48 protein-coding genes, 3 tRNA genes and 2 pseudogenes (2 of these 53 running past the window's edge) are annotated in these 56,326 nt (G+C 72.3%); 22 read left to right on the plus strand and 31 right to left on the minus strand.

All coding sequences use genetic code 11. The annotated features are described in order from the left end of the window. Nucleotides 1–1,776: the 3' portion of a S8 family serine peptidase gene (locus tag AB0G10_RS13460; RefSeq protein WP_360919660.1), read on the plus strand. 426 nt of this gene lie to the left of the window's left edge; only the last 1,776 of its 2,202 coding nucleotides appear in the window; the start codon falls outside the window, past its left edge; it ends in the stop codon at nt 1,774–1,776. A gap of 5 nt (nt 1,777–1,781) precedes the next feature. On the opposite strand, the gene AB0G10_RS13465 is transcribed toward AB0G10_RS13460, so the two are convergent. The 3 genes from AB0G10_RS13465 to AB0G10_RS13475 are packed head-to-tail and all read right to left on the minus strand — an operon-like array spanning nt 1,782 to nt 4,878. After that, nucleotides 1,782–2,429 (minus strand): response regulator transcription factor, encoded by a 648-nt coding sequence (locus AB0G10_RS13465; RefSeq protein ID WP_360919663.1) that lies wholly within the window; start codon nt 2,427–2,429, stop codon nt 1,782–1,784. After that, nucleotides 2,426–4,396 (minus strand): histidine kinase, encoded by a 1,971-nt coding sequence (locus AB0G10_RS13470; protein ID WP_360919666.1) that lies wholly within the window; start codon nt 4,394–4,396, stop codon nt 2,426–2,428. Before AB0G10_RS13470 ends, AB0G10_RS13465 begins: the two co-directional genes overlap by 4 nt. Before the next feature lie 17 nt (nt 4,397–4,413). Further along, nucleotides 4,414–4,878, minus strand: a complete 465-nt coding sequence (locus AB0G10_RS13475) for a hypothetical protein (RefSeq protein WP_360919669.1) — start codon at nt 4,876–4,878, stop codon at nt 4,414–4,416. Between the two features lie 266 nt (nt 4,879–5,144). Here AB0G10_RS13475 and AB0G10_RS13480 point away from each other — a divergent pair, with 266 nt between their 5' ends. The 8 genes from AB0G10_RS13480 to AB0G10_RS13515 all read left to right on the plus strand — a co-directional run bounded on the left by AB0G10_RS13480 (nt 5,145) and on the right by AB0G10_RS13515 (nt 13,525). Then, complete coding sequence (locus tag AB0G10_RS13480) at nt 5,145–5,429, plus strand: hypothetical protein (protein WP_360919671.1); 285 nt, start codon at nt 5,145–5,147, stop codon at nt 5,427–5,429. Next, complete coding sequence (locus tag AB0G10_RS13485; protein WP_360919673.1) at nt 5,426–6,691, plus strand: hypothetical protein; 1,266 nt, start codon at nt 5,426–5,428, stop codon at nt 6,689–6,691. The genes AB0G10_RS13480 and AB0G10_RS13485 overlap by 4 nt, the downstream gene beginning before the upstream one ends. 87 nt (nt 6,692–6,778) lie before the next feature. Next, entirely contained in the window at nt 6,779–7,348 is a 570-nt protein-coding gene (locus AB0G10_RS13490; protein ID WP_360919676.1) for a DoxX family membrane protein, read from the plus strand. Next, nucleotides 7,341–7,742: a cupin domain-containing protein gene (locus AB0G10_RS13495; RefSeq protein ID WP_360919678.1), complete on the plus strand. Its 402-nt coding sequence runs from the start codon at nt 7,341–7,343 to the stop codon at nt 7,740–7,742. The genes AB0G10_RS13490 and AB0G10_RS13495 overlap by 8 nt, the downstream gene beginning before the upstream one ends. After that, entirely contained in the window at nt 7,739–8,167 is a 429-nt protein-coding gene (locus AB0G10_RS13500; protein WP_360919681.1) for a cobalamin-dependent protein, read from the plus strand. Before AB0G10_RS13495 ends, AB0G10_RS13500 begins: the two co-directional genes overlap by 4 nt. Continuing rightward, nucleotides 8,164–11,310 carry an FAD/NAD(P)-binding protein gene (locus AB0G10_RS13505; RefSeq protein ID WP_360919684.1) on the plus strand — a complete coding sequence of 1,049 codons (3,147 nt, stop codon included), beginning with the start codon at nt 8,164–8,166 and terminating at the stop codon, nt 11,308–11,310. Before AB0G10_RS13500 ends, AB0G10_RS13505 begins: the two co-directional genes overlap by 4 nt. After that, nucleotides 11,307–12,917 carry an AMP-binding protein gene (locus AB0G10_RS13510; RefSeq protein ID WP_360919687.1) on the plus strand — a complete coding sequence of 537 codons (1,611 nt, stop codon included), beginning with the start codon at nt 11,307–11,309 and terminating at the stop codon, nt 12,915–12,917. Before AB0G10_RS13505 ends, AB0G10_RS13510 begins: the two co-directional genes overlap by 4 nt. Beyond that, nucleotides 12,914–13,525, plus strand: coding sequence for a spondin domain-containing protein (locus tag AB0G10_RS13515; RefSeq protein ID WP_360919690.1), 612 nt, complete (start codon nt 12,914–12,916; stop codon nt 13,523–13,525). Before AB0G10_RS13510 ends, AB0G10_RS13515 begins: the two co-directional genes overlap by 4 nt. Before the next feature lie 149 nt (nt 13,526–13,674). Here AB0G10_RS13515 and AB0G10_RS13520 read toward each other — a convergent pair whose 3' ends face one another. Beyond that, on the minus strand, nt 13,675–14,142 hold the full coding sequence (locus tag AB0G10_RS13520) for a hypothetical protein (protein WP_360919693.1): 468 nt from the start codon (nt 14,140–14,142) through the stop codon (nt 13,675–13,677). Nucleotides 14,143–14,439: 297 nt separating this feature from the next. On the opposite strand from AB0G10_RS13520, the gene AB0G10_RS13525 reads away from it, so the two are divergent. Further along, a complete protein-coding gene (locus AB0G10_RS13525; RefSeq protein ID WP_360919695.1) occupies nt 14,440–15,126 on the plus strand; it encodes a sulfite exporter TauE/SafE family protein in 687 nt (228 codons plus the stop codon). A gap of 19 nt (nt 15,127–15,145) precedes the next feature. On the opposite strand, the gene AB0G10_RS13530 is transcribed toward AB0G10_RS13525, so the two are convergent. The 6 genes from AB0G10_RS13530 to AB0G10_RS13555 all read right to left on the minus strand — a co-directional run bounded on the left by AB0G10_RS13530 (nt 15,146) and on the right by AB0G10_RS13555 (nt 19,531). Then, nucleotides 15,146–15,646, minus strand: coding sequence for a hypothetical protein (locus tag AB0G10_RS13530; RefSeq protein ID WP_360919697.1), 501 nt, complete (start codon nt 15,644–15,646; stop codon nt 15,146–15,148). A 138-nt stretch (nt 15,647–15,784) separates the two neighbouring features. Beyond that, nucleotides 15,785–16,579 carry a phosphotransferase gene (locus AB0G10_RS13535; protein ID WP_360919700.1) on the minus strand — a complete coding sequence of 265 codons (795 nt, stop codon included), beginning with the start codon at nt 16,577–16,579 and terminating at the stop codon, nt 15,785–15,787. A 162-nt stretch (nt 16,580–16,741) separates the two neighbouring features. Further along, nucleotides 16,742–17,986 (minus strand): MFS transporter, encoded by a 1,245-nt coding sequence (locus tag AB0G10_RS13540; RefSeq protein ID WP_360919703.1) that lies wholly within the window; start codon nt 17,984–17,986, stop codon nt 16,742–16,744. Nucleotides 17,987–18,021: 35 nt separating this feature from the next. Further along, nucleotides 18,022–18,750, minus strand: a complete 729-nt coding sequence (locus AB0G10_RS13545) for an alpha/beta hydrolase (RefSeq protein WP_360919706.1) — start codon at nt 18,748–18,750, stop codon at nt 18,022–18,024. 44 nt (nt 18,751–18,794) lie between these two features. Then, nucleotides 18,795–19,148 (minus strand): hypothetical protein, encoded by a 354-nt coding sequence (locus AB0G10_RS13550; RefSeq protein WP_360919709.1) that lies wholly within the window; start codon nt 19,146–19,148, stop codon nt 18,795–18,797. A 14-nt stretch (nt 19,149–19,162) separates the two neighbouring features. Continuing rightward, nucleotides 19,163–19,531 carry a hypothetical protein gene (locus AB0G10_RS13555; protein WP_360919712.1) on the minus strand — a complete coding sequence of 123 codons (369 nt, stop codon included), beginning with the start codon at nt 19,529–19,531 and terminating at the stop codon, nt 19,163–19,165. Between the two features lie 194 nt (nt 19,532–19,725). Here AB0G10_RS13555 and AB0G10_RS13560 point away from each other — a divergent pair. After that, nucleotides 19,726–20,058: pseudogene (locus tag AB0G10_RS13560) on the plus strand (S8 family serine peptidase); the annotation flags it as partial. Between the two features lie 28 nt (nt 20,059–20,086). Here the strand turns inward: AB0G10_RS13560 and AB0G10_RS13565 are convergent. Beyond that, nucleotides 20,087–21,061, minus strand: a complete 975-nt coding sequence (locus AB0G10_RS13565; protein WP_360919715.1) for a helix-turn-helix domain-containing protein — start codon at nt 21,059–21,061, stop codon at nt 20,087–20,089. 123 nt (nt 21,062–21,184) lie between these two features. On the opposite strand from AB0G10_RS13565, the gene AB0G10_RS13570 reads away from it, so the two are divergent. Then, complete coding sequence (locus AB0G10_RS13570; protein ID WP_360919718.1) at nt 21,185–22,135, plus strand: proline dehydrogenase family protein; 951 nt, start codon at nt 21,185–21,187, stop codon at nt 22,133–22,135. 62 nt (nt 22,136–22,197) lie between these two features. Here the strand turns inward: AB0G10_RS13570 and AB0G10_RS13575 are convergent. From AB0G10_RS13575 to AB0G10_RS13590, 4 genes are all read right to left on the minus strand, one after another. Next, nucleotides 22,198–22,273 (minus strand) — tRNA-Met (locus AB0G10_RS13575). A 1-nt stretch (nt 22,274) separates the two neighbouring features. Beyond that, nucleotides 22,275–22,347 (minus strand) — tRNA-Leu (locus tag AB0G10_RS13580). A 64-nt stretch (nt 22,348–22,411) separates the two neighbouring features. After that, nucleotides 22,412–22,485 (minus strand) — tRNA-Trp (locus AB0G10_RS13585). Between the two features lie 249 nt (nt 22,486–22,734). Beyond that, nucleotides 22,735–23,046, minus strand: coding sequence for a (2Fe-2S) ferredoxin domain-containing protein (locus AB0G10_RS13590; RefSeq protein WP_360919721.1), 312 nt, complete (start codon nt 23,044–23,046; stop codon nt 22,735–22,737). Nucleotides 23,047–23,111: 65 nt separating this feature from the next. Between AB0G10_RS13590 and rpmF the strand changes: the two genes are divergently transcribed. The 3 genes from rpmF to AB0G10_RS13605 are packed head-to-tail and all read left to right on the plus strand — an operon-like array spanning nt 23,112 to nt 25,478. Next, nucleotides 23,112–23,291 (plus strand): 50S ribosomal protein L32, encoded by a 180-nt coding sequence (gene rpmF / locus AB0G10_RS13595; RefSeq protein ID WP_360919724.1) that lies wholly within the window; start codon nt 23,112–23,114, stop codon nt 23,289–23,291. Beyond that, a complete protein-coding gene (locus tag AB0G10_RS13600) occupies nt 23,288–24,523 on the plus strand; it encodes a GTP-binding protein (RefSeq protein WP_360919727.1) in 1,236 nt (411 codons plus the stop codon). The genes rpmF and AB0G10_RS13600 overlap by 4 nt, the downstream gene beginning before the upstream one ends. After that, nucleotides 24,507–25,478, plus strand: coding sequence for a GTP-binding protein (locus tag AB0G10_RS13605; RefSeq protein ID WP_360919730.1), 972 nt, complete (start codon nt 24,507–24,509; stop codon nt 25,476–25,478). The genes AB0G10_RS13600 and AB0G10_RS13605 overlap by 17 nt, the downstream gene beginning before the upstream one ends. A gap of 3 nt (nt 25,479–25,481) precedes the next feature. Here the strand turns inward: AB0G10_RS13605 and AB0G10_RS13610 are convergent, their stop codons facing one another. Further along, a complete protein-coding gene (locus AB0G10_RS13610) occupies nt 25,482–28,976 on the minus strand; it encodes an ATP-binding protein (protein ID WP_360919733.1) in 3,495 nt (1,164 codons plus the stop codon). 169 nt (nt 28,977–29,145) lie between these two features. Here AB0G10_RS13610 and AB0G10_RS13615 point away from each other — a divergent pair, with 169 nt between their 5' ends. Next, complete coding sequence (locus AB0G10_RS13615; RefSeq protein WP_360919736.1) at nt 29,146–30,402, plus strand: PP2C family protein-serine/threonine phosphatase; 1,257 nt, start codon at nt 29,146–29,148, stop codon at nt 30,400–30,402. 4 nt (nt 30,403–30,406) lie between these two features. On the opposite strand, the gene AB0G10_RS13620 is transcribed toward AB0G10_RS13615, so the two are convergent. From AB0G10_RS13620 to AB0G10_RS13660, 9 genes are all read right to left on the minus strand, one after another. Further along, nucleotides 30,407–30,748: an STAS domain-containing protein gene (locus AB0G10_RS13620; protein WP_360919739.1), complete on the minus strand. Its 342-nt coding sequence runs from the start codon at nt 30,746–30,748 to the stop codon at nt 30,407–30,409. Between the two features lie 54 nt (nt 30,749–30,802). Continuing rightward, on the minus strand, nt 30,803–31,123 hold the full coding sequence (locus AB0G10_RS13625) for a MerR family transcriptional regulator (RefSeq protein WP_360919742.1): 321 nt from the start codon (nt 31,121–31,123) through the stop codon (nt 30,803–30,805). 447 nt (nt 31,124–31,570) lie between these two features. After that, complete coding sequence (locus tag AB0G10_RS13630; RefSeq protein ID WP_360919745.1) at nt 31,571–33,160, minus strand: hypothetical protein; 1,590 nt, start codon at nt 33,158–33,160, stop codon at nt 31,571–31,573. Beyond that, nucleotides 33,157–34,056, minus strand: coding sequence for an ABC transporter ATP-binding protein (locus AB0G10_RS13635; protein ID WP_360919748.1), 900 nt, complete (start codon nt 34,054–34,056; stop codon nt 33,157–33,159). Before AB0G10_RS13635 ends, AB0G10_RS13630 begins: the two co-directional genes overlap by 4 nt. A 105-nt stretch (nt 34,057–34,161) precedes the next feature. Beyond that, on the minus strand, nt 34,162–35,472 hold the full coding sequence (gene nhaA, locus AB0G10_RS13640) for a Na+/H+ antiporter NhaA (RefSeq protein WP_360919751.1): 1,311 nt from the start codon (nt 35,470–35,472) through the stop codon (nt 34,162–34,164). 132 nt (nt 35,473–35,604) lie between these two features. Further along, on the minus strand, nt 35,605–38,679 hold the full coding sequence (locus AB0G10_RS13645) for a family 78 glycoside hydrolase catalytic domain (RefSeq protein ID WP_360919754.1): 3,075 nt from the start codon (nt 38,677–38,679) through the stop codon (nt 35,605–35,607). After that, on the minus strand, nt 38,679–39,929 hold the full coding sequence (locus AB0G10_RS13650; RefSeq protein WP_360919757.1) for an extracellular solute-binding protein: 1,251 nt from the start codon (nt 39,927–39,929) through the stop codon (nt 38,679–38,681). The genes AB0G10_RS13645 and AB0G10_RS13650 overlap by 1 nt, the downstream gene beginning before the upstream one ends. A 26-nt stretch (nt 39,930–39,955) precedes the next feature. After that, complete coding sequence (locus AB0G10_RS13655; protein ID WP_360919760.1) at nt 39,956–40,777, minus strand: carbohydrate ABC transporter permease; 822 nt, start codon at nt 40,775–40,777, stop codon at nt 39,956–39,958. After that, on the minus strand, nt 40,774–41,703 hold the full coding sequence (locus tag AB0G10_RS13660; RefSeq protein ID WP_360919762.1) for a sugar ABC transporter permease: 930 nt from the start codon (nt 41,701–41,703) through the stop codon (nt 40,774–40,776). The genes AB0G10_RS13655 and AB0G10_RS13660 overlap by 4 nt, the downstream gene beginning before the upstream one ends. Nucleotides 41,704–41,923: 220 nt before the next feature. Here AB0G10_RS13660 and AB0G10_RS13665 point away from each other — a divergent pair, with 220 nt between their 5' ends. From AB0G10_RS13665 to AB0G10_RS13675, 3 genes are all read left to right on the plus strand, one after another. Next, nucleotides 41,924–42,958 (plus strand): LacI family DNA-binding transcriptional regulator, encoded by a 1,035-nt coding sequence (locus AB0G10_RS13665; RefSeq protein ID WP_360919764.1) that lies wholly within the window; start codon nt 41,924–41,926, stop codon nt 42,956–42,958. Between the two features lie 104 nt (nt 42,959–43,062). Then, nucleotides 43,063–43,497, plus strand: coding sequence for a hypothetical protein (locus AB0G10_RS13670; protein ID WP_360919767.1), 435 nt, complete (start codon nt 43,063–43,065; stop codon nt 43,495–43,497). A gap of 93 nt (nt 43,498–43,590) precedes the next feature. Next, complete coding sequence (locus tag AB0G10_RS13675; protein WP_360919770.1) at nt 43,591–44,154, plus strand: hypothetical protein; 564 nt, start codon at nt 43,591–43,593, stop codon at nt 44,152–44,154. A gap of 46 nt (nt 44,155–44,200) precedes the next feature. Here the strand turns inward: AB0G10_RS13675 and AB0G10_RS13680 are convergent, their stop codons facing one another. Then, nucleotides 44,201–48,277 carry a hypothetical protein gene (locus AB0G10_RS13680; protein ID WP_360919773.1) on the minus strand — a complete coding sequence of 1,359 codons (4,077 nt, stop codon included), beginning with the start codon at nt 48,275–48,277 and terminating at the stop codon, nt 44,201–44,203. A gap of 331 nt (nt 48,278–48,608) precedes the next feature. Here AB0G10_RS13680 and AB0G10_RS13685 point away from each other — a divergent pair, with 331 nt between their 5' ends. After that, nucleotides 48,609–50,933: a ricin-type beta-trefoil lectin domain protein gene (locus AB0G10_RS13685; protein ID WP_360919776.1), complete on the plus strand. Its 2,325-nt coding sequence runs from the start codon at nt 48,609–48,611 to the stop codon at nt 50,931–50,933. 479 nt (nt 50,934–51,412) lie between these two features. Further along, complete coding sequence (locus AB0G10_RS13690) at nt 51,413–51,799, plus strand: RidA family protein (protein ID WP_360919779.1); 387 nt, start codon at nt 51,413–51,415, stop codon at nt 51,797–51,799. A 9-nt stretch (nt 51,800–51,808) separates the two neighbouring features. Here AB0G10_RS13690 and AB0G10_RS13695 read toward each other — a convergent pair whose 3' ends face one another. Further along, nucleotides 51,809–52,204 (minus strand): helix-turn-helix domain-containing protein, encoded by a 396-nt coding sequence (locus AB0G10_RS13695; protein WP_360919782.1) that lies wholly within the window; start codon nt 52,202–52,204, stop codon nt 51,809–51,811. Between the two features lie 52 nt (nt 52,205–52,256). On the opposite strand from AB0G10_RS13695, the gene AB0G10_RS13700 reads away from it, so the two are divergent. Further along, nucleotides 52,257–52,979: a hypothetical protein gene (locus AB0G10_RS13700; RefSeq protein ID WP_360919784.1), complete on the plus strand. Its 723-nt coding sequence runs from the start codon at nt 52,257–52,259 to the stop codon at nt 52,977–52,979. A 280-nt stretch (nt 52,980–53,259) separates the two neighbouring features. Here AB0G10_RS13700 and AB0G10_RS13705 read toward each other — a convergent pair whose 3' ends face one another. The 4 genes and pseudogenes from AB0G10_RS13705 to AB0G10_RS13720 form a co-directional block, all read right to left on the minus strand. Continuing rightward, nucleotides 53,260–54,492, minus strand: a complete 1,233-nt coding sequence (locus AB0G10_RS13705; protein WP_360919787.1) for a transposase — start codon at nt 54,490–54,492, stop codon at nt 53,260–53,262. 145 nt (nt 54,493–54,637) lie between these two features. Further along, nucleotides 54,638–54,823: pseudogene (locus AB0G10_RS13710) on the minus strand (MerR family transcriptional regulator); the annotation flags it as partial. A 45-nt stretch (nt 54,824–54,868) separates the two neighbouring features. Beyond that, nucleotides 54,869–55,906 carry a zinc-dependent alcohol dehydrogenase family protein gene (locus tag AB0G10_RS13715; protein WP_360919790.1) on the minus strand — a complete coding sequence of 346 codons (1,038 nt, stop codon included), beginning with the start codon at nt 55,904–55,906 and terminating at the stop codon, nt 54,869–54,871. Next, nucleotides 55,903–56,326 carry the 3' end of a universal stress protein gene (locus tag AB0G10_RS13720; RefSeq protein WP_360919793.1) on the minus strand. It continues 449 nt past the right edge of the window, so only the last 424 of its 873 coding nucleotides appear in the window; the start codon falls outside the window, past its right edge; the stop codon is at nt 55,903–55,905. The genes AB0G10_RS13715 and AB0G10_RS13720 overlap by 4 nt, the downstream gene beginning before the upstream one ends.

Consider the following 56,326-nt stretch of genomic DNA (forward strand, 5'->3'; position numbering starts at 1 on the left):
GACGAGTGGGTCCGGCGCGAGGGCATCCTGCTGTTCCGGTCCACCGACGGCAAGCGGGACGACGGCACGCTGATCACCCGGCTGCGCAGCCTCGACGGGGTCGCGGCGGCCGGCGCGGTGGTGCGCCTGGACGGCGACGCGGTCTCGTTCCTCACCGGCGAAGTGATCGCCAAGTTCGCCGAGAAGACACCGGTCAGCGTCGTCACCGATCTGGTGGAGAGCCACGGGTTCGCGCTGGTGGGCCCGGTGCCGCCGGCGGAGGGCACGTTCCTGCTGCGGTTCCGGCAGCCGGCCACGTACGCGCTCCTGGAGGCCGCGGCCGGCCTTGCCGAGCACGACGAGGTCGTCTGGGCCGAGCCGAACCTGGTCAGCACCGCCGTCGACGACCAGCAACAGCAGCAGCCGGCCGACTTCCTCTACCCGGCCCAATGGCATCTCCCGGCGGCCGGCTGCCCGGGCGCCTGGCAGCTGACCGCCACCCACGCCGGCTGCGACCAGCAGTACGGCAGCCCCGACCTGCACATCGCGGTGATCGACACCGGGGTCGACCTGGGCAACGCCGACTTCATCGGCGCCGTGTCGGACGGGACCTCGAAGGTGGCCGGGGCCTTCGACTTCCAGAACCTCATCCCGGGCAACGACGACCGGCCCGGTGGGCACGGCACCTGCTGCGCCGGCGTCTGCACGGCGATGACAGCGGCGGGGGAAGGCTGTGTCGGGGCGGCGCCGAACTGCCGGCTGATCGCGGTGCGCCGGCCCTCACCCGGCACCGAGCTGGCGTACGGCGACATGTACCTGTGGGCCGGCGGTCTCGGCGCGGGCATCACCACCACGGGGTTCCCGGCCGCGCTGCCGCACGGCGCCGACATCATCACCAGCAGCTTCGGCTACAGCGCCGGCCTGCCGATCTCCGGACGGATGAAGGACGTCTTCGACGCGCTGACCACCAGCGGACGCGACGGCGACGGCGTGCTGCTGTTCTTCTCGGCCGGCAACAACGGCCGCGATCTGACCCTGCTGCGGCCGTGGGCCGCGTACACCCGCACCCTCGCCGTGGCCGCGTCGACGCTGCGCGACGACGGCGTCACCGAGGTCCGCGCCGCCTACAGCAACCACGGCGGCGCCGGAGTCGTCGACGTCTGCGCGCCCAGCAGTTCGACGCTCACCGCCGACTACGACCCGCCGGCCGAGCACGCGATCCTCACGGCGACCGACCTGACCTCGGCGGATCTGCTGCCGGACGTGCCGTCGCAGGGCGCCACCGTGACGGCCACCGCGGCCGACGCCGCCGCCGCGGCCGTGTCGATCAGCGTCGACAGCAGCGCCGGGTTCACCGCCGGCGACGCCCTCGTGATCGGGGCGCCGGGCACCGGCGGCATGGAGTTCACCGCGGTCACCGCGGTCCCCGACGCCACCCATCTCAGCGTCGGCCGGCTGCGCCGGGGCCACAGTGCCGGCACGGCGGTGCTGGCCGGCCCGGCGACCGCCCGCAGCGACTTCGGCGGCACGTCGTCGGCGGCGCCGCTGGCCGCGGGCATCGCCGCGCTGGTGCTCACCGTGCGCCCCGACCTGACCTGGGCGCAGGTCCGTGACGTGCTGCGAGAATCCGCCGTGCACATCGACGAGGGCAACACCGACGCGATCGGGCGCTGGCGCGACGAGAACGGCCGGGCCGCCACCGACCCCGGGTTCACCGGCGCGTTCTACAGCCGCTGGTACGGCTTCGGCCGCATCGACGCGGCCGCCGCGGTCACCGCCGCCCTCGCGCTGCCCTGACTGAATCAGTCCAGCAGCCCGGCGTCCCGCGCCAGCAGGGCGGCCTGCACCCGGTCGGCGACGCCGAGCTTCGTGAAGATCGGTGTGAGCTGGTTGCGGACCGTCTTCTCCGAGATCCCCAGATGCCGGGCGATCCGGGCGTTGCTGTCGCCGCCGGCCAGCCGGGTCAGGATGTCGCGTTCCCGGATCGTGAGCTGGTCGAACGGCGGCGGCAGCGGGCCCGGCCCGGGCCGCAGCGCGGTGAGCACCGCCGCGCCGACGGCCGGGCCCAGCACCACTCCCCCGGCCGCGACCGTGCGCAGCGCGTCGACCACGGCGTCCGGGTCGGTCGCCTTCAGCACGAAGCCGCGGGCGCCGGCCCGCAACGCCCGGGCCACCAGGTGATCGTCCTCCGCCATGGTGAGGATCAGGACGCGGGCGTCGCGGCGGGTCTGCAGGATCCGGCGGGTCGCGTCGATGCCGTCGCCGTCGGGCAGCACCACGTCCATGGCGACCACGTGCACCTGCTGGGTCACCGCCTGCCGGACCGCCTCGGCCACGCTGGCGGCCTCCACCACCTCGGCGACCCACGGCTCGCTCTCCAGCATCACCCGCAGCCCCCGGCGCACCACCGGATGGTCGTCGACGATGAGGACCCGCACCCCGTCGTTCATGCGGCGACGGGGAGGGACAGCGGCGTCAGCGGCAGCGTGATGGTGATCGCGGTCCCGCGTGGTCGCGCCGAGGTGACCGTGCACCGGCCGCCGAGCTCGGCGGCGCGTTCCCGGATCGATGCCAGGCCCACACCCTGGCGGGTGGAGCGGCCGATCCCGACACCGTCGTCGGCGATCTCCACGGTCAGCGCCGCCACCGAGCGGGTGACGCTGACGTCGCAGGTCAGCGCCTGCGCATGGCGGATCACGTTGGTCAGCGCCTCGGCGACGCTGCGGTACACCGCCACCTCGGCGGCGGCCGGCAGTGCCGCCAGGTCACCGTCGATCCGCAACCGCACGGCCGGCTGCGCGCCGTCGAAGCGGCGGCACTCGGCGCGCAGCGCGGACTCCAGGCCGTTGTCGAGCGCCGGCGGGCGCAGCTGGTCGACCAGCTCACGCACCTCGGCCGTGCAGGTCCGCAGGTCGCCGTCGAGGGAGGTGAGGATCTGCCGGACCCGGGAGTGCTCGGGCACCAGCTTGCGGGCGGCGCGGACCTGCATCGACATGCCGGCCAGGTTCGGCCCGAGCCCGTCGTGCAGGTCACGGCGCATCTTGCGCCGCTCCTCCTCGCGGGCGCGTACCAGCCGCAGCCGGGACTCCTGCAGCTCGCGGACCAGTTTCGTGGCCTCGGCCGCCACCGCGGCGTGCACCGCCACCCCCTCCAGCAGCCGGCACTCGCGGCGGCTGAACCGGGCTCCCGGGCTGCGCGCGGCCACCAGCAGCCGGCCGACGTGCCGGCCGTGGGCGACCATGGCGAAGCTCTCCACGTCGGCCGGCGCGGTGCCGTGCTCGGCGTGCCGGCGCACGTACCCGTCGTCGGCGAGCTCGACCGCCACGTACGGCACCTGCAGCGACCGGGCCACCGTGCTGGTCAGCGACGGCAGCACGGCGCTGGGCTCCAGGGTGCGCCCGAGCAGGTCACCGAGGCGCGCCACCACCGTGTACGGGTCGTCGCGCTCCCCGTACAGCAGCCGGTTCACCACGGTCTGCACCTTGCGCCGCAGCGGTTCGAACGCCACCGCGATCACCCCGGTGGCCGCCAGCGACGCCTGCGCGTCGGTCTCGTACACCAGCATCTGGCGGACCGCGGCGACGATCGCCACGTACCCCACCACGACGAGCAGCGTCATGATCGACCAGACCAGGGTTCGGCTGACGATCGTGTCCAGGTCGTAGAGGTGGTACCGCAGCACCGCCACCGTCATCGCGACCGGGATCGCCACCGCGGTGATCGCCCAGGCGCCGGCCAACCCGGCCGCGCTCAGCCCGAAACCGATCACCATGAGGCCGCCGGCCGGCAGCAGGCACATCAGCTGGTGACGGGTGGCGCCGTCGGCGCGCCGCCAGCGCACCAGCAGGCAGGCCAGCACCCCGAGCAGCGCGGCGGTGGTCGCCACGAAGGCGAGCCCGCCCACCCGCATCGGCAGCTGCGCGGCCGCCGGGACCGCTGGGTCGATCTCGGTGAGCAGGGTGCGCGGGGCGTACAGCGCGGCCACCGCGAACCCGGCAGCGGCGACCGCGCCGAGCCCGGCGATGCCGATCGCCAGCGGCCGCCAGCGCCGCGACGGCAACCGGCCGTCCGGGAAGAACAGCAGCGCCAGGAAGATCAACGGGAACGGTGGCCACCACGACCACTGGCTCAGCCAGGCCAGCGGCAGCAGCGTCGACCAGCTCTCGCCGATCAGCGCGGCGGCCGCGGCCACGCCCGCCGCGGTCATCAGCCGGCCGACGACGTGGCCGCCCGCACCGGCGAGCACCAGCGCGCCCATCAGCGTGAACGAGATCGCGATCGGGGCGGTCAGCAGCGCCTCGTCAGCGGCGGGACGGCCGGCACCGGTGAGCTGGCCGATCACGACCAGGGCGGTGCCGGCGACAACAGCGGCGGCCGTCAGCACGCCGCGCACGGACTTGAGTGAGCGGAGAAGCATGGCAGGTCACGGCGTCGTTACCAGCAGCGGCCATGGGCGAGACAATTGTGGATCGCGCCGCTGTCGTGGTCCTCCTCCGGATCGCTGAACACCGACTGTGCCAGCAGCACGTAGCGCTCGGCGAACGAGGCGCCGTCGAACGCGTCGAGGCCGGAGAGGGCCTCCTGCAGCGCCTTCTGATGATCGTCGTCGCGCACCCCGGCGGCGAACTCCCCGTCGATGCGCTGCCGGCTGTTGCGCACGACCGCGTTGAGCCGCGCCTGCATGGACCGCTCGGAGAGCCGCGAGGTCGTGCGGACCATCCGCGCCACCCGTCCCTCGTCGTCGAAGGCGGGCGTCAGCCGGAACCGGTCGCCGTCGAAGTACTCGCGCACCTCACCCGGGCTGAATACCAGGCTGGCCCGCATGGCGGCAACCGACTGGAAGAAGTGGACAGTCCTCCGGGGAATGTCGATGCCGATGAAATCGGTGTCCTGGTTCATGACGAACCTCCGCATCAGGGACCGCTGGAAGCGTAGGCGCCGGGATCGTGGGCGTCGAAGCATCTGCCCGCGATCCGACACCGGATCGGGTCGGTACGCCGAGCCTCGCGCGCCGCGCGTCCCGGAGTGAAGGACATCCGTCCCGGTCCGGCGGGACGATGCGCTCGGCGAGCGCGACCCGGGGATGAGCCGCCCGGGCAGTCCACCCGGGCGGCCGGGACATCCGCCACTGCCCGGCGGGATGCCCGCGGCCGCAGAGTCAGGCCATGACGACACACACCATGATCGACGCTGCCCGGGCCGAGGCGCTGTTCGCCAGCATCCTGCCGACCGGCTCGCTGCCCGGAGCGGCCGAGACCACCACAGCCATCCGAAGCGCCGTGCGCCGGTACGGGGGCGTCCGTGGGTGTGCGGCCGAGATGGCCCACGCCTACGGCGAGCACCCCGAGACCGCCGCGCGGCGCATGCGCTGGGCCCGCGGGCTCGCGCACGAACTCCGGCAGCACCGTCCGACACCGAACGCCGGCCTGTCCGGCAAGGAGGAGAAGTGAACGCAGTACTGGACTGGAACGACACGTTCCTGCAGGCCATCCGGATCCGCGGCGGCGCACCCGGACCGATCGCCCGGTCCGGCGCCATCCTGCACATCGCGATGCACGACGCGATCGTGGCGATCGCCCCGACGCACGCGCCGTACCTGCCGGGGCTCGACGCCGCCGGGACCGAGAACAAGGAAGCGGCCGTGCACCGGGCCGCGCACCGGGTGCTCAGCACGCTGTTCCCGGAGCAGACCGAGGTCTTCGACGCCCAGCTCGCCCAGCGTGAGGGCGCGCTGCCGCCGCCGGGACCGCAGCGCACCGCGGTGCTCGCCGGCCGGCGCGTCGGCACCAGCTCGGCCCTGGCGATCCTCGCCGACCGGGCCGGCGACGGCCACGACGACGCGACTCTCTACCAGGTGAGCACGGCGCCGGGGTCCTGGCGCCCGGCGGACAGCACGGTCAGGCCCGCCACCCCGAACTGGGGCCGGGTGCGGCCGTTCTCGCTCGCCGCCGGCGAGTCGATGGAGGGCTGGCTGGCCACGTTCCGCCCGCCGCTGCCGGCCGGCGCCGCCGACGTGGCGGAGCTGCTCGCCTCGCAGGAGTACGCCGCGCAGGTGAACGAGGTCAAGGATCTGGGCCGGTTCGACTCGACCAGCCGTACCGCCGAGCAGACCGAGATCGCGCACTTCTGGGCCAACGACCTCGACGGCACGTACAAGCCGCCGGGCCAGCTGTTCACGCTCAGCCAGGTGCTGGCCACCGACGAGGGCCTCGACCTGGCCGCGACCGCGCACCTGTTCGCGCTCGTCGCGATCGTGATGGCGGACGCCGCGGTGGTGGCCTGGGACGCGAAGTACTCCACCGAGCTGGACCTGTGGCGGCCGGACACCGCCATCCAGCTGGCCGCGCTGGCGAACAACCCGGGCGTGGTCGCCGATCCGCTGTGGCAGCCGCTGTCGGTCACCTACGGCGGCGCCCGGTTCAGCCCGCCGTTCCCGGCCTACATCTCCGGGCACGCCACGTTCGCGGCCGCACACGCCCGGATGATGGCGAACTTCTTCGGCACCGACGACAAGAGCTTCCAGCTCAGCACCGACGACCCGTTCGCCGTCGGCGTCAAGCGCAGCTTCAGCAAGTTCTCCGACGCCGGCAAGGAGAACGGCCGCAGCCGGGTCTACCTGGGCGTGCACTACCCGTGGGACGCCGACGAGGCCCGTCCGGTCGCGAGCCGGCTCGCCGACCACATCTACGACACCCTGCTCACCGAGTCCTGAGGCGCCCGCCTCGAGGCTGCCACATCCGTGACCGTGGCCGGGACCGCAACGGGGGCCGGCCACGGCCCGTCACTGAAGGAGAAGACCATGCGCCGGATCGCTCACCGCGCCGCGCGTTCCGCCGCGGTGCTGGAGGGCGCCGCCGTCCGCCTCGCCGAGCGGCACGGGCTGCTGCTGTTGCGGCTCAGCCTCGGCATCGTGTTCGTCTGGTTCGCCGCACCGAAGTTCAAACCCGGCCTGAGCGCGGTCGACACCCTCGCCCAGGACACCATCGGCATCCTGACCCTGCAGGTGATCACCGGGTCCACCGCCACCTATCTGCTGGCGCTGCTCGAACTGGGCATCGGCATCGGGCTGCTCACCGGCCGGTTCCTGCGGCTGACGCTGGCCGCGCTGATGCTGCAGATGGCCGGCACGCTCACCCCGCTGGTGCTGTTCCCGCAGCTGACCTGGAAGGCGCCCGGGGTCCTCACCCTGGAGGGCCAGTTCATCGTCAAGAACATCGTGCTCGTCGCGGCCGGGTTCGCGGTCGCCGCCAGTCTCGGCCGGGTCCGCGCCACGTCGCGGCCGTTCACCGGCCGGCGCGTCCGGCGCAGCCCGGACGAGCAGCCACGCACCGTCAACCGGCACACCCACTCCTGGAGCTCTCATGTCTGACCTGTTCTTCTCCGACGTCCTGCGCGACGGCTTCGCGATGCCGGAGCTGCCCTGGGTGCCCTGGGTGGAGCCGGGCCGCGCCGGCGTGGAGCACTGCGTGCTGTGGACGACCGACGACCGGAACGAGTCGGTCGGGCTGCTGCTGCGCTTCCCGCCCGGCGCCCACGGCGACTTCCACGAGCACCTCGGCCACGAGCTGATGCTGGTGCTGCACGGGCAGCTCGACCACAGCGACGGCCGCTCGTTCGGCCGCGGCGACCTGGTCGTCGAGGAGCCCGGCTCCCGGCACCAGATGTCCAGCGCGAACGGCTGCACCGTGCTGGCCGTGCGCACCCGGCCGGCCGCGCCGCGCACGCCGCGCGCCGGCGAGGTAGTCCGCGAGCCGGCGCCATGACCGGGCGCACCGTCCTGCTGTCCACCGTGTCGTCCGACTCGCACACCTGGAACCTGGTGTTCCTGCAGCTGCTGCTGCAGGAACAGGGCCACCGGGTGGTCAACCTGGGCCCGTGCGTGCCCGACGAGCAGCTGGTCGCCGCCGCGCTGGACCTGCGGCCGCACGCCATCGTGATCAGCACCGTCAACGGGCACGGCCACCTGGACGGCGCCCGGCTCATCCGCGCGGTCCGCGCCGAGCCGCGGCTCGCCGCGACCCCGGCCATCATCGGCGGCAAGCTGGACACCGGCGGCACCGCCGAGCGGCACGTGCGCGACCTGCTCGACGCCGGCTTCGACGCGGTGGCCACCGGCGGCGGCGAGACGTCGGAGCTCACCGCGTTCCTGGCCGCGGACCGGGAACGCGCCGTGGCGGTGGCCGCATGACGAACGCCACCGATCTGGGCGACTACGTCGCGGCCGCCGCCGCGCGCGGCGACCTCGTGGTCCAGCCCCGGATGGGCCTGTCCCGGCCGGACCGGATGGCGGCCGGGCTGCGGGCGGTCGCCGCCGCCGACGCCACCACGCTGGCGACGATCACCCTGGACAGCTACACGCGGGTCAACGACCACGCGGCGGCGCGGCGGGCACTCGAGTCCGGCGTACCCCTCAATGGTTTTCCGCTCGTGGCCCACGGACCGCACGTGGCCGCACGGGTGGTGAGGGCCGCCGGAGATCGCACGCCGGTGCAGGTGCGGCACGGTTCGGCAGATCCAGGACGGATCTTCGACACGATGCTGCGGGCCGGGCTGGCCGCGTCCGAGGGCGGGCCGGTGTCCTACTGCCTGCCCTACGGGCGGGTGCCGCTCACCGCATCGGTCGCGCACTGGTCGCAGGCCACCACGGACCTGGCCGGGCGGAGTCGCGACGCCGGGCTGCGCGCGCACCTGGAGACGTTCGGCGGTTGTCTGCTCGGCCAGCTCTGCCCGCCGTCGCTGCTGGTCGCGCTCAGTGTCCTGGAGGCGCTGTTCTTCGCCCAGCACGGCATCGGCAGCGTCTCGCTCAGCTACGCCCAGCAGACCCACCCGGTCCAGGACCTGGAGGCCCTCGCCGCGCTGCGCGCGCTGGCCGGCCGCCTGCTGCCACCGGAGATCGACCGGCACCTGGTGGTCTACACCTACATGGGCGTGTTCCCGGGCACCGAGCCGGGCGCGCGGCGGCTGCTGGACACCAGCGCCGAGCTCGCCGTGCGCGGCGGCGCCCAGCGGCTGATCGTCAAGACCGCCGCGGAGGCGCACCGGATCCCCACCGTCGCGGAGAACGTCGCCGCGCTGGAGGCCGCCGGCCGCCGGGCCACGCTGGCACGCGCGCACAGCGACCTGCCGTGGGCCGAGTCGCTGGACTACTCGGCGATCCACGACGAGGCCACCGCGCTGATCGAGGCCGTGCTCGGTCTCTCCGACGACGTCGGGGTGGCGCTGCGGCGCGCGTTCGCCGCCGGCCTGCTCGACGTGCCGTTCTGCCTGCACCCGGACAACGCCGGGCGCACCCAGGGGATGATCGGCGCCGACGGCCGGCTGAACTGGGCCGACACCGGCCGGCTGCCGCTGCGGCGGGCCACCACGGCGCCGGCCGGGCGGGTCACCTCGCGGCGGCTGCTCACCATGCTGTCGCACACCGCGAACCGCCACGACCGGGTGCTCGCGCCGGTGGGGCCCACGCTGCCGGTGCCGGCGCCCGGGTCGCCCGCGCCGTACCGGATCGCGGTCGTCGGCACCGGCCCGCGCGGCATCGCCGTGCTGGAACGCCTCGTCGCCCGGCTGACCGCGCACCCACCGGACCGGCCGGTGATCCTGCACGCGATCGACGCCGTGCAGGTGGGCTGCGGCCAGATCTGGCGCACCGACCAGCCCGGCTGGTTCCTGATGAACACCCCGGCCGGTGAGGTCACCATGTTCTCCGGCCCGGCGGACGGTGGGCGCCCGCGCGCCGGCGCCGGTCCCAGCCTCGCCGAGTGGTGGCGTACCGCGGAACCCGGCGTGGCCGACCCGAACGGGTACGCGCCACGGCGCACCTACGGCCGCTACCTCACCTGGGTGCTCGACACCATCGAGGCCGGCCTGCCGCCCGCGGTGACGCTGCACCGCGTCCACGCCCGGGTCCGCACGCTGGACACCGCCGGCACCGGCCCGCTGCGGCTGGAGACCGCCGACGGCCGGATCCTGGTCGTCGACCGGGTGGTGCTGTCCACCGGGCACCCGGCGCCGCAACTGTCCGGCGGGCAGCAGGCGTTCGCCGACGTGGGCGTCCGGCACCCGGGCGCGCGTTACCTGCGCGCCACGCACCCGGCCGCGATGCCCCTCGACGAGCTGCCGGCCGGCCGGCCGGTCGGGGTGCTCGGGCTGGGCCTGACGTTCTACGACGTGATGGCCGCGCTGACGATCGGTCGCGGGGGCCGGTTCGTCGGCACCGGCGACAGCCTGCGCTACCAGCCCAGCGGCGCGGAACCGCTGCTCGTGGCCGGATCCCGCAGCGGGGTGCCGCTGCCGGCCCGGGGACGCAACCAGAAACCCGGCGATTTCCGGTACACCCCACGGATCTTCACTCCGCAGCGCATCCACGCGGCACGGGCGACCGGGCCGCTGGACTTCCGCGGCGACGTGCAGCCGTGGCTGCTCGCCGAAATCGACCTGGTCTACTTCGGCACCGCGATCCGGCAGCGGTTCGGCCCGGAGCGCGAGCAGGAGTTCACCGAGCGGGTCCTGGCCGCCCTGGCCCGCGGCGCCGGCCCGGACGCGGTGCTCCTCGCCGCGCGCGGCGCCGGCCTCACCGACCTGCCCGTCCTGGACCTCGCGGCGCTGGCCCGGCCGTTCACCGGCCGCCGGTTCGCCAGCCCGCGCGCGTTCCACCGCATCGTGCGCCGCCACCTCGGCCAGGACCTGGCCGCCGCCGACCAGGGCAACGTCGACGGGCCCCGCAAAGCCGCCCTGGACACCCTGCGCGACGTCCGCTCGGTGATCCGCGCCGCCGTCGACCACGGCGGGCTGACCGCCCGCTCGCACCGCGACGACTTCCTCGGCGCGTTCGTCCCGCTGGCCTCGACGCTGTCCGCCGGGCCGCCGCGGCTTCGGCTGCAACAGGTGATCGCCCTGCTCGACGCGGGTGTGCTCCGGCTGCTCGGACCGGGCGCCGTCTTCACCGCCGACTCCGCCCGCGGCCGCTTCCGGGGCAGCTCGCCGCAGGTGCGCGGCTCCGCGACGGCGCTGGACGCGCTCGTCGACGCCCGGATCCCGGCGCCGGACCTGCGCCGCGACCCGGCGCCGCTGACCCGGCACCTGGTCGGTGCCGGGGTGCTGCACCCGTACGCCAACGGCACGTTCCGCACCGGTGGCGTGCACGTGACCACCGCGCCCTACCACCCGGTCGGCGCCGGCGGCCGGCCCGACCGGCGCCTGCACGTGCTCGGCATCCCCACCGAGCACACCCGCTGGTTCACCCAGGTCGGCAGCGGCCGCCCCGGCCGGTGGGACACGTTCACCACCGACGCCGACACGATCGCCGCCAACCTGCTCGGGATGGGGAAGCGGTGAGCGCCGCCGGGTTCCGGGCGGCCCGCGACCTGCTGCTGGCCGCCCGCGACGACCACGACCTGGCCTGCCGCACGTTCCGCTGGCCGCAGCCCGCGTACTTCAACTGGGCCCTCGACTGGTTCGACACGAACCCGGCCGGGATCGCCCTCGAGCTGATCGACCCGGGCGGGTCCACGCTGACCGTGTCCTACCCGGAGCTGGCGGCGCGCTCCGGCGCGGTCGCGGCCTGGCTGCGCGACCTCGGTGTCCGCCGGGGCGACCGGGTCCTGATCGTTCTCGGCACCCAGCGGGAACTGTGGGAGTGCCAGCTCGCCTGCCTCAAGCTCGGCGCCGTGGTGATCCCCACGTACCCGTCGCTCACCCCGGCCGAGGCCCGCGACCGGCTCGGCCGCGGCCGGATCCGGCACCTGATCTGCCGCGCCGGGCGCGCCAGCGTGTTCCCGGATCCGGTGCCGGGCGTGCGGGTGGCCGTCGGCGCGGACGTGCCCGGCTGGTCGCGGTACGCGGACGCGTTCGCACCGGCCCGCCCGTTCGAGCCGGACGGCCCGACCCCGGCCGCCGACATCGCGTTCGGCTATTTCACGTCCGGCACCACGGCCGCGCCCAAGCTGGTCGCGCACACCCACGCCAGCTACCCGATCGGCCACCTGACCAGCATGTACTGGAACGGCCTGCGCCCCGGCGACCGGCACCTCAACGTCGCCGCGCCGGGCTGGGCCAAGCATTCGTGGAGCAGCCTGTTCGTCCCGTTCACCGCCGGGGCGACGCTGGTCGCCGTGACCGGCGAGCCGGGACCGGGGACGCTGGCCCGGCTGCTCGCCGGGCGCCGGATCGACTCGTTCTGCGCGCCGCCCGGCACCTGGCGGGCACTGGCCGGCCACCTCGGCACGGCGCGGCCCACGCTGCGCGAGGCCACCAGCGCCGGGGAGCCGCTCGACGCCGGGCTCGCCCGCCGGGTCCGGGACGCGTGGGGGGTCACCGTGCGTGACGGGTACGGACAGACCGAGACCACCGCGCTGATCGGCACCACACCCGGCCTGCGGCCACGGCCGGGCTGGCTGGGCAAACCGTTGCCCGGCGTCACCGTCCACGTCGACGAGACCACCGGGGAGATCCAGGTCGGCCTCGACGACGTGGGCATGCTGGCCGGCTACCTCGACGACGAGGCCGCCACCGCCGCCGCGTTCGCCGGTGGCCGGTACCACACCGGTGACCTGGGCGTCGCCGGCGACGACGGCTGGATCCGGATCGCCGGCCGCCGCGACGACGTGTTCAAGTGCGACGGGCACCGGGTGTCGCCGTACGAGCTGGAAGCCGTCCTGCGTACCCATCCCGCCGTCGCCGACGCCGCGGTCGTCGCGCACACCGGGCCCGGCGGAGGGCTCGTGCCGCACGCCGTGGTCGTCGCCCACCCGGGCACGGCCGCCGACGACCTGTCCGGTGTGCTGCTCGCCCACCTGGCGGAGCGGGTCGCCCCGCCGCTGCGGCCGCGGGCCGTGCACGTCGTGGACGCGCTGCCGCGTACCCCGTCCGGCAAGATCCGCCGCCGCGAGCTGTCCTGTTCCGGGCACACCGGGTGCCCGGCCGATTTGGAGGTAACCAGATGAGCACCACTACCGCCGCCCCGGTCACCTGGCAGGTGCGGATCACGAACCTGACACCCGTGGGCAACGGCGCCCCCGGCTCGCAGCCGCTGTCCCCGCCGGTCTTCGTGGTGCACCGCGCCGCCGTGCACGTCTGGCGGGAAGGCGAGATCGCCAGTCACGCCCTGGTCGCGGTCACCGAGGACGCCAACAACGCGGTGCTGGTCGCGGCGATGTCGAAGCTCGACGACGTGGTCGAGGCGTTCGCGTCGACAGGCGGCCCGATCCCGTCCGGGCAGTCCGCGGATTTCACCGTCCGGGTCCGCCCCGGGCTCCGGCTGAGCATCGTCACCATGCTGGTCAACACCAACGACGGGTTCACCGGCGTCGATTCGATCCGGCCGCAGGGGCAGCAGTTCACGGTACGCGAGGACGCCTACGACTCCGGCTCGGAGGTCAACAACGAGCTGGCGAAGTTCATCCCCGGCCCGTGCTGCGGCAACTTCTTCGTCCGCGAGCCCGAGGGCGAGGTCATCCGCCACCACGAGGGCATCACCGGGCGCGGGGACCTCGACCCGGCCGTGCACGGATGGCGGGACCCGGTCGCCGAGTTCGCGTTCACCCGGGCGTGACGCCGTCACCTCGCCGGCCGGACCGGAGTTCGTGAACCGCGTCCGCCCACAGGTCATCGGCGCGTTCCTGCGGCGTGTCGTCCTCGAGTCGATGACGGCACGCCGCCGGCCGGGCGAGAAGCCGGGCCGGCAGCGACAGCGGATCCATCTCAGAGCGAGAGCTGCACCGCGACAGCCAGAGCCACCGCGATCACGGCGTCCGGCCACTGGCTCAGCATCGCGAACCGCCACACCCGCGACCGCAGGTTCCAGCGTGCCCGGATCACGTAGTGGGCGACCAGGAACTTGATCACGTGCAGCAGGAACAGCACGCACGAACCGATCGCGAGCGTCCAGTAGACCGCCAGGAAGACCGTTCCGAACACGCCCAAGCCGCCGCCCGGCACGGCGATCAACCAGCTGATCGGGATGCCGGCCGGAAACAGCACCCCGGCAGCTGTCAGCCAGATCATGCTGCGGGTCAGGTGCCGCTCGGCCAGCGCGTACTTGTCGTCGGGTTCGAGATTGGCCTCCGCCCACAGGTTGTCGGCGCGCTCCTTCGGCGTACTGCCCTCGACGCCGAGGACAGCCGCCGCCGGCCGGGCGAGAAGCCAGGCCGGCAGCGACAGCAGATCCATCGTGTGCTCCTGGTTAGTAGGCCCGGCGGTTCCGGCGCTGACACGAGCTGTTCGCGTAGGCCCGCTTGGCCTTGCGGGCGCCACGGTATCCCTTCATCGACCGGAACGCTCTGGTGTTCTTGGACATCCGGTACGCGCGGTAGCTCGCCTTCGCGGCCCGCGCGCCACGGGCGAAACCGCCGACCCCGGGATTGCGCCGACCACGCCGAACGCCGCCGCGCCGTACCGGCCGGCTCGAACGTAGTTGTACGCCGAATCGGTAAGAACCCGATCGCGGCTGCCCCGGCCGTCGCCCTCGTGGTCGGGACGTTCATCGGCGCGGTCGGCGTCGGCGGGGTCGGCCTGCCGCCCGCTCTGACCTGGTTCGCCGGGCTGGACCCGCACACCGCCGCCGGCAGCAGCAGCTTCAGCTTCCTGTTCACCGGCCTGACCGGAACGCTGATGTACGCCCGCCACCGCGTGATGCCGTGGCGGCTGGCCGGCGGGCTCACGCTGGGCGCGGCGCTGGCCGCGATGCCGGGCGCGCTGGCGAACAACCTGCTGCCGGACCGGGTGGTGCTGCCGCTGCGGGGCGTCTTCGTAACCGCGGCCGGCCTGTACCACCTCAGGTCCCGCACCCGCCGCCCGCGCCCGCTGCCTCCCCAGGCCGAGCCGCGACCCGCGGCCGAGCCGCCGCCTCGCGCGGCCGCGCTGTCGTCCCGGGCGGCCGTGCTGACCGGCGCCGCGGTCGGGTTCTGCTCAGTGCTGACCGGTACCAGCGGCCCTGTCTTCCTCATCCCGGTGCTGCTCGTCCTCGGCGTCCCGGTGGTCGAGGCCGTCGCCGCCGGCCAGGTGACCCAGTTGCCGCTGGTCACGTTGGCGGCCGCCGGATATGTGCTCCAGGGCTCGGTCGACCTGGGCCTCGGCTGCGTGATCGGCGTCCTGGCGGTGGCCGGCGCCCGGATCGCCCTGCGCCTGCGACCGGCCCAGCTCCAGCGACGCTGATCGGTTCGGACTGCTCGTGTTATCGACCACCCTGCTCGGGCAGCGCTGAGAAGTCCCGATCCGGTGCAGCTCTGTCGGCTGCGGTGAACAGGGGCAACTGCGAGATTCCGAATATGGCCTCCTGCCAGCGGTCCAACCCCAGCTCGCTGAACGCGTCCGGATAGCCACGGTGGCTGCCACGGAAGACCTCGGTGAGCTGGCCGAACCGGCGCTGATCTTCGCGCCAGGCCTCCAGGAACGCGGTGCAGTCCTCGGGCCGGATCAGCTCGAGTTGGAACAGGGCCTCTTGAAGCGATTTCGAGGCCTGTACACGCTCGTCGCCGCACGGATGGACACCACAATCGACCTGCTGTAAGGCCCTGCGCACCACGCCGCGAAGTTGCAAGATCACCGAATGCAGCGACAATGAGCTTCTGCGTGAACTGGCCGGCGAGGTCCTGCGCGGCGGCATCGGCCTCGCCGACGCCCTGACCGCGCCGGCGAACGCCGACACGCTCGCGGCCGGGCTGGACGGATTCACCGGCTGGTACGACACCCTCGGCAACGACGAACGCGAACGGCAGGCCCACGAGTGCGGGAGCGGGCTGGCGCGGCTCGCATCGCAACTCGCCGCCGAACAACCCACCCACCACGAACCCTGATGGTGGGGCTCCGGCGCCTATGCGAGCATCACCCGGCGGATCGTGGTGCGGTTCCGGGCGATCCACGAGGCGCTTCGCGCCCGCCAGGTGATGCCCCACAGGACCGGATATCCGTCGCCGGCGATCGCCGCCGTGCTGTCGATGGTCACGCCGTGGGCGACCGCCTCGTGGCGTGCACTGTGAATCGCGACGTCGGCGAGCCGGTCAACGAGTTCGTCCCGCGCGTTCCGGGACAGGCCGTACCCGTCGACGATGGCGCGAGCGTGACGGGCCCTGGTGAGTGCGTCGGGCAGGCCCTGCATCTCGACGACGTCGTCGTCGACGAGCTGGGCGTTCAGCCACACCGCCTCGGCGAGCTCCCACAGCCGGTCCACCGGTCCGGCGAACTCCCAGTCGATGAACGCGTCAGCCCGCCCGTTCTCACCGACGATGTTCCACGGCCCGGGATCACCATGCCCGATCACCATGTCGTCGCCGCCGAGCCGGCGCAGCCCGTTGACCTGCCACACGGCATCAGCGGGCGGCGTGAACGTCGCGGTGGCATCGTGCAGGCCACGCAGGAGCGCCCCCACCCCATCGACGGCCTCGTCGGACCAGGCGCGCGGATGCGGGGACTCTCCCGGCACGAAGCTGTACCCGTCGCCGACCACGCGCGGCGCACCCGCGAAACCGGCCTGCTCAAGATGCCTGAGCAGAGCGAACACCGCGGGAGTCCACGGCCCGTCCGTCTTGCGCACCACCCCATCGAACAGAACCGCGTCCGCGACGTGCGTGCCGGAGCCCCAGGTACGGAGTCGCTCGGAAGATTCCACTCAGGTGCCCTTCGTCGCTCATCGCCCCCGGACAGGGGCCAGCATCACCACGACCCAGCCGGGTCGCAAGCGATTTCAGCCGGCAGTCTCCGCTTCCCGCCCCTTCTCGCGTGGTTGATCTCGCTTGGATGCCCGTAGAGGGGCGGTGGAGATAGCGAGCGGCTATGCGGAGTGTCGGCGATCACCGGCCGCGTACAGCGCCAGGAGGACCACTGCCAGAACGGTCAGTGACGGCCCGAGGGTGTACGCCCCGACGCGTTCGACGAGCACACCGGCCCCGGCGGGGATGAGCACCCCGCCCAGGCCCGCGGCCGCCATCTGCAGACCGATCACCCGGTCGGCGTGGGCCCGCCCGACCCGGTCGGCCGTCGTCAGCGTCAGGAGCGGGAACACCGGCGCCGCGGCGAAACCGATCAGCATGAGGCCGGACACGGCTGACCAGGCCGGGCCGGGGACGGCGATCAGCACGGCGCCGGCCAGCATGCCGGCAAGACCACCGACAAGGGTACGGGTGGTGCCCAGCCGCTCGACGGTGAAACCTTGCACGACCCGGCCGACGAACAGACATGCCCAGTACGCCGAGACACACAGTCCGGCCGTGGTGGCGCTGACGGCACGGTCCTCGGTGAGCAACAGGTACGCCCACAGGCCGGTCGCCGCCTCGAGCCCGACGTAGACGGCGAACGCGGAGACGCTGAGCCACACCGCGGGCATCCGCAGAGTCGCCCCCACGCGCGGCAGCGGCGCGTCCGGGGCGGACCCGGGTTCGTGCGATGTCGAGGCGGCGGCGCGGTGCGGCCTCCAGGACCGCGCGGTCACGACGAAGGCGATGGCCAGCAGCGCCTGCGCGCAGGCCACCAGTCCGTAACCCCACCGCCACGACAGATCGCCGCTCAGCACACCGGTCATGATCAGCGGCCCGATGGCGACACCGAGCCCGAAGAACGCGTGCAGCCAGTTCATGTGCCGGGGGCCGAACGCGTTCGCGGCGTACGCATTGAGGCCCGCGTCGATCGCGCCGCCGCCGACCCCGGCGAGCAGCGCGCAGGGCAGCAGCCACCCCAGCGCCGGAGCGGTGGCATAACCGGCCAGGGCGAGGGCGGCGAGCGCCGTGCTGCCGGCCAGCAGCCGCCCGACACCCAGCCGGACGAGGGCGAACCCGGCCGCGACGCTGGACAGCAGATAGCCGACCGTGCTGGCGAACAGCAGCACGCCGACGGAATCGGTGGAGACCCGCAGCTCACCTGCCATCGACGGCCATCCGACGCCGAGCAGACCATCGGGGAGACCGAGACTGATGAAGGCGCAGTAGGCCAGCAGCAGCACGGAGGTCCCGATCGCTGCCACCTTCACGGGCCCTGCGGAGGAAGAGTCCTCAGCGGAGGTGTTGGACCGGGGAGCCGTCATGATCGCATCCTGACATGACGTCGGCGTCGGTCATGTCATCGGATCAGTCTCAGGCACTGCGCCGGGCTCTCCACATGGGCGTTGTGCCCCAGCCCGGCCAGCGTCACGACCGGGGTCTTCAGCAGCGCGTACTGCTCGCCGGTGTTCATCGGGTCGTGTTCGCCGCGGGCCAGGACGACCGGCGCCGACGAGCGGGCCAGCAGGCCGGGCATGTCGGGCGCGCCGACACCGAACGCCGCCGGATCGAGGGCGAGCCGCCACCGGCCGTCCTCCTCGGCGACTCCGGCGGTCGCGGCGGGATGGTCGTCGGTGACGAGACCGGCGAGGCCGGAGACCCGCAGGTGCCGGGCGATCGCCTCCTGCCGGGTGTCGAACCACGACACCGGGCGCGCCGCGAGCGCACCGGCCCGTTCCAGGTCTTCGGCACTCCAGTCCACCTTGATGCCCAGCCCGGCGACGGCCGCGACCCGGTGCCTGGCGGCGAGAATGAGGGCCACGACGCCGCCCAGCGAGTGACCGAGCAGGACGGTGCTGCCGTACGGATCGATGAGCGGCGCCACCGCGTCGGCCAGCGCCTCGAAGGTGTAGCGCGGCAGCCGGGGTGATCCCCCGTGGCCGGGCAGGTCGGGGGCGATCCACCGGCCGGGCCATTCCCGGGTCAGCACGGGCGCCCAGTCCGCCCAGACGTCGCCGGTCGCGCCGAGCCCGTGCAACAGCAGCAACAGGGGGCCGCCTTCTCCGCCGCCCCGTACCCGGAGATCCATGACCCGATCTTCTCATTCAGGGGCCATTGGTTCGGGTACGGAGGTCAGGGCGTCATATCCGTGTAGCCCTCGCCGGGGAACTCGTCGCTGGTGGAGAGCTCGAATCGGCTGACCACCGCCGCGTTCGCCGGGTCGAGCTCCCACAGGAAGAAGATCGGTTGTTCGGTCTGCAGCAGCTGCAGGTGGGTGAGCATCTCGCTCTTGGGAAAGTTGATGCCGATCTGGTTGACGCCCACGGCGGAGCCGATGGCCGGGTCGGCGTTGTAGAAGAGAATCGCGACCGCGAGAGGGCTTCCCTGCGCCGGCGTCAGGACGATCATGTATTGCCGGGTCAGGTTCCCCTGGTTGAGGCGCGAGTCGGTGACCACCTGGTAGCTGTCGACGCGCGACGTTGGCATGTCTGGTCCCCCCTTCAGCTGGTGTCGGCCGGGCCTTCGCCCGGTGGCTCCGACCGGGTTCTGGTCTGCAGCGAGGCGAGCAGGCTCGGCTGGGCCGGATCGGTGCTCCACTCGATCTCGATCGGCGCTTCGGTCTGGAACAGCATCCGGTGGAACGCGAAGTCCTCCTCCTGGAAGAACGCGATCACGCGCAGCGGCACGGCCGGCGCGATGCTGCCGATCACCGGGGGCGCGCCGGTCGGCAGGTTGTAGTTCAGCTCGACGAACGCGACGCCGCTGCCGGAGCCGACGAACGGCAGCGGGGTTATGCGCAGCAGGTTCCAGACCCGACCCGGCAGGCGTCGGCACACGACGGTGTAGGTCTGGGCTTGAACGAAGGGCATGGGCGAGTCTAGGTTCGCCCGCCACGGCAGCGCTGTCAGCTGCGTGACCGCACGGTGTACCGCCCGATGGACCTCGCCGACGGACTCCGAGGTCCGGCAAAGAAGCTCGATCACGGACCTGAACAGTCCATGTTGTACCTTCCGCGGATGGTGAAGCCGTGGCAGATGGCCGTGGCCGGGATATGGGCGGTGTGGTGGCGGCCTTCTCCAGCCGAGGGCCGGGGGCCAAACCAGATCTGGTCGCGCCCGGTGCCAGGATCCGGTCGGCGCTGCCGGGCGGCGGTTACGGCGAGCTGTCCGGCACGTCGATGGCGACGCCGCACGTGGCAGGGGTGGTGGCGCTGATGTGGTCGGCGGCCCCGGCGCTGATCGGCGACCTGACCCGGACCCGGGCACTGCTGACCGCCACGGCGACACCCCTGGCCGGGCCCACGGCCGGCTGTGGCGCGGCCGGCGCCGGCCTGGTGAACGCCCCGGCGGCGGTCCGCGCCGCTGTGAGACTGGACCCCGAGGCGAAGCCCGGTTGAGGTCGCAGGCAGCGTTGCCTGACGTCCGCTACCGGGCTGGCCGCGTTGAGGAGGCCGGGCCGGCACGGAAGGCACGCCGGTACGCGTTCGGCGAGGAGCCCAGCCGCCGGGCGAAGTGGTGGCGCAGCGTCTCCACGGAGCCGAAGCCGGTGCGGGCCGCGATCGCGGCGACCGGCTCCTCGGTGTTCTCCAGGTACTGCTGGGCGAGCAGGATCCGCTGCCCGGTGAGCCACTGCAGCGGGGTGGTGCCCACCTCCTGCTGGAATCGGCGGGCGAAGGTACGCGGTGACATGTGAGCGCGGCGCGCCATCTGCTCCACGGTCAGCGGCTCGTGCAGGTGGGCGTCGAGCCAGGCGAGCACCGGCGTCAGGTTGCCGGTACGGCTCTTCGGGCCGGGTCGTTTGACGTACTGGGCCTGGCTGCCCTGCCGGTGCGGGGACGTCACCATGCGCCGGGCGATGTCGTTGGCGACAGCGCTGCCCTGCAGTCTGCGGACCAGGTGCAGGCAGGTGTCGATGCCGGCGGCGGTGCCCGCCCCGGTGATCACCGGGTCCTCGTCGACGTAGAGGCGGTCGGGTTCGACCCGGGTGCGCGGGAAGCGCCGGGCGAGTTCCGCGGCGTAGCGCCAGTGGGTGGTACAGCGGCGGCCGTCGAGCAGTCCGGCCTCGCCGAGCACGAAGGCGCCGGAGCAGATGCTGAGCACCCGGGCGCCGCGGGCCACGGCGGCCCGCAGCGCGTCGTACAGCTGCGCGGGCTGCGGCACACCGGGATCGCCGGCGGGCACGCCGATCAGGTCGGCGGTCTCCAGCCGGTCGAGCCCGTGCGTCGCCTCGATGCGGAAGCCGTGCCGGGTGGGCACGTGCGAGCCGGTGGCGGAGACGACGGCGAAATCGTACGTGGGCAGGCCGTCGTCGCCGCGGTCGATCCCGAAGACCTCGCAGAACACGCCCAGCTCGAACGCGTGCCCGCCGGTGAGGGCCAGGACGGCGACATTGCTCAGCATCGGTCTCCCCTCCGATGGCAGGAATTTAAGCATAGTGGGCGTTCCTGCCACGGTCGGCGGAGCGCCGCGACTGACAGCCTTGGAGACGGGCCACCTCCGGCCCCTCCGAAGACGGGATACCGAATGATCACCACGTTGCCGGTCGACGTCGCCGCGAACGCGGCGCAGGCGCTGCGGACGCTCGCGCTCGACGAGGACCTGAAATGGCAGATACCCGCCGATCCCCGGCTCGGGCCGCTCGTGCGGCGCGTCGCCCGTCGCTTCGTCGCCGGGGAGACCCTCGACGACGCGGTGGGCCGCGTGGCCGGCATCGTCGCGGACGGCCACCGCGCCAGCGTCGAGTACCTGGGCGAGAGCTGCCGCGACGCGCAGCGCGCCACCGCGGAGACCGAGGTGTTCGTCGCCGCCGCCCAGCACCTGCCCCCGGCCGTGTCGATCTCGCTCGACCTGTCGCACGTCGGGCTGGCGATCGACCGGGACCTCGCCCTGGACAACGCCACGCGCATCGCCCGGGCGACCAGGGACACCGGCCGCGAAATGATGATCTCGGCGGAGGGCTCCGACCGTACCGATGCGGTTCTCGATGTGCACGGCGCGCTGTGCGAGCGTTTCGAGCACGTCGGCGTGACGGTGCAGGCACGCCTGCACCGCACCGCCGGGGACCTGCGCCGGCTGCTCCCGCTTCCCGGCCGGATCCGCCTGGTCAAAGGCGCTTTCCTCGAGCCGCTGACACACGCGATGGCCCGCGAGGATCCGGCCCTGCCGGTCGCCTACCTGCGCTACGCACGGCAGCTGGCCGACGCCGGGCACCTGTGCTCGTTCGCCACCCACGACCGGGACCTGATCGCCGGCGTCGACCAGTTGCTGGGAGGGTCCGGCCGCGGCGACGCGCCGTGGGAGTTCGAGACGCTGCTCGGGCTCGGCCCGGACCGGCTGGCCGCGATGGCCGACCGCGGGCATCCCACCCGCGAGTACGTCGTCTTCGGCACCGAGTGGTGGTTGTACGTGTGCAACCGTCTCGCGGAGGACCCCCAACGCCTGCTGCAGGCCGTCGCCGACGCCGCCGACCGATGACGGCACCGGCCGGGATCGAACCACGGGGCGCTCATTCCGCTGAGCCAGCCGGACGTCAGTAGTAGGGAAGGTCGGATTCGAACCGACGATCTCCGGCTTATGAGGCCGGCGAGGACGACCAGACTCCTCTACTCCCCCGTGCCCGTGCGGGGATTCGAACCCCGAACCTCTACGTCCTGAACGCAGCGCCTCTGCCAGTTGGGCTACACGGGTCGCCCTTATCGATTTCTGATGCCATTTCGCACTGTGGAATGCTCAAAATGAAGACACGAAAAGCAGGGGCGACAGGATTCGAACCTGCAACCTTCGGATTTGGAGGCCGCTGCGCTACCGGATTGCGCCACACCCCTATGAAAAACAAAAAAACCGCCTTCCCGTACGAGGGGAGGCGGCGTCGGCGCTGTGCGCTTCGGCGGTCGCTAAGCGCGCCTCCCGGTGACGAGAACCATGCTGTCGGCCCGATAGGCGCCGAGCATGCCGAGACCCGGCAGCAGGTGCTGCGGGTGGAATTCGGCGTGCCAGCGGTACATCGGGTCGGCTCCTTTTATCGTGTGGCTGTTGTAGTAGACAGTAGAGCGCTTGCCGAGACCGGTGCAATCTTATTTGGAAATGCCGCGGCCGGCATTCGCGACCGTTTCCAGTAGCCGGCCGACCTGAGCGGGACTCTCCACCGGACCGAAGAGCCGGCCCGCGCCGGGCGGAGCGTCGGCGATCACCGCGACCGCCGGGGCGTGCGTGCACGCGCCCAGGCACTCGCTGCGGACCAGGACGGCGTGCCGGGTCCGGCGGACCGTCTCGCGCAACGCTTCGAGCAGGTCGGCGTCCCTGCCGGTGTCGGTGCGGTGCCGCAGCGCGGTGCACCGATGCCCGCTGCACAGCAGAACGGTCACCGTCGCGGTCGGGTCAGGCATGTGTCGTCTCCACCCCCATACTCTACAATGAAAATCGTTTCCAAGAAGAGGGAGAGGACACCCCCATGGCCGTACCCAAGCGGCGCACCTCGCGCGCCAACACCCGCCACCGCCGCGCCCGGTGGAAGGCCACCGCCCCGGTCCTGGCCGACTGCCCCTGCCCGCGCCGGGAGAAGGTGGTCCCGCACCGCGCCTGCACGCACTGCGGGCTCTACCGCGACCGGCAGGTGACCGAGCCGCGATGACGACCGCCGCACCCGCCCGCCTGCCCGTCACGGTCCTGTCCGGGTTCCTCGGCGCCGGCAAGACCACTCTGCTCAACCACATCCTCGCCAACCGCGACGGCCTGCGCGTCGCGGTGATCGTCAACGACATGAGTGAGATCAACATCGACGGGGCGCTCGTCCGGGACGGCGGGCAGCTGTCGCGCACCGAGGAGCGCCTGGTCGAGATGACCAACGGGTGCATCTGCTGCACCCTGCGCGACGACCTGCTCGGCGAGGTCGCCGCCCTCGCCGGGCAGGGCCGCTTCGACTACCTGATCATCGAGTCGAGCGGGATCTCGGAGCCGCTGCCGGTGGCCGCCACGTTCGCGTTCGGCATCGACGACCAGGACCGGGTGCTCGCCGACGTCGCCCGGCTCGACACCATGGTCACCGTCGTCGACGCACCCCACCTCATCGCGCAGATCGACGCGGGTGAGAGCCTGGAAGCGCGCGGGCTGGCCGCTTTCGACGGCGACGATCGTACGATTGCTGATCTTCTCGTCGATCAGCTCGAGTTCGCCGACGTCATCGTGATCAACAAGACCGACCTGGTCGCCGCCGCCGAGCTGCGCCGCGTCGAGGCGCTGGTGACCCGCCTGAACCCGCGCGCCCGGCGGATCACCGCGATGTTCGGCCGGGTCTCGCCCGCCGACCTGCTCGACACCGGGCGCTTCGACATGGCCGCCGCGGAGACCGCGCCCGGCTGGGTGGCCGAGCTCAACGGCGAGCACATTCCCGAAACCATCGAGTACGGGATCAGCAGCGTCCTCTTCCGCGCGCACGAGCCGTTCCACCCGCGACGGTTGTGGGAGCTGCTGGAGGAGGCGGTCGGCGAGTACGGCGTCCTGCGCTCCAAGGGCTTCCTGTGGCTCGCCACCCGGCCGGACATGATCGGGCTCTGGTCGCAGGCCGGACCCAACGGCCAGTGTGACCCGGCGGGCGTCCCGGTCGCGGTCTCCGGGCAGTGGCCGGACGACCCCGGCGAGCGGGCCGAGCTGGAGCAGCGCTGGCATCCGGTGTTCGGTGACCGCCGGCAGGAGCTCGTCTTCATCGGGGTGCGCCTGCCGGCCGACCGGCTGCGCGAGGGCCTGCGCCGGTGTCTGCTCACCGCCGAGGAGCTGGCGGCCGGTGAGGACGTCTGGCGGACCTGGCCGGATCCGTTCCCGCAGTGGGCCATCGACGAGGTGCAGCCGCATGCCCACCAGCACTGACCTGAGGTTCTGCGGTTTCTGGCCGCACGCCACCGCCGAGACAGCCGGCCGGCATCCGGTCCTGCCGGAGACCGGGGAGCCGGACGAGCTGCGCCGCACCGTCCCGCCGGAGACCGGGGAACCGGACGACCTGCGCGGCACCGGGCGGCCGGCTCCGGCCGTCGTCACCGTCGTGCCCGCCGACCTGCTGCTCGACGGCCTGACCGACGAGCGCCGCCTGCGGGAGGTGGGCCTGCACCGCGACGAGGACGACGAGCGCAGCATCGGTGACCTGGTCGCCCGGCAGATCGAGCAGGCCGACGCCGTCGTGCTGACCGGCGACCTCGAGGACGCGTGGGAGACCGAGCAGCTGCGCACCCTGCTGCGCCGGCTCGCGCCGTGGGCGCACCACCCGCGCCCCGGCGACGTGCCGGCCGCGGCCCGGGGTCGGGCCGAGCCGGTGGACGCGGTCGGCCGGGGCCTGCGCGGGTACGCCGTGGGCGTGCACGAGCCGGTGCCGTCGCACGGGGTGAGTGCTTGCGTCTTCCGGGCCCGGCGGCCGTTCCACCCGGGACGGCTGCACGACGCCCTCGACGAGGTGACCGCGGGGGTGCTGCGCTCGCGCGGCCACTTCTGGCTCGCCAGTCGTCCGGATCTGGTCATGACGTGGGAGTCGGCGGGCACACTGTCGATCGGCCCGCACAGCGGCTGGCTGGCCGAGCTGCCCCGGGAGCACTGGGACGAGGTGGACGTCGAGCGCCGCCTCGCCGCCGACCTGGACTGGGATCCGTACTACGGCGACCGGCACCATCAGCTGTCGTTCACCGGCATCGACATCGACCCGGTACGCCTGCACCGCACCCTGGCCGGCTGCCTGCTCACCGACGACGAGCTGTCCCGCGGCGAGGAGCACTGGCGGCGGCTGCCGGATCCCTTCCGCAGGGCGTATCCGGCCCCGGCGGTGACCGAGGCCTGATCGTCAGCTGCCGGGTGCGGCCTTCCAGGCGCGTTCGATGCTCACCAGCGTCCCGTCGGCGTTGCTGAGGACCTGCACGTCGCCGTAGGCGTTCATGAACAGGGCGCCCCGGCCGCGGTCGCGCGCGGCCGGGCGGGCCCGCCAGCCGCCGAAGTCCTGCACTTCGATGCGCACCATCGACGCGGTGACCAGCAGCCGCATCCGCACCTCGGGACGGGTCGGCTGCTGGGCGTGCTCGACCGCGTTGTTGATGGCTTCGGTGGCGGCGAGTTGCATGTCGAACAGCAGGTCCGGGTCGGCGCCGGGCTCCATGGCGGCCTCGATGTCGCGGCGCGCGGCCGACGACGCCTGCGGCGACAGCGGATACGTCCAGGTCACGTCGACGGGCGCGACGTCCGGTGCGGACGGTTTCGCGGCTGCCGGGCGGCGCTGGACGGTGACGACGGCGGTGTCCTTTCCGGACGACAACCGCAGGTGGTCACCGTGCTCGAGCACGGCGTCGTCGCCGGTGTGAACGCCCGCGCCGAGGGGTGCGGAAACCTCGGCCGCGGAGCGGAACGGCACGGGGTGACCGGCGCTGCACCACGTGAGGCGGCCGCTGCGCGGGTCGAGGCGGACGATCAGCAGCGTGACCCGGGGCGGGGCGGGCAGCCGGTGCAGGGCCTCGGCGAGCCGCGTCATGATCAGCGAAGGCGGGTCGCCGAGGTGCGCGCGGACGGCGGCGTTGAGCATGCCGCTGATCACGGCCGCGCTCAGGCCGTCGCCGGCCACCTCCCCCACCGTGATGACCCAGTCGCCGTCCGGTGCCTCGGCGATGTCGTACCAGGCGCCGCCGGCCCGGTCCGGGCCCGGCCGGTATTCGCACTGGACGCTCCAGTCCTCGTCGGCGGGCGGGGCCGCCGGCAGCACGGCACGCTGGATCGCCAGGGTCCGCTGCCGCTCGGTGCCGGGGGCGCCGCTGCTGTGCGCCACCGCGGCGAGCAGGCCGGCGGCGGCGCTGAGGATCGGCAGGGTCGCGGCGGCCGGTGGGTTCCGGTACGCGGTGAGCTCGCCGAGGCGGGTGCCGTCCCCGGCGACGATGTCCGCCGTGCTGCGCCCGGGCCGGTCCGGGCCGGAGCCGGGTTCCCGGCCGGCGCTGAACCGCAGCGGCGGGCCGGCCTCGCCGGCGACGGCGACCACGGCGTCGGCCTCCAGCAGGGCGGACGTCAGGTCGACGACGGTCTGCATCGCGTCGCTCAGGGCCCGGCCCGCGGCGATCACCGACAGCGCGTCGCCGGCCGGGACGCCGGCGGCCGTGTCACCAGCGGCGGGCACCGGGGCGCGGGCGGCCACGTTCCGGATCTTGGCGATCAGCTCCTCGGCGCGGAACGGCTTGACGATGTAGTCGTCGGCGCCCGCGGCGAGCCCCTCCACGCCGGACTCCTGCCCGGCGCGGGCGGAGAGCATCACGATCGGCAGGTGCCGGGTGGCGTCGTCGCTGCGCAGGGCGCGGACCAGGCCGAAACCGTCGAGGCGCGGCATCATCACGTCGGTGACGACCAGGTGGGGCCGGTACAGGTGGATGGCCTGCAGCGCCTGTTCGCCGTCCGCGACGGCCTGCACCTTCCAGCCCTCGGCGGTGAGCAGCCGGCTCAGGTAGGCGCGCATGTCGCTGTTGTCGTCGGCCACCAGGACACGGATGCCGGCGCCGCCGGCGGCGGCGGGCACGTCGGTGTCGGTCCAGCTTCCCGCGACGGTGGCGGCGGCGCGGGCGGCGCCGAGCCGGTCGGGTACGACGACCGGAGCCGCCGCCGGGTCGACCCGGACCGCGTCCCAGGGCAGGACCACGGTGAACGCCGTGCCCTCGCCCGGCGTGCTGCGGACCTCGACGTCGCCACCGGCGAGCCGGGTGAGCTCGCGGACCAGGGCGAGACCGATGCCGGTGCCCTCGTGGCTACGGGCCCGGGCGCCGCGTACCCGGTGGAAACGGTCGAAGAGCCGGGGCAACTCGTCGGCGTCGATGCCGATGCCGGTGTCGGCGACCGTCAGCCGGATGGCGTCGGGGGCGGCGTCCAGCCGTACCTCGATGTGCCCGACGAAGGTGAACTTCAGGGCGTTGGAGAGCAGGTTCGTCACGATGCTCTCCCACCGGCGCGGATCGACGGCGACCGGTACGGGCAGCGGCGGGCACCGCACGATCAGCCGCAGGCCGGTGCGCTCGATCGCGGCGCGGAACACGCTCGCCAGTTCGGTGGTGTAGCGCGCCAGGTCCAGCGGTTGCGGCGTGCCCGCGGTGGCGTCCCTGCCGATGCTGGAGAAGGTGAGCAGCTCGTTGACGAGGGTGAGCAGGCGCCCCGCGTTGCGGTGGGCGACGTCGACCCGGTCCCGCTGGGTGCCGCCGAGCGGCTCGGCGGTGTCGGCCAGGGCGTCCGTGAGCGGGCCGAGCATCAGCGTCAGCGGGGTCCGGAACTCGTGGCTGACGTTGGTGAAGAAGTCGGTCTTCACCCGGTCGAGCTCGGCCAGGGCCGCCGCCCGCTCGCGTTCCTGCTGGTAGGCCTGGGCGTTGCGGATGGACACCGACACCTGCTGGGCGAGCAGGTGCAGGAACGACCGGTACGTGTCGTCGAGCGCCCGGCTCGGGCTGACCCCGGTCAGCAGGACACCGGCCGGCCGGGTGTGATCCGCCGACGGCAGCGGCTGGGCGACCGCCTCGGTCACCGGCTCGTCCCACGGCCCGCCGGTCACGGCCAGCCGCTCGTCGACGCCGCCGGCCACGACGGTCTCACCGGACGCCGCGCCGGCGAGCCCCCAGTCGCCGGCCTCGTCGGAGGCGACGGTCGCGGGCAGCGCGCCCGCGTCGACGCCGACCGCGGCGACCCGGCGCAGCACCGCGCCGTCGCGCAGATAGATGGCGGCGAAAGGCACGTCGAGCGGGTAGCGGCCGATCACCTCGCCGAGGTGGGCGCAGGTCGTCGCGACGTCCACCGGGCCGCCGGTGCCGGACATCGCGAGGTCGCCCAGCAGACGCAGCCGGCGCTGCCCGACCACCTGATCGGTGACCTCGCTGCAGACCGTCAGCACCCCGACGGTGGTGCCCTGGTCGTCGCGGGCCGGGGCGTGCGAGACGCTGAAGTACGCCTCCTCGCGGTATCCCGACCGCTCCAGCAGCAGTTGCAGCGCCGGCACCCAGCTGGCCACACCGGTCGCCATCGCGTCCTCGATCAGCGGACGCAGCACGGCCCAGCCCTCGGCCAGGGTGATCCGCACGTCGAGGCCCATCGCCTCCGGGTGCTTGTCGCCGATCAGCGCCGAGTAGGCGTCGTTGTAGAGCTGGGTGAGATCGGGCCCCCACAGCAGCAGCATCGGATAACGGGAGGACAGGACGATGCGTACGGCGGCCTTCAGGCTCTGCGGCCAGTCCCGGACCGGTCCCAGACGCGTCGCGGACCAGTCCACCTCCGCCATCAGCCGGCCCGCGTCACCGCCGCCGCCGAAGAGGTCGTCGGAGGGCTCTACCAAGTCCGTTCACCGCTCACCGTGCGACCTTCCTACCCGATCACCCCCGCCAGGGCTCGCCAACCCGATCGAATAGCCCGGAATGAGGACTGTAAACATCGCCGTGGCGACCGGCGTCACGAGGGTGCCCATGGTGGTACGGCCGGCGGTGCGGAATTCGTATGCTGCCACCATGAATCCTTCGGTCGAGGCGGCATTGTCGGGGATGCTGGCGGCCGCCGAGGACGCGACACCGGTGAACGCCGTCGAGGCCGTCACCCGCGAGCTCGGCGAGGCCCTGGGCGCCAGCAGCGTGTCGTTCCTCATCGCCGACGTGAGCGGGCGGGCGCTGGTCCGGCTCGCGTACGTGCCGTTCGGCCCGAGAGGTGAGGGGCGCCGCGACGGCGACGAGGTCGCCACCGTGCTGCCCTTCGACGGCGGCCCGCAGGAGGAGGCCCTGCGCACCCAGGCGGTGCAGGTGGTCGGCGGCGACGCGGAATGGACCGTGCTGGCCCCGGTCACCGAGCGCGGCGAGGTCATCGGGCTGCTGGAGATCGTCGTCGGCACCGAGCCGTCCCCGCAGGCGCTGTCGGAGATCGCCCGGACCGCGCACGCGCTGGCGTTCGTGGTGATCGCCAACCGCCGCCACACCGACCTGTTCGAGTGGGGGCAGCGGACCACCCCGTTCAACCTCTCCGCCGAGATCCAGCGCCGGCTGCTGCCGAGCGCCTTCACCTGCGAGGGCGGCTCGTTCACCCTGTCCGGCTGGCTGGAGCCGGCCGCGAGCATCGGCGGGGACACCTTCGACTACAGCCTGGCGCGCGACACCCTGCACTTCAGCGTCACCGACGCGATGGGGCACGGGGTGGCCAGCGCGCTGATCGCCACCCTCGGCGTGGGCAGCCTGCGCAACTCCCGGCGCGCCGGGCACAGCCTAACCGAGCAGGCCGACCGGGCCGGCGCCGCGATCGCCGAGCACAGCCCGGCGCGGGGCGCGTTCATCACCGCGATCCTCGGGCGCCTCGACCTGGGCACCGGGACCTGCGAGCTGGTCAACGCCGGGCACGTGCCGCCCATCCTGGTCCGCGACGGCCGGGCGCGCGAGGTGAGCCTGCCCCGCAACACCGCCCTCGGCATGTTCCCCGGCATCGGCCTGAAGGCCGGCACACTCACGCTGGAGCCCGGCGACCGCATCCTCGTGGTCACCGACGGCATGTACGAACGCCGGGCCGCCGCCCTCGACCTGCCCGCCCGCCTGCGGGCACTGCAGGAGCTGCATCCCCGCGAGGCGGCGCGGGCGCTGGCCGACGGCGTGCTGGAGGTGGCCGGGCCCAAGCTCCAGGACGACGCCACCCTGCTGATCATCGACTGGCACGGGCACCACGGCCGGCCGCGCCGCAGCAACGCGGGCGCCGACGTCGCGGCCGCCACCTCGGCGGACGGTCGCTGACGCCTCAGGCCATGTCGGCCTCGGCCGCCTCGACCGTGTCGTAGACGCCCACCACCTGGTCCACGGCGGAGATCCGGAGCACCTGCGCGACGATGTCCTGCACCGCCGCGACCGACAGCCGGCCGCCCCGGGCCCGCAGTTCCTTGAACCACACCACGAGCAGTCCCAGCCCGCTGGAGTCCAGGAACGACACGTCGGCGAGGTCGAGCACCACCCGCGCGCCGGTGTCGCCGACTACCTGCTGGAGGAAGTCGTCCAGCTGCGGGCCGGTCTCCATGTCCAGTTGCCCGCCGACCTCCACCACGGTGCCGGCGCCGCCGGCCCGCGCCGCCAACCGCAGATCCATGCCCATCAGCTTAGGTGTCCGCACCCGGGACCCCGCGACCATCGGCGCGGGACGTCACCCGGCGCCGCTCTCGTGCTCGCGCCGGTGTCGCCGGTTGACCTCGAGGGCCTCTTCGAGCTGATCCTCCAGGACGATGATCCGGCAGGCGGCTTCCAGGGCGGTCCCCTGGTCCACCATCTCCCGGGCGCGGGCGGCCAGCCGCAACTGGTAGCGGGAGTAGCGGCGGTGCCCGCCGGCGGACCGCAACGGGGTGATCAGCTTCGCTTCGCCGAGGCGGCGCAGGAAGTCCTGCGAGGCGCCCACGATCTCGGCGGCGCGGCCCATCGTGTAGGCCGGGTAGTCGTCGTCGTCGAGCCTGTCGTCGGATGGGGCCATACATTCCTTCTCATGATCGAGGGCCCCGGCGCAACGCGCCGGGGCCCAGGGTTACGGGTTCTCGTTTCCGCACCGCGCCGCTATCAGCGACGTCCGGTGCGAGGATCGCAGAAGCGTGACCGGAGACCACCTCACATTCGATGTGACCACGGTGTCCACCACGGAACCGGCAATGCGTCCCGGTGGTGGGCGATCCAGCGGCGTCAAACCCTCCCTTTCCTCAACTTTCCTCCGGCGGAGCCCCGAAAACCGCATCGGCCCCGTCGTTGACACCTTTGCCTTGCACCTGCTCACCGAGCGAGCCACGAGAACTTCCGGGCCCTGCTTCGACGCTCGATGTGTCCCGTCAGCGTCTTTGTTCAGATCTCTGTCGTCAACAGCAGCAAGACTATCCACCGTTGCCCAGAAAGTCTAGTGTCCGGAGACCAGATTTTCTGGGTTCGATTCTCACGATCCGAGGTCCCGGCGGCGGTACCCGCCGATTCCCGCGACGACCAGGGCGGCCGCCGCCGCCAGCATGACCGCCGAGGCCGCCATGTCCGGACCGGTCAGCGGAACGGGCGCGAGGTGGGCGAACGGGGAGATGTCGCGTACCCAGGAGGGCGCGGCGACGCTCTCGGCGACGACCAGCAGCAGGAAACCGCCGATCGAGGGAAGGCAGCCGGCGAGTCCGGTCCAGCGCGGCAGCCGGCCGGCCGCGAAGACCGCCGCGCCGAGGCTGAGCAGCACGATCGGCAGCACGTTGCCGGCACCGCGCACCGCGGCGCCCGCCGTGAGGTCGCCGCCCATCACCGCGACCCCGATCCAAGTGGCCAGGCCGGCCCCGACGACCAGCACCGTGGCGGCCGCGCCGGTGGCGACGATCTCGGCGCCGATCAGGCGCGACCGGGAGACCGGCCGGCTCGCGAGCAGGGTCAGCCGGCGGTCGGCCTCGGCGGCGACGAACGCGCCCATCCGGACCGCGGTGAAGGCGCCGACCGGCAGGGCCAGGATCGCGAACAGGGTCGCCGCGAACCCGGCGACGCTGCCCAGGCTCGCGAATCCCGCCTCGGCGGCTTCCCCGGCCAGGGCCGGGTTGTCGCGCAGGAAACCGGTGACCGACACCGCCGTCAACCCGATCAGCAGGTAGTAGGCGCCGACACCGATCATCCAGCCGGCCAGCGGGCGCAGCGCCCGGCGGACGGCGAAGGTCTCCACGCTCGCCAGCAGCAGGGTCCGCGGGCGGCGGCCGGCGGCGGCCGGGACGAGACCACCCCGCACGTCGCGGTGGCGGGCCGCGACCAGCGCGAGGGCGCCGATCAGGACGGTGGCCGCGGCCAGCAGCACCAGCGGCAGGACCCGGTCGTGGACGTAGGGGCCGCTGAGTGCGAGCAGGCCGAACGGGGTGAGTCCGTGCAGCCAGGCGAGCCCGGTGACACCGTCGCCGATCATGCGGGCCAGCAGGCCGGCGCCGAGCACCGCCACCGCCGCGCCGGTCGCCGGCGGCCGGCCGGCGAAGATCTGCGCGCTCAGCGCGGCCACGGCGGCGAAGAACATGCCGAGCAGCCCGGTGCCGGCGCCGTGCAGCAGGGCACCCGCCGGTGCGGTGCCCGCCGCCAGCAGCACGGCGGTGACCGCGATCGCGGTGGCGGCCGCGACCGCCATGACGGCGGCCACGTGCACGATCAGGGTGGCGGTGACCGTCGGCCGGCCGGACAGCAGCACATCCCAGCGGCCGGCGTCCTCCTCGCCGCGGGTGATGCGGGTGACGGCCAGGATCGACCAGACGCCGAGCAGCACCGTGATGACGGTGCCGACCCGCCACACCGTGAAGCCGCCGGCGGTGTCCAGTCCGATCGGGGCGCCGAACAACGTACGGATGGCGGGGTTTGCCGAAAGGGCCCGCAAGCCGTCGGCCGCCGCCGGATCCGCCATCACCTGCCCGTAGGTGGCGGTGACGAGCGCGGTCATCCCGGCGCTGAGCCCGGCGACGATCAGGCCGCCGCGCCGGACCTGCCGGATCGCCAGCCGGGTGACTGCCCGGGCGGCGGTGCTCATCGCGACGCCACCCGCTCCCCGTAGTAGTCGAGGAAGATCTCCTCGAGGCTGGGTTCGCGCACGGTCAGGGCGGTGACGTCCGCGGCGGCGAGCGCCCGCAACGCCGGGGCGGGGGCTCCGGACAGGGTGAACCGCAGCCGCCCGGCACCGGCCGGCTGGACCGCGGCGACCCCGGGAATCGCGCTCAGGTCGGGTGCGGCGCCGTCGTAGGAGATCGTCACCTCGGAGCGGTGCAGTTCGCGCAGCGCGCCGATCGTCGCCACCTCGGCGAGGCGGCCGGCGCGCAGGATACCGACCCGGTCGCAGACGGCCTCGACCTCGGCGAGCTGGTGGGAGCTGAGGAACACCGTCTGCCCGCGGTCCCGGGCCTGCCGGACGGCGACCCGGAACTCGCGTTCCATCAGCGGGTCCAGGCCGCTGGTCGGCTCGTCCAGCACCAGCAGCGGCGCCCTGGTCGCGAACGCCGCGACCAGGGCCACCTTCTGCCGGTTGCCGGTCGAATAGGTCCGGGCCGGCTTCGACGGGTCGAGCGCGAACCGGTCGACGAGCTCGGCCTGATAGGCGGCGTCGACGCCGGGGCCGGTGGCGGCCTGCAGGTGCAGGATCTCCGCGCCGGTGAGCTGCGGCCACAGGGCGACGTCCGCGGGGACGTAGGCCAGCCGCGAATGCGCCCGCACGGTGTCGGCCGCGTCGACGCCGAACACCCAGGCCCGGCCCGCCGTCGGGCGGGCCAGGCCGAGCAGCAGCCGGATGGTGGTGGACTTGCCGGCGCCGTTGGGGCCGAGGAACCCGAACACCTCACCGGCGGCGACGTCCAGGGTGAGGTCGTCGAGGGCGGTGAGACGCCCGTAGCGTTTCGTGAGGCCGGCAGCGCGCAGCGCGGGATCGCTGGACATGGGAAGCCCTTCCGTGGTCGTGCGGACATGACCGCCGACCAGACTTCCCGGCACACCTGCGCTCACCGTACGCCCCGCGCGCACGCGGCGGGAAGGCCCGCGCCGTCAGCGCCGCACGGTGTCCTCGTCCCAGAAGTCCGGGATGCCGTCGCCGTCGGCGTCGCGGGACTCCTCCGCGCACACCCGCTGGTAGTGCCGGTTCCGGGCCCGCAGCACCACCGTCGCCAGCAGCGCGGAGATCAGCGACCCGGCGAGGATGCCGATGCGCGCGTGCTCGTCCTTCTCACTGCCCATCCCGAACGCGAGTTCCCCGATCAGCAGCGACACCGTGAACCCGATTCCGGCCAGAAGAGCCAGTCCGAGTACGTCCCACCAGCTCACCCCCTCGCCCAGGGTGGCCCGGGTGAACCGCTGGACCAGCCATGTCGACCCCAGCACCCCGGCGCACTTGCCGAGCACGAGACCGGCCACGATGCCGATCGTCACCGGGTCGCGCAGCGTCTCACCGAGCCCGCCCGCGCCGGCCACCGACACCCCGGCGGCGAAGAACGCGAAGACCGGCACCGCGAAGCCCGCCGACACCGGCCGCCAGCGGTGCTCGAAGTGCTCGGCGAGGCCGGGCCCCTCCCCCGGCGTGCGGCGGATCACCGGGACCATGAAGCCGAGCAGCACCCCGGCGACCGTGGCGTGCACCCCGGAGGCGTGCACCAGCGTCCAGGTCGCCGCGGCCAGCGGCAGCAGCAGCCACCAGGAGCGGACCCGCCGCTGCACCAGGACCGCGAACAGCCCCAGCGGGATCAGGGCGGCGGCCAGCGGCAGCAGGCTCAGCGAGCTGGTGTAGAACACCGCGATGATCAGGATGGCGAGCAGGTCGTCGACCACGGCGAGGGTGAGCAGGAACGTGCGCAGCGCCGCCGGCAGATGCGTGGAGATCACCGCGAGGACGGCGAGGGCGAACGCGATGTCGGTGGCGGTCGGCACCGCCCACCCGGACAGCGCCCCGCCCGCCATCCCGCCGTTGACCGCCACGTAGATCACCGCCGGTACGGCCATGCCACCGACCGCCGCGGCGACCGGCAGCACCGCCCGCCGCGGATCCCGCAGGTCACCGGCGACGAACTCACGCTTCAACTCGAGGCCGGCCACGAAGAAGAAGATCGCGAGCAGGCCGTCGGCGGCCCACTGGGCGAGGGTCAGGTCCAGGTGCAGGGCGTGCGGGCCGACCGTGACGGCGATCAGGTCCTGGTATCCCGCCGACCACGGCGAGTTGGCCCAGATCAGGGCGAGGACCGCGGCGCCGAGCAGCAGCGCGCCGCCGACGGTCTCCGCGCGCAGGATGTCGCCGATGCGGCTGACCTCGGGCCAGGTCCCCCGGCCGAACAGGTGGCGGGCAGGGCGGGACGGATCTCCGGACACGGGACTCCTTCAGCAGGGCACGACGATGACATCGCCGACCAGGCTTCCCGGCACACCTGCGTTCAACCTATCCTGCCGGGAAGCCCGTCGCCGGTAAGACACCTCACCGCCGCCGGCGTCCGTTCCGCCCGTTCACCAGTGGTAGGTGCCGGAGGGCACGCGATAGACGGCGTAGCCGCCGGTGGTGCGCAGGAACGTCGCGCGGCGCGGGGTGCCGGGGACCCGGCCGCCGAGCAACGGCACCCACACCTCTGCGCCGGTGTTCGGCGGAACCGTGACGGTCAGGCGCAGCCGGTCGCCGTCGCGCTTCCACGCCGCGCGGGCGGTGCCCTGCGGCGTGACGTAGTGGCCCTTCACGAACGTCAGGTCACCGACCACCTTCGGCTGGATAACCAGTTCCCGGTAGGCGGTCGTGCCGTCGGCGGCCCGGATGCCGGCCAGACTCGCGTGGAACCACTCCTCGATCTGGGCGAGGATCATGTGGTTCTTGGAGTCGCCGCGGTTCCACCGCTCCCCCATGGTGGTCATGCCACCCGGGTTCGCGACGGTGGACTCCATGAAGTAGCCGTAACCGGGCTGCTCATCCTCATGGATGACATCCCAGAGCACGTCGTCGCGGCCGCCCGCGGACAGCGCCCGCACGGTCGGCGCCATGCCGATGGTGCCGCCGCTGAGGTGCGGGCCGTCGCCGTCCGGATGGAACGCGTAGATCATCGCCACCAGGCCGTCGAGGACCGCCTGCCGCTCTGCTTCCGGCACGAGACCGGCGTCGAGGGCGAGTGCCTGCGCCGTCTGGGAGACGGCGCCGTTGTCGGCGTAGAGCTTGCGCGCCGGATCCCAGAAGGTGGTGTTGAACGCCGTCTTGATGCCGGCGGCCAGGGCCGAGAAGCGGGCGGCGTCGGCCGTCTTGCCGAGGTCCGCCGCGAGCGCGGCAAGATCCTTGGCCATCATGTAGTAGCCCCAGGTGCCGGTGATCTTTCCGGAAACCGGTTCGGCCGACACCCAGTCGGCCAGGGCCGCGTCGACGATGTGGCCGACCGCCTTCTGCCGGGCGATGTAGTCGGCGAAGAGCACGAGCCGCGGGTAATAGCGGTCGGCCACCGAAACGTCCCCGTAGAGCTGCCGCAGGAACCCGGGCACCAGGATGATCGCGTTACCCCAGTTGATCTCGTCGCCGAAGCGCCCGGTGTAGCCCCAGTCGTAGACCGGGGTCTTGAGCGCCACGTTCCCGCGCATCGGGGTGTCCGCGAGTGATTGCCCTTCGACGAGGTGCCTCTCATGCGTACGCAGGTAGGCGTCGAGGTCGAAGTTCCGATGGATCGACCCCATCGGCATCGTGTAGTCGGCCGGATAGGACAGCTTCTCCCGGCCCGGGCAGTCGGTGAAGACGCTCATCATGTTGCCGGCGAACGAGTACCAGGCCATCTTGTGCAGCCGGTTGACCCGCGCGTTCGACGTGGTCACCGCGCCGGCGAGCGGGGTCTCGGCCTGCACCCGCAGCCCGGTCAAGAAGGACGACGTGGGGACGTAGCCGTCGGGCAGCCCGGTGACCTGCACCCACTGCATGCCGAAGTAGTTGAAGTCGGGCCGCCAGCTCTCCCCGCCGCGCAGCCCGGCCGTCGTGTAGGTGTTGAACAGGTCCACGCCCCGGCTTCCGCCACCGCCGCGCAGCGACGCCTGATCCACGGTGCCGTCGGCGGCGAGGGATTCGGCGGGCGCCACGCGGATGGTCGTACCGGCGGGCACGCCGGTCAGGCGCAGCAGCGGGAACCCGACGATGTTCTGACCGAAGTCGAACACCCAGGTGCCCGGCACCGGATTGGTGATCGAAACCGGCTCATGACGGTCGGCGATCCTGACGGGCGGCGCGGTGCGGGCGACCAGCCTGGTGGCGAGGTTCGGCGGCGGCGCGATCCCGGCCGCGATCCAGCCGGTGGCGGTGCCGTCGCGGCGCTTCGCCGTGGCCGACAGGTCGGACTTCGGCCGGTCCCATCCGGGCTGCTCGCGGCGGGCGTCGAAGTCACTGCCGGAATACCAGGCATCGGTGGTCAGTGGTCCCAGCGCGGCGCGCCACTCACGGTCCGAGACGATCACCGTCTCCTTCCCACCCGCGTACGAGACCTCGAGGCGCGCGATGAACCGGGGCGTGACGGCCGCTCCCGCGCTGGCGTCGCTGGCCGCGACGTTGTTGCCGGAGCCGGTGACCACGGCGCCGGCCGGGTGCGGTTTCGACAGCCCGGGCGTGAACGTGATGCTGTCGGCGCCGATCGCGGTGATGACCCGGGACTCCAGGTTGTCGCCGCCGTCGCCGGTGTCGACGTTGACGGTGCCGCCGACGTGATAGCCGGTGACGCTGCTCAGGGTGACCGTCGTGGCGCCGGCGAGGACGTCACCGACCAGGGTGCCGGTGCCCTTGAGCTGGCTCTGCCACCACGAGTACGGCGCGGTGCGTCCGACGGCCGGGTTGACGACGCTGCGCCGCACGTACGCGGGCCCGTTGCCGAGGCGTACCCCGATGGTGTTCTCGCCCTTGCGCAGTTGATCGGAAATGTCGTAGACGCGGTATTCGCTGGAGAGCTGGTAGTTGGCGTAGCCGGGAGCGAGCACCTCGTCGGTCAGCGTGCGGCCGTTGACGGTGGCCAGGTGCATGCCGACGCCGGAGAGGTAGAGCCGTGCCCGGAGGATCTTGCGCCGCGGGTCGGTGGTGAACTGCCGGGCGAAGATCGGCATCGGCTGGGTCTCGGCGCGTCCGGGATATTCGATCCAGCGGGCGCCACCCCAGTCCGACTGCTCCAGCAGGCCCATCTCCCAGGTCGACGGCCGGCTCCAGCCGGTGGCCCGCCGGTCCGCGCCCCACGCGCGGACCTGCCAGCTCAGCCGCTGCCGCGAGGTCAGCGCCCTGCCGGCGTAGCGCACGCCGGACTGGACCGAGGAGTCGACCTTGCCGGAGTCCCAGAGGAGCCGGCCGCCGTCGTGGACCCGGATCTGGTAGGCGGTCTGCCGGTCGGCGGCCGGCGACGACGTCTCGGCGAACCGCCAGCCGAACACCGGATCCGGGTCGTCGAGGCCGAGCGGCTCGTCCGGGCGGCCGTCGACGCGCAGGCCGACCACCCGCAGGCCGGGACCGCTCGCCGCGGCGGGTCCGGCGGTCAGCACGGCGGTGGAGGGAATGGCAACGGACAGTCCTAGCGCGGTACGTCGTTTCATCAGGAGCCAGCCTTGTAGTCGGTGTCCATGTCGGTGAGGACCTGGTCGGCGGTGGTCTGGTTGCTGAAGACCTCTTGCAGGCCGCTGAGCATGGTCTGCTGGACCTTGGCGTTCGGCCACAGCTGATCCATGAACGGCACGGTCCGGTCGCCCTCGACGTAGGTGGTCAGCTCGGCCAGGCCGGGGTCGACGGTGGTGCCGGCGCCCGGCAATGTGGGCAGGCTGCCCTGCGCCTCGTTGAAGGTCTTCATGCCCTCGGGCGACATCACGAACGTGACGAACTCGAGCGCGAGATCGGGGTTCTTCGCCTTGGCGTTGACGCCGTACCCGGCGCCCGCGGCCGCCGGCATGATGAACTGCGCCGGGTCGTCGGTGGCCGGCAGCGCCTTCATCGTGAACTCGCCGTCCGGGTTCTTCTCCTTGAGCAACCCGATGATCCAGTTGCCCTGCACGATGCCGAGGGTCCTACCGGTGGCGGCGAGGGTCTGGCTGGCCTCGTAACTGGTGCCGAGCGGGTCCTTCTGGAAGCAGCCGGCGCCGTTCATCTCCTGGTACTTCGCCATCGCGGTGGTCCACGGCGAGTTCGCGAACGTGGCCTGCCCGGCGGCCATCCTGGTGTCGAAGTCCTTGTCGCCGCTGTAGACGGTGGTCGCGACCAGCGCGTACAGCACGATCTGGGTGACCCAGTTGTCCTGGATGCCGAGGGCGAAGGCGGGGGTGCCCTTGCCGGCGGCGGCCTTGCAGAACGCGAGCAGGTCGGTCCACGTACCCGGCGCCGTGAGCCCGGACCTGGTGAGCGCCTCGTCGTTGTAGACCGCGCCGATGCCGTTGAGGCCGAACAGCGCGTTGTACGTCTTTCCCTCGAACTGCGCGACCTTCTTGAACGCGTCCGGCAACTGCGCGGCCCACGGCTGATCCGACAGGTCCCGGAGGTAACCGGGCTTGGCGATCACGTAGGTGGCGCCGGGGTTGCCGTTGCCGGGCCACACCGTCATCACGTCCGGGGCGGTGCCGGACGACAGCTGGGTGCGGATCTGCTGCTGGTACTGGTCGGCGCCGCTGGTGCTGAGGTTGACGGTGATGCCGGGGTTGGCGGCCTTGAACGCCTCGACGACCTTCTCGATCGAGCCCTGGTCGACCGAGGCGATGGTCAGGGTCTGGTTGTCGCTTTCGCTGGAGCCGGAGTTGGTGCCGCTGGAGCAGGCGCCGAGCAGGGATGCTGCCGCGAACGCGGCCAGGACTCTTCTCATGATCTTCTCCTTCGGTGGAGGACGGGTCATCCCTTCAGGCCCCCTGCGAAGCCGTTGATGATGCTGCGCTGCAGGGCCAGGTAGACGGCGAGGACCGGGACGATGCTGATCAGCAGGGCGGCGAAGATGAGGTTCCAGTCGGAGACGAACTGGCCGACGAAGCCGGCGATGGCGACCGGCATGGTCTGCTGGTCGCTGCCGGACAGGTAGAGCAGCGGGGTGAAGAAGTCGTTCCACACGCTGACGGCGTTGAGCACCAGCGCGGTCACCGTGATCGGTTTGAGCATCGGCAGGATGACGTAGCGGAACGCGGTCAGCGGCCCGCAGCCGTCGATGGTGGCGGCCTCCTCGAAGTCACGCGGCAGGGCGCGCAGGAATCCGGTGTAGAGGAAGGTGGTGAAGGGGACCTGCAGGCCGGAGTGGAAGAGCACCAGGGACCAGACCGAGCCGAGCAGGCCGAGGCCGCGGATGGTCTGGTAAAGCGGCAGGGCGGCTAGCTGGAACGGCAGGATCAGCCCCAGCATGATCAGCAGGAAGGTGCCGCGGGACCAGTGCGCGGTGGACCGGGCCAGCGGATAGGCCGCCAGCGACGACACCACCAGCACGATCGCGACGCTGACCGTGGTGACCAGCACGCTGTTGGCCAGGGCGCCGCCGAGGCCGCCCTCCCGCCAGGCCTCGCTGAAGTTCGCCAGCGTCGGACTCTGCGTCAGCGCGATCGGCGAGGACGTGTCGCTGGGCGCCCGGAAGGCGAGGTTGACCAGGACGTAGACGGGGAAGGCGAAGACGATGGCGACCGCGATCATCAGCATCTCGAGGGCGAACGTCTTCTTCGTGTAGCGGTTCATGACGCCGCCTTCTCGTTGCGGTTCAGGACCGCGTACTGGCCGGCGGAGATGACCGCGACGATGGCGGTGAGCACCACGGCGAGGGCGATGCTGTAACCGAACTCGCCGAGCGTGAACGCGTCCTTGTAGATCAGCGTGGAGATGGTGTCGGTGGCGTGCCCGGGGCCGCCGCCGGTCATCCCGTAGACCTGGTCGAACAGCTTGAGCCCGCCGATCACCGAGAGCATCACGTTGATCGTGATGGCCGGCGCGAGCAGCGGCCGGGTCACCGACCAGAAGCGGCGGACCGGGCCGGTGCCGTCGATCGCGGCCGCCTCGTGGATCTCCCGGGGGATCGACTGGAGGCCGGCGATGAAGATGACCATCGAGTAGCCGGCGTACTGCCAGACCACCACCATGACGATCATCCACAGCGCCAGGTCGGGGTCGCCCAGCCAGTTCCGGCCTTCGAGGCCGAAGGCACCGAGCAGGCTGTTCACCGCGCCGTCCGGGCCGAGCAGGTTGCGCCACAGGTAGGCGGTGACGATCTGGGCGACCACGGCCGGCGCGAACAGCAGCACGCGCAGGACGTTGCGGCTCCTGATGGCGGTGTTCACGCCGAGCGCGAGCAGCAGGCCGAGGCCGTTCTGCAGGACGGTGATCGCGACCGCCACCAGCAGGGTGTGCCCGATGGCCCGCAGCGCGTCCGGGTCGCCGGCCATGGCCCGGAAGTTGTCCAGGCCGATGAACGCGAAGTCCGGGTCGAGGCCGTCCCAGTCGGTGAAGGCGTAGTAGACGCCGCGGGCGCTCGGCACGAGCACGACGAAGGCGAACAGCAGCAGTGCCGGGACGGTGAACCACCAGGGCGGCGCGGCCTGGGCCCGGCGGCGGGGTGGCGCCGGTGCGGCGGCCCGGCCGGGGTGCCGCAGTCGAAGATCGGTTGTCACGGAGCACCCACCTTGCTGAATCGTTTCATCATCGGTGGAACGGCGGCAGTGGTGCCGGATCGGACCTGGGCGGTGCCTTCGCGTGCTGTGGGTAACGTTTTCCAAATGTTTCGCCGACCTTACGAGCGGGTGCCGAACAACGTCAAGGGTCGATACACGGCTTTCTCGGCACGCTGATGGTCTATAGGGTGGGTAACGTTTCACTGAGCGGGGAGAGCGCATGCAGCAACATCAGGCACCCGCCCGGAGGGTGACGATCGTGGACGTGGCCCGGCACGCGGGCGTGTCGACGACGGCGGTGTCCAAGGTGCTGCGCAACGCGTACGGCGCCAGCCCGGCCATGCGCAGCAAGGTGCAGCAGGCCATCGCCGAACTCGGCTACCGGCCGTCCGCCGCCGCCCGGGGACTGCGCGGACAGACGTACACGATCGGGGTGATGCTCCCCGAGCTGCGCAACCTGTTCTTCGCCGACATCCTCGACGGCATCGACACCCAGCTCGGCGACAGCGACTACCAGGTCCTGCTCGCGGCCGGCTGCAACGGCGAGAAGGCCGAAGCCAAAGTCATCGACGCGATGATCGACCGCAGCATGGACGGCCTGATCCTGATCGCCCCGGTCTCGGCCAAGAACCGTCTCACCGAGATCGCCCGCGGCGTGCCGACAGTGGTCGTCGGCCGGCACGGCTCCTCACCCGCCTACGACAGCGTCACCGACGACGACATCACCGGCGCCGCCCTGGTTGTCGACCACCTGGTCGGTCTCGGCCACCGCCGCATCGCTCACATCGAGCATCATGAGACCGATCGGGTACGCCTCGCCGAGATGCCCAACGCCCAGCGCGCCCGCGGCTACCGCGACGCCATGATCGCCCACGGCCTCGAAGCCGAGATCGACATCGCCTCGACCAGCTACACCCAGGCCGGCGGCTACGCGGGCGCCCGGCAACTCCTCGACCGCCCGCAACGGCCGACCGCCATCTTCGCCGGCGCCGACGTCGTCGCCCTCGGCGCGCTCGAAGCGATCACCGAAGCCGGCCTCACCGTGCCCGGCGACATCTCCCTGGCCGGGTACGACAACAGCGCCCTCGCCGCCCTCGGCCCGATCTCGCTGACCAGCGTCGACCAGGACGGCCGGCAGATGGGCGCCACCGCCGCCCGCCTGCTCATCGAACGCATCGGCCGGCGCGACCGCCGCACCGCCCAGGTGAAACTGACCCCCACCCTGGTCGTGCGCCGCACCACCGCGGCCATCTGATGGTTCCTCGGCCCGGTGCCGGCGGCGGCGCAGCGTCCGCAGGCATTCCGGGGCCACCACGGGGTCCGGCGGCGGCGTCCCGCGCGTCCCCTAGTGTGATCACCGTGCCGTGGGACGAGTACCGCCGAGACCGTCTCCGGGCCGGCATGTCGTATCCCGTGGGCCGGGACCTAGTCGAGCTCGCGCTGCGGGAGGCGGGCGCCGCGGTCGGCAGCCTCGCCTTCGTGGTGCCCACCGCCGGCCATCCGCGAGCGGGCGAGCCCCAGAACATCATCGAGATCTTCTGGTACGGCAGAGCCCGGGCCCGCCGCCTCGCGAACGCCTCCCTGCCACCGGCCGACGCCCTGCTCATGCGCGTCTGGGCGGTGAACTCCACCCACCGCCACGACGTCGCGGACCTGCTCCGCGACGCCCTCCCGGCGGCGTGCCGGTGGATCGCCGCCGCGCTGGCCCGCGACCCGGCCGGCGCCTGGTCCACCGCGGATCACGAGCTGACCGTGCGCTACGCGAACGCCGCTGTCACCATCCACGAGAGCTGACGCCGGCCCGGGCGCTCCCCACCCGTCTCCCCCGTCCTGGAGCCGGTGGTTCGCGGGGCAGTCGGTCCGGTGACGGTGCGGCATGATGACGGCATGGATCAGCAGTGGGTGGACCTCGCAGGAGAACTACGCGCTCTCGGCATGTGGGCAAGTCTTTCCGAGGAGCAGGCCGCGGCTGCGGAGCGGGCCGTCGCGAACGGCGACTACCCATTCGGCATCGACGATCCGCTGGAGGGCGTCGGCTGGTTCTTCGCGGACGGCGAGGAATTGGCCGAGGGGCAGATCAGAACCGTTCTCGCGAAGATCGAGCCGGCTCTGCGCGACCACGGGGTGGACGTCCGGCTCGAGGTGATCAACCACCCGTCCGTCGGCGACGATCAGGGCGACTACGTCGTCGCCATCAACGGCCGCCCCTGTGTCATGTGGTCGCAGGACGACTGGGTGACGCGGCGCGCGCGGTGGACGGCGACCGTGCGCCCGTTCGCGGTCATCAACGATCTGCTGGCCGAAGCCGGGGCGTCCGCGCGGCTCTTCACCCTGTACGCCGGCGCCGAGGACGCGATCGGCTGGCTGCTGGACCCGCGGATCGTCGCGGCGGTCGCCGACAGCGGCCTGATCAAGGAGAGTGAGATCCCGGCGCAGGCCACCCACGACTGATGTCGCCGAAGGGCCGCCGGAGTCGATCCGGCGGCCGATCAGCACGTCACACCGCGATCGGGTACAGGATCACCTTGATGTTCCACTGCTCGGCGTCCTTGAGCTTCTCCATGAGCACCGGGAAGTACTCCTGCGGCATGTCCTCGGGATACCCGAGCTTCAGCTCCCACTTCTTGACGTTCAGGCGCTTGGGGTACGTCGCCTTGAACCAGCCGTCGTCGTATTTCTGGGCGTTGCGCAGCGTGATGAGGTGGTCCTTGGCCTTGCTCGCGAACCGCGACGGGGTGTTGTAGCTCATCCGCCGCCAGTCGATGGTCTTGATGCTGGTCCCGGTCTTGGACACGTCGTCCCACTGGTCGATGTAGGGGAATCCCTCCTCGAGGTTGCCGCCGAGGGCGTCCTCGATGGTGAGACGATCCGGGTCGCTCCACTGCTTCGGCTGCAGACCGGGCACCTCCTGGCGCGAACCGTGCTCGATGCTGCCCTTGTTGGCGACGGAGTCGTCCAACTCCTGCCGCATCCGCTGGATCTCGTTCTTCGCCTTGAACATGCCGTCGGCGGTGAGCATGATGCCGCCGGTCGCGATGGCCGCTCCGCCGACCATCACACCGCAGGCGATGACGCCGGCGAGCACGGTGATCCCGCCGGCCGCGCTGACGCCGATGACCGCGCCGCAGGCCGCCGCTGTGCCGCTGGTGCCGAGTGCCACACCGCCGTAGATGGCCGCGGTGCCCGCGACGATCTCGAGGGCGTACTCGAGAAGTGCCTGAATCTCCTCGTGGTGGTCCTGGATGAAGTTCAGGAAGACCTCGGTGTTGGCCTCCACGGTGGCGAGCAGGTCGTCGATGGCCCGCTGGAGGTCACCGCCGCCGGGGGTGACCGCGGCCGCCCGGCTGAGCTTGAGCATGCCGTCCTTGAACGTCTGCGCGTCCACCCGCGCGGTCGCCTGGGCGGCGGCGTTCGCGGCCTCGTACTCGGCGTTCTGGATGACGGTCAGGGCGTCCTCGGCCTCGGCCGCGGCATGCTCGGCGTGATCTTCGGCCTCCCGCGCCTGAGCTTCCGCGTGGGTGGCGGCGTTGTCGGCGGTGGCGGCGTGGTCCTTCGCGCGGTCGGCCGCGGCCTGTGCGGCGTCGGCGTCGGCGGCGGCCCGGTCGGCGGCTGCCTTGGCGGCGGCGGCCTGGCGGGTGGCCTCGTTGGCGGCCGCGGTGGCGGCGCTCGCCGCGGCGGTGGCCTGGTCGGCGGTGGCGCGGGCGGTCCTGGCCTCGGCCTCGGCGGCGCTGGCGGCGCGGCCGGCGATGGCGGCGTCGGCGGCGGCCTGGTTGGCGGCGGCGCGGGCGGCCCGGGCGTCGGCCTGCGCGGCCCGGTCGGTGGCGTCGGCCTTGGCGGCAGCGGCGCGGGCGGCGGCGCCGTGCTGGGCGGCTTCGGCGGCGGACCGCTGCGCGGCGGCGGCGGACTTGGCGGCGTCGCTGGCCGCGACGCTGGCGCCGGCCGCCGCGGTGAAGGCGGGCCGGGTCTCGTCGCCGGCGGCCTGGGCCGCCCGGGCCGCGCGTTCGGCCTGGTCGGCGGCGTCGGCCGCGGCGGCGACGGCCAGGGTGACCTGGGTGTCACCGAGGTCCTGGGCGCGGTCGGCGACCAGGGTGGCGAACGCCGCGTCGATGTCGTAGGCGGCGAACGGGGCGGCCTGGCCGATGGCGGTGTTCGCCGGGTCGGCGATCGCGGCCGCGGTCTGCACGGTGGCGGCGGCGGCGCGGGTGGCGATGCCGGCCTGCAGTGCCGCGGTGGCCGCCTCGGACGCGGCGGCGTCGGCCTCGTCCCTGGTTCGCTGGGCGGCCATCATGGCCGCGCTCGCCTGGGTCAGCGCGTCCTGGGTGAGGGCGGCGGCGGTGCGGGCGGCTTCGGCGGCGCGGGTCTGCTGCGCGGTGGCCTGTGCCGCGGCGGCGTCGGCGCGCAGGGCTGCCGCGTGCGTGGCGGCCGCTTCGGCCTGCGCGGCGTCGGCGGCCTCCCCGGCCCGGGCCGCGGCGGCCTGGGCCGCGTCGGCGGCGGCACGGGATCGGCCGGCCGCGGCTTCCGCCTCGCTGGCGGCGGCACGGGCTTTGGCGGCGGCCGCGCGGGCCAGCCGGGCCGCTGCTCGGGCACGCGCGGCGGCGCCGTCGGCCGCGATGGCGGCCTTGCGGGCCGAGTTCGCGGCACTCTCGGCGGCGTCGGCGGCGTCCTGCGCGCGACCGTACGCAGCCGCGGCCTCGTTCGCTTGAGCGCGGGCCTGCTGGGCGGCGGCCTTGGCCCTGTCCTTCTCCGTTCCCGCGGAGAGGCTGGCGACGACAGCGTCGGCGTGCCGGGCCCGGGCCTCGGCGAACTGCTGGGTCTCGGCGGCCTGCCGGGCGGCGCGGGCCTTCTCGGTGGCGGTGCGGTCGCTGGCGGCGGCGGCCTCGTTGGCGCGGGTGGCGATGCCGTCCTGCTCCTGGGCCTTGCCGCTGGCGGTGGCGGCGGCGCTCTCCTCGCGCTGCGCGGCGATCCGCTTCTGCTGGGCGATCTGCGCCTGTGCGTCGGCCTCGGCCCGCTTCTGCGTGGCGATGTTGCGCTGCGCGACAGCGGTGGCCCGGTTCTGCTCGGCGATGGCGGCCTGCTGCTGGGCGATGGCGCGCTGGCGGGCGGCGTTGTCGCGTTCCCGCTCGGCGATCCTGCGTTGTTCCTCGGCGGTGTCGCGTTCGCGTTCGGCGGTGGCGCGGTGCTGTTTCACCTTGTCGGCGTGCGCGATGGCCTGGGCCAGAGCGGCCTCGGCGTCGGCGCGGGAGCGCTTGGCCCGGGCGGCGGCGTCGGCCGCCGCGGCGGCCTGGGCCTGGGCGGCCACGGCGATCGCCTTCGCGGTCTTCTCGTGCTGTTCGGCGGTGCTGCGCCACTGGACGGCGTTGGCGCGATGCTTCTCGGCCTTGTCGGCCGCGCCGGTGGCGGCGTCGTCGGCGACGATCGCGGTGACGGCGTGCTGCGCGGACACGGCGGCGGTCTGCGCGGCGGCGGCCGAGTTGCTCATCGCCTGGACCACGGTGACCCACTGGCTGCCGTAATCCAGGCCGGTGTCGATCAGCACCTGCGCCTGCACGGTGGCCTGCACGGAGGCGACGCGGGCCTGCTCGGCGAAGTCGCCGGCGTACCCGGTCTGCCGGGCCACCTCGGCGACGGCCAGGTCGAAGCCGCCCTTCTTCCCGCTGGCGGTGTTGGCGGTGAGGATCTGCTGCGCCTGCCGGGAGGCGTTGCCGGCGGCGGTCATCGCGTTGGCGGCACGCTGCAGCGCCCGTACCCCGTCGCTGTGGGCGATCATGATGAGCCGGCGCGCCTCGGAGGCGCGGGCGGCCCGCTGCGCCAGGTCGGTCAGCTGCTCGGCGGCCTTCTGCCGGGCGGCCAGGTCGGCGAGGTACGCCTCCTGGGCGTCGGCGTCCTTGCGGGCGGCGACCAGGTAGCCGGTGGCGAGGAACGCGGCGATGGCGGTGTCACCGGCGGCCAGCGCGGCGGCCGCCGCCTTCGCGACCTCGGTGCTCCCGGAGCCCGCCAGCATGGTGACGCGCTGGCGCAGGATGCGGCGGCGTTCGGCTTCGGCGACGCCGGCGGCGGCGTCGCGGGCCGCGGCCACATCCCTTCCGTACGCGAGGAACGCCTGCCGGTCGAGTGCGGTGCCCTTGAGCGCGCGCTGCACCGCGGCGTTGAACTCGGGTCCGCCGGTGCCGGCCAGCGCGGTGATCGTCTTGACGTTGGCCGCGTCGGCGGCGTTGCGCCGCTTCGTGGCCGCGGCCCGGGCGGCCGTGGCGCCGCCGTTGAGGAACGCCATGATGGCTTGGGAGGTGCCGGCCTGGAGCGCCTGCTGAGCGGCGGCCCGGACCTCCTCGTCGGCGTCCAGGCCGGCCATGTCGGCGACCAGGTCCCGCAGCCGGTTGTCGAGGACGACGCCGTCGTCGGGCTCGGGCTCGGTCTCCTGGACGAGTTGCTGGATCAGCGGTGTGAGCCCGGTCAGGTCGGCGGCCGGCGCGGCCTGGGCCGGCACGGACAGTCCGGCGACGGCGACCACGGGCACGACGAGCGCACTGAGCACCCTTGTCAGGGCAGCCTTGTTCGCTGCGGAACGAGTCCGCACACGCGTATTCAATTTGCACATCCCCCGTGTCAGTGCAAGTGCGAAACCGGCGTACGAAAAATCGATGCCGGTCTAATATGCCGACTTTTCTAACACGGGGCGCTCGGCCACCACCACCCCGCTCGGAAAACGCTTGCCGCCACCGAAAGACATCGAAGTAAATCTTTGACGAGGAGGCGCTTAGATCTTGACGTTGGTGTATTCGTGTGGTTACGGTTCGTCAGCCCGCGCCAGCAGAGGCTCCTCGGGGAGCGCCACGGGCGCGGTGACATGCGGCGACGTCGGATCTGCCGCCTTTTCACTGACAACGGGGACTGCTTTGAACACAGCCATGCGACGAACACGTGTCCTACGTGGACTCCTGACCGCGACCGCGGCAGCCGCTCTGGTGACGATGGTCACCGGACCCGCCCTCGCCGCTCCCTCGCCCGTCCCGGTGGCGCCCTCGGCGACGCCGGCGCCCGTGGCCGGCGCGAAGGCCAAGTCGGCGGCCACGACGGCCACCGTGACCTCCGGCGCGGCGGCCGCCGTCGCCGAGGACGACGGCCTGCCCACCGACGAGGCACAGAAGGTGCGCGCCGCCCGGGAGATCGGCATCGAGCCCGGTGAGGACTGGCTGAGCCAGTCCGACCGCAACTTCGTCTTCAAGATCTGGCAGAACTCGGCGACCTACCCGCTGATCCGCACGGCGGCCGAGCTGGCGCTGTCGGCGAGCGGCGACACCATCGACGCGGTCTGCAAGGAGTTCATCCTCAAGGGCATCTTCGACGCGAAGGTCGCCGACGACACCAAGAAGATCGCCGACGAGACCGCCGCCCGCCAGGCCCGTGACCTCAAGCGCGAGGCCTACGCCGCCGCGCGGATCACCGTCGACGCCAACGGCGAGATGCTGATCCTGCCCGAGCGCGACGTGGTCTACGAGATCTGGAAGCGGGCCGAGGGCGCCCGGGTCAAGGCCGCCGCGCTGGCCGCGTTCGACGGTGACGGCGCCGCCCACCACGAGTTCCTGGCCAACGGCGTGAAGACCGCGGCCGAGCAGGACGTGCAGGACGCCATCGAGGAGGCGAGGAAGAAGAGCGAGGAGGAGGCCGCCAAGGTCGCCCGGGCGGGCCGGATGACCGCGGCCGCGGCCGTGCTCGGTATCCTTGCCGACGCCGGCAAGCTGGCGATGTCCGACGACAACTTCGTGCGCTGGATCTGGGAGCAGGTCGACACCGACCCGCGCCGCATCGAGATCCGTGCCGCCGCGGAGAAGGCGCTGCGCAGCAGCGACCCGGCCGTCTGGTGGAACTTCATCGACTCCGAGATCCACGCCGCGAACGGCAGGGACCGCGACCGGTTGCTCGCCGAGCGCGCCGCCGCCGACCGGCAGGCCGTGCAGAGCCTGCGTACCAAGGCCACGGCCGACGGCAACGACAACCTGGTCACCGCCGCCACCCACGCCCTGCTGCGCAACGCCGACGGGGTCAGCGACTTCCTGCTGCTTGGGCAGTACCAGGTGGCGCCGGACGCCGCGAACCGCCCGGCCGGCGGCAAGCCGTGGCAGTGGACGAACGTGAGCTCCGGCAAGTGCCTCGCCGCCCAGGGTGACGCGTTCGCCAACGGCACGGCGCTCGTGCAGACCACCTGCGCCAGCACCAGCAAGCAGCGCTGGGTCGCGATGCGCGTCTACAACACCGGCGGCAGCTACCGGATCCTCAGCGCCTACGACCGCACCAAGTGCGTCGGGGTCTCCGAGGTCAGCGCCGGCGGAAGCAACAAGTTCACCCTGCGTACCTGTGACAGCAGCACCGAGCAGCGGTTCTACTACACTAAGCAGGGCGACAACTTCGTCTGGGTCAGCGAGCTCAACAACCGGGCCCTCACCATCGCGAACACCGTCGGGGCGACCGCCACGGCCGAGGCCGTGACCAACGGCACCACCCAGCAGTTCTACCCCACCAACACCGAGCTGCTCGCCGGCCAGGAGCTCTCCGAGGCGAAGGTGCTGCAGTCCTACTTCGGCCACAACCTGCGGCTGCAGGGCGACGGCAACGTGGTGGTCTCGAAGGGCCCGAAGGCCGTCTGGGCCACCGACAAGTTCGGCGCCCGCCTCGCCAACCAGCGCGACGGCAACCTGGTGCTCTACAAGGCCGACGGCACGCCGATCTGGTCGTCCAACACCTACGGCCAGGGCCCCAGCACCCTGCGGATGCAGACCGACGGCAACGTCGTGCTCTACCGCAACGACAACAACAAGCCGATCTGGTCGTCCGGCCTCTGGGACGTCGCGATCGTGGCGAGCCTGCACAACAAGTGCGTGACCGTCCCGGGCGGCAACTTCACCTCCGGCACCCAGCTGACGATGCAGACCTGCGACAAGAGCCCGTCGCAGCAGTGGATGGCCAAGGGCAACACCTTCATCAGCATGAACAACCTGTGCATCGACCTGAAGGGCACCGGCAAGACCGACGGCACGGCCGTGCAGGCCTACACCTGCAACGGAACCGCCGCGCAGAATTTCGTCGCCTACACCGACGACAGCCTGCGCGTCCCGGCCGTCGGCAAGTGCCTCGACATTCCGCAAAGCAACAAGGCCGACGGCGTGAAGTTGCAGATCTGGACGTGCAACAACACCGTCGCCCAGAAGTGGACCACGCAGCAGACGTACAATTAATAAGGTTCTAAAATGATCGGCCGCCGCGCGATTTCCCTCGTGCGGCGGCCGTTTCCCTCGGCCCGGAAAACGTGCAGGTGAACGCCGCCGGGATCGAATCCGCCGAAGCCGGACAGGGCGTTTCAAGGCCTCGTCGGACAGGGCTCCTCGTCCTCCCCGACTGCGAAGCAGAGCCGATCCACCGTCGAGTGCATGCCGTGCATGATGATCCGCCGGCCGCGGCGAGGAAGCGGGCGGCTGTTGCCTCGACTGCTGCTTCCTGGAACGGAACCGCCGGGTCGAAGAACTGCGGTTGTTGTGGATCCCACTGCCCGGGTTGCATGCCGCCTCCCCATCTCGGTTCTCCGATGGTAGAGGGGACGGCTCCGCTGGGCGGTCACCAAAAGGTGACCCGGTCACCGGAAAGTGCGTTCTTCCCAGGTCAGCTCCGGTCTCTTACGGTTTCCCGGTAACCGGAAGAGAGCACGGAGGTAAGTGTCATGGCGGTAACCCTGGTGAACCCGAGCGGGCTGCCGGAGATCCCGATCTACCGGCAGGTGTCGGTGGCGACCGGCTCGAAGCTCATCCACGTGGCGGGCCAGGTCGCCTGGGACGGCGGCGACCTCGCCACCCAGGTCGAACAGTGCTATCTCAACGTGGGCACCGCCCTGGAGGGTGTCGGCGCCACCTTCGCCGACGTGGTGAAGCTGACCATGCACGTGGTCGATTGGCAGCCCGAGAAGATGGCCCAAGTCCTGGACGGGATCAGCCGCGCCGCGGTGAAGCTCGGCATCACCCCGGCCGCGCCGGCGTCGCTGTTCGGCATTGTGGCGCTGGACGTGCCGGAGCATCTGGTCGAACTGGAGGCCGTCGCCGTCCTGGACTAGCCGGCCGTACTATTCTGCCGCCGGGTCCCGGAACCGCCGGCGGGACGCCTCGATGTGGCCGAGGTGCCGCTGCGTCCAGCCGCACATGCCGTCGACCACCTGGCGCAACCCCTCCCCCGCGTCGGTGAGGGTGTACTCGACACGTGGCGGGATGGTGGGGTGGACGGTCCGCTCCACCAACCCGTTGCGTTCGAGCATCCGCAGATTCTGGGTGAGCATCTTGTGGCTGATGCCGCCGATCTCGTCGCGCAGTTCGCTGAAGCGCAAGGTGCCCTGCCCCAGGAACTCGATGATCAGGAAGGCCCACTTGTTGGCGACGTCGGAGAAGATCTCCCGGGCCAGGGAGTCGGCTCTCGCCAGGTCGGCTTCCGGGGGAAGCGCGCTGATCTGTTGGCGGGTGCCCATGGAGTGGTCTCCTTCAGTTCCTCAGTAACCGGAAGAGAGTATCGTCAGCCGCGTGAGTCGGCGGGCGCAAATTGAAGGAGCCGTCGATGCCCTTTACGACGCCTTCGCCGGATACCCGCTGCGGGACTGGACCGATCCGTGCCCGCACTGCCACACCGCCGATGACGAGCGGGTGCTGCGGCGCGCGCCGCTGCGCGAACTGACCGCGGACGATCTGCCTCGCTACACGATGGATGCGATGACGGTGTGGGGTGACGTCGGCGACTTCAAGCACTTCCTCCCGCGCATCATGGAGATCGCGGTCGGTGAGGGATTCGGCTGGCCCGACGTCGAGATCGTCTACGGGCGCATCGCCTATGGTTTCTGGACGAGTTGGCCGGCCGCCGAGCAAACCGCGATCCGGCGGCTGGTGATGGCGCACTGGCATGCCGTACTGGCCGCGGACGTGGATCTGTTCGAGTGCGACACGGTGCTGACCTGCATCATGCTGATCGAGGACGACCTGACGCCGTACCTGAGGTATTGGGAGCAGTCCGATGACCCCGTGCCCCTGCTCAATCTGGCTGAGTACGCCGCGCAGGTGGGCCGCATCCGCGCCGGCGAACGCCAGTGGAACGCCTATCTCGACGGTTCAAAAGGGCCCGCGCAGGTGCTGGCCTGGCTCGGCAGCGATGACCTCACCGAACGGCTGACCGCGCGCCGCGGCACCCCGCCGGTGCGGTCCGCGCTGGAGCAGGTGCTGCGGGCGATCCACTCCGCGGACCGGCGGCGGTGAGCCGGCGCTATCGCGGCACGCCGCTGCGAGCCGGTCGCAGATGGTCCACGTCGTGGTCTCGCCGCCGACCGCCGTGGCCGTGCAGCCGGTTCCGCCGACGAGCACGCCGAGCAGCATCAAGTGCGGAAGAGCGAGGAGCCACCACTTGATGAGTACGAGGCCACGCGACAGCCGTTCCGGATAGGCGATGTCGAGCGTCGCCGGATGGTCGGGCTCCGCCGCGAGCCGGAACGGCGGATACCGATCGGTGGCCAGCGCGCTTTGACATCCTCTCCGTCCTTCAAAGGACGGAGATTCCCTCCACGCTGCGCGTGGACCGCGCGGCGTCCGGGTGGGTTACCGCTTCAACGCGCTGTGCCGGGACGAGTCCCGGTCTTATCTGCGCTCCACGGTCGTTTCGGCTCTCCGCCTGCCCGACGGCGAGCACATTCTTAGCCGCGTTCACGTCCCGGTCGTGGACTACCCCGCAAGGGCAGTCCCACGACCGGACGTCAAGTGCCATCTTGGCAGCTATTCGGCCACATGCCGAGCACATCCGGGTGGACGGGAAGAACCGATCGACCCGGGCGAAGGTGCGCCCGTACCGGACGGCCTTGTACTCCAGCATGGCGGTGAAGCTGGCCCAGCCCGCGTCGTGCACAGACTTGGCGAGCCGGGTCCGGCCGAGACCGGCGACGCACAGGTCCTCGACGTACACCGCTTGGTTCTCGCGGATGATCGTCGTGGACAGCTTGTGCTGCCAGTCCCGCCGGGTATCGGCCACCTTGGCATGCGCCTTGGCGACCTCTGTCACCGCTTTCTTGCGGTTGTTGCTGCCCCGCTGCTTGCGGGACAGGGCCTGCTGCAGCCGCTTGAGCTTGCGGGCGGCACGGCGCAGGAACTTCGGCGCGGTCACCTTCATACCGTCCGACAGCACGGCAAAATGGGTCAGTCCCAGATCTATACCGACTTCCGAGTCCAGCTCGGGAAGCGGTTCGCCGGTGGTCGTGACCACGAACGAGACGAAGTACCGCCCGGCCGCGTCCTTGATGATCGTCACTGACGACGGCTCGGACGGTAGGGCGCGTGACCAGCGGACCGGCAGGTCGCCGATCTTCGGCAGCCGCAGACAGCCGTTGTCGAGGACCTTGAACCTGCTGTTCTTGGTGAACCGGATCGCCTGCCGGTTGTCCTTGCGCGACCGGAATCGCGGCGGTGCCACCTTGCGGCCCTTACGCTTACCGGAGATCGAGGCGAAAAAGTTGCGGTATGCGGTGTTCAGATCCGCCAGAGCCTGCTGGAGCACGACCGCCGACACCTCACCCAGCCACGCCCGTTCCGGGGTCAGTTTCGCCTCGGTGATCAGACGCCGGGACAGCTCCCCGTCGCAGATGTACTCCTCCCCCGCCTCGCGGGCCTGCCGGCGCAGACGCAGCCCATCGTTGAACACCACCCGCGCGCACCCGAACGCCCTGGCCAGCGCGATCTGCTGACCGGGCGTCGGATAGACGCGGAACTGGTAACGCAGCTGCACGACAAGCACTGTGCCATGGGGGTATGACAAGAACCGACCGCATCCGGGCTGGCAGGCACTGAGTGCTCGCGATGATGGCCTCGACGGTGGCGGTGAGATCCGCCTGGGCGGTCCGCTGGTCCGGGCCCTCGCCGAGGATGTCGACGATGCGCGCGAGCGGCACCCCCGCCTGTGCCAGCCATCGGACGCGGATCAGCCGGGCCACGTGGCTCAGGTCGTAGTCACGCCGCCCGTGCCTGGCCGCCGGGATCGGGACCAGGCCGAGGCGGTGGTAGTGGCGGATGGTGCGGACCGTGGTCCCGGCAAGCTCGGCCAGCTCCTTGACCTGCATACCGCCAGTGTGGACCGTGATGTTACGTCGCAGTCAACGCCGAACTCACCGGGTCAACAGCACCTTGAGCGCGCCGGTGCGTGCCGGGTCGGCGAAGACGTCGTAGGCGCGCATGATCTCGTCGAGCGGCAGCCGGTGGGTCACCAGGGCGGAGACGTCGAGTTGTCCGGCGACGAGCATGTCGAGCAGATCCGGGGTGGAGTAGGTGTCCACCAGTCCCGTGGTGATGGTCAGGTTGCGAATCCACAGCTCTTCCAGGTGCAGGGTGGCCGGTTTGCCGTGTACGCCGATGTTGGCGACGCGACCGCCGGGACGCACCATCGAGGTGCACAGCTCGAAGGTCTGCGGCAGGCCGACGGCTTCCATCACGACGTCGGCGCCGAGGCCGTCGGTGAGCGCCCGGATCGTGCCGAGCGCCACGCGCTCGGGGGTGAGAGTGACGTCGGCGCCCAGATTCTTGGCGGCCTGCAGCCGGCTCTCGGCCTTGTCGATCGCGACGATGTGCGCGGGCGAGAACAGCCTCGCGGTGAGGATCGCGGCGAGGCCGATCGGGCCGGCACCGACCACCACGACGGTGTCGCCGGGACGCACGCCGCCGTTGAGGACGCCGACCTCGTAGGCGGTGGGCAGGATGTCGGCGAGCATGACCGCCTGCTCGCTGCTCACCCGCGGCGGAAGCCGGTAGGTGGACAGGTCGGCGAACGGGATGCGCGCGTACTCGGCCTGCACGCCGTTGACGGTGTGGCCGAGGATCCATCCGCCGCCGGCGCGGCATTGACCGTAGGCGCTCTCCCGGCAGAAGCGGCAGCTGCCGCAGGCCGAGATGCAGGAGGCCAGCACCCGGTCGCCGACGCTCAGGCCGGTGACGGCGGCGCCGATCTCCACGACGGTGCCGACGGCCTCGTGGCCGAGCACCCGGCCGGGTTCGACCTCGGGCACGTCACCGCCGAGGATGTGCAGGTCGGTGCCGCAGATCGTGGCGGCGTCGACGCGGATGACCGCGTCCCGCGGGTCACGCACCGTGGCGTCGGGGATGTCGGTCCAGCTGCGGTGGCCCGAGCCGCCGTAGACGAGTCCTTTCACTGTTGCCTCCTTCGTCGTTGAAGGGTTGCCGGGGACGCCGATTGCGGCCATCCGGGTGGGACGAGCAGCACGGGGCACTGCCGGTGGGTGCCGGAGACGGCCCCGCCGAGGACGTAGAGCGTCTCGACGAACCAGCCTTTGTCGCCACGCCCGCCGACCAGCAGGCGTGCTCGGCGCGATGCTCGTTCCGCCGTGTACGCGATATCGGCCTCGGTGATGAGCAGGTGCTGCACCGCGACGTCCGGCCAGAGTGCCTGCCAGCCGCTGAGCGACGAGGTGAGCGAACGGTTGGTCGCCCGGCGGTCGGCGTCGGAGGCGCAGACGTGGGTGGCGACCAGCGGCGAACCGGTGCGCGCGGCTGCTTCGAAGGCGCAGCCCGCGGTGGGACTGCGCCGCCCGGAGGCGGCCAGCACGACCGGG

Origin of the sequence: Actinoplanes sp. NPDC023714 (genome assembly GCF_040639855.1) — a bacterium.
Taxonomy (GTDB): domain Bacteria; phylum Actinomycetota; class Actinomycetes; order Mycobacteriales; family Micromonosporaceae; genus Actinoplanes.

Excerpts from the sequence above, each read along its gene's own strand:
- AB0G10_RS13465 (WP_360919663.1), bottom strand. The coding sequence starts at position 2,429 with ATGAACGACGGGGTGCGGGTCCTCATCGTCGACGACCATCCGGTGGTG.
- AB0G10_RS13470 (WP_360919666.1), bottom strand. The coding sequence starts at position 4,396 with ATGCTTCTCCGCTCACTCAAGTCCGTGCGCGGCGTGCTGACGGCCGCC.
- AB0G10_RS13475 (WP_360919669.1), bottom strand. The coding sequence starts at position 4,878 with ATGAACCAGGACACCGATTTCATCGGCATCGACATTCCCCGGAGGACT.
- AB0G10_RS13480 (WP_360919671.1), top strand. The coding sequence starts at position 5,145 with ATGACGACACACACCATGATCGACGCTGCCCGGGCCGAGGCGCTGTTC.
- AB0G10_RS13490 (WP_360919676.1), top strand. The coding sequence starts at position 6,779 with ATGCGCCGGATCGCTCACCGCGCCGCGCGTTCCGCCGCGGTGCTGGAG.
- AB0G10_RS13495 (WP_360919678.1), top strand. The coding sequence starts at position 7,341 with ATGTCTGACCTGTTCTTCTCCGACGTCCTGCGCGACGGCTTCGCGATG.
- AB0G10_RS13500 (WP_360919681.1), top strand. The coding sequence starts at position 7,739 with ATGACCGGGCGCACCGTCCTGCTGTCCACCGTGTCGTCCGACTCGCAC.
- AB0G10_RS13505 (WP_360919684.1), top strand. The coding sequence starts at position 8,164 with ATGACGAACGCCACCGATCTGGGCGACTACGTCGCGGCCGCCGCCGCG.
- AB0G10_RS13515 (WP_360919690.1), top strand. The coding sequence starts at position 12,914 with ATGAGCACCACTACCGCCGCCCCGGTCACCTGGCAGGTGCGGATCACG.
- AB0G10_RS13520 (WP_360919693.1), bottom strand. The coding sequence starts at position 14,142 with ATGGATCTGCTGTCGCTGCCGGCCTGGCTTCTCGCCCGGCCGGCGGCG.
- AB0G10_RS13540 (WP_360919703.1), bottom strand. The coding sequence starts at position 17,986 with ATGACGGCTCCCCGGTCCAACACCTCCGCTGAGGACTCTTCCTCCGCA.
- AB0G10_RS13545 (WP_360919706.1), bottom strand. The coding sequence starts at position 18,750 with ATGGATCTCCGGGTACGGGGCGGCGGAGAAGGCGGCCCCCTGTTGCTG.
- AB0G10_RS13550 (WP_360919709.1), bottom strand. The coding sequence starts at position 19,148 with ATGCCAACGTCGCGCGTCGACAGCTACCAGGTGGTCACCGACTCGCGC.
- AB0G10_RS13555 (WP_360919712.1), bottom strand. The coding sequence starts at position 19,531 with ATGCCCTTCGTTCAAGCCCAGACCTACACCGTCGTGTGCCGACGCCTG.
- AB0G10_RS13565 (WP_360919715.1), bottom strand. The coding sequence starts at position 21,061 with ATGCTGAGCAATGTCGCCGTCCTGGCCCTCACCGGCGGGCACGCGTTC.
- AB0G10_RS13570 (WP_360919718.1), top strand. The coding sequence starts at position 21,185 with ATGATCACCACGTTGCCGGTCGACGTCGCCGCGAACGCGGCGCAGGCG.
- AB0G10_RS13590 (WP_360919721.1), bottom strand. The coding sequence starts at position 23,046 with ATGCCTGACCCGACCGCGACGGTGACCGTTCTGCTGTGCAGCGGGCAT.
- rpmF (WP_360919724.1), top strand. The coding sequence starts at position 23,112 with ATGGCCGTACCCAAGCGGCGCACCTCGCGCGCCAACACCCGCCACCGC.
- AB0G10_RS13600 (WP_360919727.1), top strand. The coding sequence starts at position 23,288 with ATGACGACCGCCGCACCCGCCCGCCTGCCCGTCACGGTCCTGTCCGGG.
- AB0G10_RS13605 (WP_360919730.1), top strand. The coding sequence starts at position 24,507 with ATGCCCACCAGCACTGACCTGAGGTTCTGCGGTTTCTGGCCGCACGCC.
- AB0G10_RS13615 (WP_360919736.1), top strand. The coding sequence starts at position 29,146 with ATGAATCCTTCGGTCGAGGCGGCATTGTCGGGGATGCTGGCGGCCGCC.
- AB0G10_RS13620 (WP_360919739.1), bottom strand. The coding sequence starts at position 30,748 with ATGGATCTGCGGTTGGCGGCGCGGGCCGGCGGCGCCGGCACCGTGGTG.
- AB0G10_RS13625 (WP_360919742.1), bottom strand. The coding sequence starts at position 31,123 with ATGGCCCCATCCGACGACAGGCTCGACGACGACGACTACCCGGCCTAC.
- AB0G10_RS13630 (WP_360919745.1), bottom strand. The coding sequence starts at position 33,160 with ATGAGCACCGCCGCCCGGGCAGTCACCCGGCTGGCGATCCGGCAGGTC.
- AB0G10_RS13635 (WP_360919748.1), bottom strand. The coding sequence starts at position 34,056 with ATGTCCAGCGATCCCGCGCTGCGCGCTGCCGGCCTCACGAAACGCTAC.
- AB0G10_RS13645 (WP_360919754.1), bottom strand. The coding sequence starts at position 38,679 with ATGAAACGACGTACCGCGCTAGGACTGTCCGTTGCCATTCCCTCCACC.
- AB0G10_RS13650 (WP_360919757.1), bottom strand. The coding sequence starts at position 39,929 with ATGAGAAGAGTCCTGGCCGCGTTCGCGGCAGCATCCCTGCTCGGCGCC.
- AB0G10_RS13655 (WP_360919760.1), bottom strand. The coding sequence starts at position 40,777 with ATGAACCGCTACACGAAGAAGACGTTCGCCCTCGAGATGCTGATGATC.
- AB0G10_RS13665 (WP_360919764.1), top strand. The coding sequence starts at position 41,924 with ATGCAGCAACATCAGGCACCCGCCCGGAGGGTGACGATCGTGGACGTG.
- AB0G10_RS13675 (WP_360919770.1), top strand. The coding sequence starts at position 43,591 with ATGGATCAGCAGTGGGTGGACCTCGCAGGAGAACTACGCGCTCTCGGC.
- AB0G10_RS13685 (WP_360919776.1), top strand. The coding sequence starts at position 48,609 with ATGCGACGAACACGTGTCCTACGTGGACTCCTGACCGCGACCGCGGCA.
- AB0G10_RS13690 (WP_360919779.1), top strand. The coding sequence starts at position 51,413 with ATGGCGGTAACCCTGGTGAACCCGAGCGGGCTGCCGGAGATCCCGATC.
- AB0G10_RS13695 (WP_360919782.1), bottom strand. The coding sequence starts at position 52,204 with ATGGGCACCCGCCAACAGATCAGCGCGCTTCCCCCGGAAGCCGACCTG.